Here is a 57,671-nt window from a genome sequence, read left to right on the forward strand (position 1 = left end):
GACGTTGCCGGTGGAGCCGTAGAAGGTGGCGTCACCGAAGTTGAATACGCCGCCGTCGGAGGCGACGAGCCAGTAGCCCTTTCCATCCGACGTCGCGGCCATGCCGACGATGGGCTGGTTGAGGTGGACGTTGCCGGTGGAGCCGTAGAAGGTGGCGTCACCGAAGTTGAATACGCCGCCGTCGGAGGCGACGAGCCAGTAGCCCTTTCCATCCGACGTCGCGGCCATGCCGACGATGGGCTGGTTGAGGTGGACGTTGCCGGTGGAGCCGTAGAAGGTGGCGTCACCGAAGTTGAATACGCCGCCGTCGGAGGCGACGAGCCAGTAGCCCCGCCCGTCTGGGGTGGCGGCCATCCCGACGATCCGGGCCGCCAGGCGGGTCCCGGCCAGAGACCCGTAGGACGTGGCATCACCGAAGGCGTAGACCGCACCGTCGGCTCCGGCCATCCAGTAGCCAGCCCGGTCCGCGGTGCTGGCGGTCGCTACAACCGGAGCCGGTAGCTGCCTGCCGCCAAGGGAGCCGTAGAAGTCTGCGGCGCCGAAAGTGAACACGCCGCCATCGCTCGCCACCAGCCGGTAGCCGGCGCCCGCCGGGGCAGCGCTCTGCGCCCTGGCGATGAGGAAGGCCGGGTCGGCGGTGAAGGTCACCGTCACCGTGCCGTCCGCTGTTGCGGTGCCGACCCTGGTCTTCTTCCCGTCACCATCAAGTACGTAGACCACGTCGCCGGCCTTGATGGAAGGGTCATTGGTGATCGTCAAGGTGATCGGTCGCGACGCGTCTGGAGCCGTGCCGTCGGGCGCCTGCCAGGACACCCCGAACCCACCCACGAGCACCGATCCGGGCGGCGGAGCGAACTTGGTCGTGTCGAGCAGGTACCCGGTTACCACCGTGCCGGCCGGCAGCGCTCCGGACGGCACCGTCACGTCGACCTGCCCCGACGAGGCGGTCCCCTTGAGCGTCGAGGTCCCCCCTGAAGCGGGGATCACCATCGAGTCGATCTCCGTCGTGCTCGCGCTGGACGTGCCCGGCGGCGGTCCGGCTGCTGCTGGTGTGCCGGCGGGCGGCGGCGGTGGTGGTGGGGGAGGGGGAGCAACCGGCGTCGCCGAGAGTTCGCTCGAGGGGCGGCTGGCGCCGACCGCGTTGGTGGCCACGACGGTGAAGTAGTACGTCGTCGCATCCGTGAGCCCACTCACCGTGCAGCTGGTTGCCGTCGCGTCGGCGGAACAGGCGGGGGCGGCGGTGTAGTCCTCGCCGCCTGCCGAGTGCGCCTGGTAGACGTCGAAGCCGGTCACAGCCGAACCGCCGTCGGATACCGGTGCCGTCCAGTGGACGGTCACCGTGCCGTCCCCGACGGTCGGCGCGCTCTGGTCCGGAGCCGTGGGTGCGGTGGCCGTGGGAGTCGCCGCCGGGTAGACGTACGCCGCACCCGGCCTGCCGTTGAGGTTCCCGAATTCCTCCCCTTGGGGCGCTCCCACCACGACGGTGTGCGAGGTCGCCGCCAGCCCGACCGATATGCCGAAGAAGTCGTCAGCCGAACCGTCACCTGCGACGAGAGACTTGTATAGCGACCACCCGCTCCCTGATCTGGTGTACACGTAGGCGGCCCCCTGCAGGTTGTTGGACCCGACCTTGATTCCCATAGCCCCGACGACCGCTGAGGTGCCGTCCGGTGAGATCGCCACGGCCCGGCCGAAGCCGTCCACCTCGTTGCCTCCGGCATCTTTCATCTCGCTCGCCTGCACCCAGGTCTGGCCCGAGTGTGCGAACACGTAGGCCGCGCCCCCGCTGCTCGCGCCGCCCCCGATCAGGGCCTCCGCCGCTCCCGAGGCCAGGGAGACTGCGGCGCCGAACCCGTCGGCGGCGACGCCGTCGCCAGCCGTGAGCTCGGCGCCCTGGGTCCATGTCGAGCCGGACTTCACGAACAGGTAGGCGCGGCCCTGACCGTTGTTGGAACCGACGGTCTCACCCGGCGCTCCGATCAGCACTGCGGAGGCGTCGGGTGCGATGGCGACCGACGCCCCGAAGCTGTCGCCTGGTGACGCAGCGCCGGAGGACAACTCGGCTGCTTGGTGCCAGCTCCCGCTAGTGAGGGTGAACACGTAAGCCTTGTTGGCCCGGCTGGCTCCGATAACCGCCACGGTGCCGTCCGCCGAAACCGCCAGCGAGGCGCCAAACCCGTCATATGCCGTTGCGTCCGCGGCCGTCAACTTGGCGGACTGCTGCCATGCGGACCCGGCCCTGGCGAACACATATGCGGTGCCGGGCTGTTGGAAGTGTGCCTGGTACCCGTCCAAGGCAGCGTCGGTGTAGAGCAACGGTGCGGTCTCGTCGCTCCCGACCAGAATGGTCGAGCCGTCCGAGGAGGTCGCGGTCGCCGAGCCGAATCCGGCGTAGGCGCTCCCGTCGCCGGCGGTGAGCTGCTCCGCTTGGCTCCACGCGGCACCCGTCGACGTGTAGACGTAGGCGGCGCCCTGGTAAGGGTTGGCTCCGACGGAGTGCAGCGGCGCTCCGGCGACCACGACGGTGCCGTCCTGCGACGGCGCTACCGACGGGCCGAGCATGTCGTCACCGAGGGTCGGGCACCCGACGAGCTTCCCCGCCGACGTGGCGCAGCTCGGCGCCTGGACCGGGAAGAGCCCGTACGCCGCGCCCTGCCCGGAGTTCGCGCCGACGGTCTCGGCCGGTGCGCCGACATCGACAGCGGTCCCGTGCGCTGAGGTGGTCACTGCCCGGCCGTAGCCGTCGCCTGACTGCCCTGACGGGCCGATCGCCTCCGCCTCCTGGTGCCAGGCGCCGGAGTAGCGGAACTCGTAGCCGGCGCCGACCGCCGCGACGGTCCCGGCCGCCTTGCCGCTGGCGCCGATGACGGCCGCGGTGGCGTCTTCGGAGACCGCTACCGCGTCACCGAAGTGGTCGCCGGGCGCGCCGTCCTGGCCGGTCAGCTCGTCGGCTTGGTTCACCAAGCCGTTGGAGAGGTCGAGAGTGAACACGTAGGCGGTGCCCTCGCCGGTGTTGGCGCCGACGGTCCTCCCCGGGGCACCGACCATTGCGACGCGATCCGATCCGGATGCGGCCACCGCAGCACCGAACTGGTCGCCTGCTGCGCCGTCGCTGGCGGTCAGCTCGGCCAGCTGCTTGGCCGAGGGGGCCTGCCCACCGGGGACGGATTGGTTGAAGCCGAAGAGGTACACGCCGCCCTGCCCGGCATGAGAGTTGACGGTCTTGCCCGGCGCCCCGGCCAGCAGCTGGTAGCTCCAGCCCCCGCCTGTGTCGCCCTGGGCCTCGGATACCGCCACCGACGCGCCGAGCCGGTCGCCGGCGGCGCCGTCGGAGGGGGCCAGCTCCTCCGCCTGGCTCCACGAGCACGCCACAGAGCACGTCCGTTGGAACGCGTACACCGTCCCGGCGCCGGTCGCCGATCCGGGCGAGCGGTCCGGTGCCCCGATCAGCGCCACCGTGCTGTCCCACGATTCGGCGACCGCAGATCCGAAGTGGTCCCCCGCCGCGCCGTCGGACGCGCTCAGCTCCGCGTCCTGACCCCACTGGTTACCGGAGCCGAGGGTGTAGACGTAGGCGGCGCCCTTGCCGCTGCCGGCGCCAGGAGCGCCGACGACGATCTGGCTGACGCCGTCGCCCTGGGAGGCGGCAACCGATGCTCCGAAGTGGTCCCCGGGCGTGCCGTCAGGAGCGGTGATCTCGGCCTTCTGCGTCCAGACGCCGCCGGTCTCGGCGTAGATGTAGACCGCTCCCTGGCCAACGTTGGAGCCCACCGCGCTCCCGGGGGCCCCGACCGCGACCACCGAGCCGTCCGGGAGCGCCGCGACCGACGAGCCGAGGCCGTCCCCGGCTGCGCCGCCTGACGCCGTCAACTGCGCCTGGGGAATCGTTACCGACACCCGCGCTGATGCTGTTGCCGCCTGGCCGCTGCCGTCGACGGCTGTCACCGTCACGTCGTAGACGCCCGGAGAGGAGAAGGTGTGGGACACCGAGCGGCCGGTCGCTGTCGTTTGGTCGGCTGGCTGGCTCGTGTTGGTGAACGTCCACTTCACCGCGGAATCCGCCACCGCGTTCCACACGTCTCGGACGTCTACGGCGAACGCCGCCGGACGGTCCTGCACGGCCACTGCCGGGGCCGCCAGCCCGGACAGCGCGAGACTGCCGGCCAGGCCCGCAACCCGGACCACGTCGTGGCCGTCGACCTGTTCGACCCACGCGGCGATCCCGTCGCCGTGCGCGTCGGTGGCCACCCGCTGGCTCGCCGACGCGTCGCTGGCCGAGGTGAGATCGGTCGCGTCCGACCAGGTTCCGTCGACGTGGCGGATCGCCGCCACCGACCCGTTGGCGTAGGTCCTCAGGTCGGTCCTGTATCCCACCACCACCGCCTGCCCGGTCGAGTCCATGGCTACGTCCGCCGGCGCGATCTGGCCGGTGTAGGGGTCTTTTGGCACGAACGGCCCGGTACCCACGCTGCTCCAGGTCTGCCCGGTGCCGGCGGGATGGAAGTAGTCCTGCCCGCTTTCCACGGCGATCGCGTCACCGGCCGGGTCAACCGACACCGTCCCGTAGTCGCCCTGCACCGGGGTGTCGAACGCGGCCTGCCCGGCCGGGCGGTAGGCGAGGTAGGAAGGCCCCCCGTAGGGGTAGTACCAAGACAGGGCGTCGGAGCCGTTGGACGCTACGGCGAGATCCAGGTTGGGTCCTCCGTTATGGGTCGGGGGATCGACGGTCTGGCTGTCGGCGAAGCTGCCGGTCCCGAACGCGCCGGTGTCGTGGGGCCGGTCAGCGACGACGAAGCCGTACAAGGAACAGGTGAAGCAATAGTTCACCACGCCGATGGAAAAAACCGCTACCGCGTTCCCGGCGCCGTCGAACGCCACAAGAGGATCCCCGGCACGCTGCGGGGGGTTGCCGGTCGGATCTTTCAGTTCCTCGGGCGCCGACCAGGTCGAGGACACCCCCGCCGCCCGGTAAGCGACGAGCGGCGCCACGCCGATCCCGCGGCTCGGCTCGCCCCATCCGACGATCGCGTTCCCGGCGGGGTCCATCGCCACGGACACCCCTGATTCCGGGCAGTTGTTATAGCCGCACTCGGCGTAGTCCCTGGAGGGCCGCACCTCTTGGGGAGCGGTCCAGCCCTTCCCCGCCCCGGCCGGGCGGTAAGCCGCGTACAGGCCGTCGGACTGCTCCCACGCGATCACGGCATCCCCGTTGCTGCCCACCGCCACCCGCGGCTCGGTGATGGCTGCCGCGGTGGGGGTGAGCGTGGCGGTCTCCCAGGCGGCACCGGCCTGCCCGGCCCGGTAGGCGACCGTTACTGTCCCGGGACCGTTGCCGTTCGCCATGCCCGCCAGCCACCCGACGGCCGTGTCGCCGCCGGCGCCCATCGCGACATCGATGCGGTCGTTGTTGAGGATCGGGTCGCTCTGCCCGGCCGGGGTAAGCGTGGACGCGGTGGTCCATGCCGGCGCAGCCGGGCTCGCGTGCGCCGGGACGGCGCCGCCCAGCAGCGCGCCGACGAGCGCTGCCGCGGCCGTCAACCCCGTGACCGTCCGCCGAGCGAGCACCCGCGGCCGGGACCTTCCGCTCCGCAACGCCTGTTGTTCACTCACCGTCAGCCTCCCCTTCTTGGATCGAGCCGTTCGTCTGCGACACCGAGTTCCGGCAGAACGCCAGCACGTCGCTGGGCCCTTGCACGCCCCCCGTCTGCCCGGACAGCACTTCTTCGATCTCCCCCACCAAGCGCCCGGAGGGCAGTTGGTCGGGGTCGACCCTCAACACGAACGAGACGCGCACGGCCGGAACATAAGAAGCATCCGTGTCCCCGCCGTGTCGTCCGCGTGTCGTGGCCCCATCCGCCGTCGCCGGAGGATCGCGACCGCGGTCAAAGCGGCGTGCCAAACCCGGCCAAACCGGGCATCACCGAGACGCCGGCTGCGAGAGTTCCTAGACTTCCGCCGAGGCTGAACATTGGACCACTCGGTGAGCGAACAGATCGCAGGCGGATCGCTGGTGGACGCCGAGCGGGAGCTGACGGCCGGCTCCGCCCGGCGGGCCTCCGAGATGGCGTTGAGCGCCATGCAGGCGGCCACCACGCCTCGGGCGAGGGCGGATGCCGCGCTGGTGGCCGGAAGGGCCCTTCTGCTGAGCGGGTCGGTGGAGGTCGGGCGCGGCCTGTTGCTCTCGGAAGCCGCCGACGCAGAGCCGGTCAATCCCGCCGCGGCAGCGTTGATGTGGGCCCACGTGGCGGCCGTGACCCTGCAATCTGGGCAGGTACCTCCGGCCCAGGAGATGGCGGAGCGGGCGGTGCGCAACGCGGGCTGTGGTGAGGACCGGGTGCGGGTCCTTTGCGCCGCGACGTTGGGGGCCACGCTGGTGGCAGGCAGCCGCACCGGGTTTGGCGGGCGCGCCCTGCCCGACGTGGACCAGGTCCTGGGAGTGGTCGTGCCTGGCAGCGACTCATGGTTGCTCGCGATGACCATGGGCCTGGCGTTGATCTGGGCGGAGGGCTATGAGCCGGCCCGCAGCCTTTTGGTGGGGCTGGAAGCGCGCAACAGGAGCGAGCGCTCGTGGTCGGCGCTTCCCGCTGTACTGCTGGCCCTCGCGGTCCTCGATCACCGGCTCGGACGGTGGGAAGCGGCGCGGCGGGCCGCCGACGAGGCTCTCGACTTGTGCGGACCAGCGGAGCAGGCGACGACCCAACCGTTCGTCACCGCCGAGCTGGCGACGGTGGAAGCCGTCCTCGGCCGCGCCGACGCTTGCCGGTCCCGGTCCCTTTCCCTGCTCGACTCGCCCGCCGGTACCCACCCCTCGATCCGCTGTGCGGCGCTGTCGGCTCTCGGTCTGCTGGAGCTGGGCCTCGGGCGCTTCGAGGCGGCCGCCCACTGGTACGAGGTGCTGGCCGCGGCCCAGCCGGCCCCGGAACGGCCGAGCCCTGGAGTGATGCTCTGGGAGGCCGACCTCGTCGAGGCTTACATCGCCCTCGAGCGCACCGAGCAGGCCTACCGGACCCTCGAACGGCTCGAGGCGCGAGGCCAGATGGCCAGCCACGGCCGGGCCGCGGCGGCGGTCATCCGATGCCGTGCTGCGCTGACGTCCGATCCGGCCGAGGCGGAAGCGCTCTTCTGCCAGGCGCTCGACCACTACCCGGCGCCGGTTTGGACGTTCGCCCGGGCCCGGACGCAGATGGCAATGGCGGAGCACTGCATCAGGATCGGGGACAGTGACCGGGCCGGGCCTCTGCTGCTCCTGGCGGCGGAGGGATTCGAGGGGATCGGGGCCGCGGCGTGGGCCGCCAGAGCGTCCAACAAGGTGGCCGCTCTAGCCGGCGACTCCGCAGGGCCGACCGTGCGGGAGGCCAAAGGCTCTGTCACGGCCGGGATGGGATCAGGGTCCCTTGCGCCGGCTCGGGTGCCTGTGCACATCAAGATGCTCGGCGAGTTCCGCGTCGAGGTGGACGGCCAAGCCCGTGAATCGGGTGATGGCGTGACAGCGCAGGCGGTGAAATCCGTTGCGCTGGCCGGAAAGGTTCCGGTCGAGGAGCTCGTCGATCAGCTTTGGCCGGACGCAGACATTGACGTCGGACGGGCCCGGTTTCGGAGCTTGATGGCTCGGATCCGCCGCCAGTTCGGTCCGATCGTGGAGCGGCACGGCTCATGGGTGGTCCTCGCTGAGGGCGTCACCGTCGACGTGGGCATCTTCGAGCGCATGGCGCAGGAGGCACAGAAGGCCGGGGCGGCCGGGGATGGCGAAGCGGGGGAGTTGGCCCAACAAGCCGCGGAGCTCTACCGAGGCGAGCTGCTGCCGACCGACCGCCACCTCGACTTCACCACCGGGCCCCGCGAACGGTTGCGGCGCCGCTACCTCGCCGTCGTTGGCCTCGCCGCAGACATCGCGTGCCGCCGGCAGCTGCTCGAGACGGCAGTCCGGCACCTGGAAAACGCCTTGGCGGTCGAGCCCTACGACGAGAATCTCTACCTCAAGGCGGCGCGGATCCTGGCGGAAGGCGGAAGGACCAGCGAGGCTCTTTCCATAACCCGTAGGGCGGAATCGGCCCTGCGAGAGCTCGGAGTGCCGTTGTCGCCGGAGATCCGAGAGTTGCAGGCCAAGCTGCGGCGTCTGTAGCGATCCCCGACTTGTGGCAGGGATACCGGCCCGGTCACTCCGAGGCCGTTGCGCGGTCAGCGGACCGAGGACCCAGACCCAGACCTGGATGGAACCAAAACGCAGCGCCAGGCGTGTACTGGACGTGAGAAGGCCGGCACGCGTCTTGGTGCTGGCCGCCCTGCCTGCGGTGGGAACTCTCGTCGTCGACCCGTCGGGCTGGTCCCCTTTCGGGCCGGCTCGCTGGGCGGCGGTCCTGGCGGTGACCCTGGCCGGCGCCGCTTTGGCGCTGCCCGGCCGGGCGGTCGCGGTGGGGCGGCGGGGGCTGGTGGTGTGGGGGGTGTGGCTGGCGTGGGTGGCGGTCGCTGCGGCCGTCGGGATGGACGGGCGCCTGGCGTGGATCGGCACACCGCAGCGGCACTTCGGGGCTCTTACGTGGGGGTTGTGCGCGTTGGCGTGGCTGGCTGGCCACTCCGTCGACGACGACGGCGATCTGCGGGTGCTGGCCGGGGCCGCCACCGCGGTGTGCGGGGCGATCGGGGTGTGGTCGATCGCCGAGCTGCTCGGGTGGCAGCCGGTGGCGCTCGCCGCGTCCGGTCGCCTGGTCGGTCCGCTCGGCAACGCCGACTACCTCGGCGCCGCGACGGCGCTGCTGGTCCCCGTCGCCGTAGGGGTGGCCGCGGATGGGGGGTGGGCGCCCCGGTGGCGGGCCGGCGCATCGGTGTGCGCCGGAGCCGGTTACGTCGCCCTGATCGGCGCCGGCGCCCGAGCCGCGTGGGTCGGGGTCGTCGCCGGCGCCGCCGTTTTGGCGCTGGCCCGCCGGTCGTCCCTGCGCCGGCTGCTCGCCGGCCGCTTCGGCGACGCCGAGGACTTGCGGATGGCGGGGCCAGAGCAGTCGGCGGGTTCAGAGCAGTCGGCGGGGCAGTGGTGGTCCAAGCGGGCTGCTGCGGCGGCGATCGTGGTGCTCGCCGCGACCGGCGCCACGTTCGGGCTGGCGGTCGCTACCGGCACCGCCGGTCGGCTGCCGGCGGCGGTGCAGGCCGGGCAGGGCGGCGGGGCCAGCCGCCTGGCCGAGTGGTCGGTGGCGTTGCGGGTGGTGGCCGCCCACCCGGTGACGGGGACCGGGCCGGAGGGGTACCGCTTGGCGTTCGGGGCCGCCGTCGGGGCCGGCTACCAGCGCACCTACGGCCGCGACCCGCTGCCGGACCGGGCCCACGACAGCCTCCTAGACGTGGCCGCCACGACCGGCCTGCCGGGTCTCGGCGCCTACCTGGCGCTGCTAGCGGTGACCGGTGCTTTGATGTGGAGGGCGCTTCGGAAGGGGGAGGCGGCTGTGGCCGGCATGGCCGTCGGGTTGGTCGCCTACTCCGTCGGCGCCCTGTTCCTCTTCCCCGTCGCCGAGCTCGAACCGACAGTGTGGCTGCTCGCCGGGGTGGTCGGCGCCCGGGTCGCGTCCGACGGCGAGCTGGTCCGGTTGCGGGTGCCCCGCCTGGCCGCGCCGGTCGTCGTGGCCGCGGTGGTGGTGGTCGCCTTCCTCGGGGTGCGGGCGGTGACCGCCGATCGTCAGATGCGCGTCGCGCTGGCCGACCCGTCGCGAGGAGCAGCCAGGGCCGCCCGGGCCGCCCACGACGCGCCGGGGAACATCGTCATCAGGCTGGCCGCGGCGCACGTGGACGCCGCGGCCGGCACCCTCACCGGCATCGACCGGGCCCTCGGGCAGGTCGCCGCGGCCCGAAGGGTGTCGCCGGCCGATCCGGTGGTCGGCTTGGAGCGGGCCCAGCTGCTGGAGCAGCGGGCACAGCTCACCGCCGCCCCCGGCGATTGGCGGGCAGCGCTCGACGCGCTGGCGGGCCTGGCGCGCCGCGACCCGCGCAACCCCGCTGTGCTGGTGCCCCTCGGCGTGGCGGAGGCGTCGAGCGGCCATACCGGCGAGGCGGTCGCGTCGTGGCTCGCGGCGGCGCGGCTGGCCCCGTCGAGTCCCTCACCCGAGATCGACCTGGCGGTGTTCTACTTCCGCCACGGCCAGCCCGCCCTGGCTCGCGGGGCCGCAGAGCGGGCCTTGGCCCTCGACCCCGCCGCCGCCCCGGCCACCGCGGTCCTCCGCAGCCTCGACACCGCCCGCCCCCCGACCAGCAACCCCCCGACCAGCAGCCCCGAGACGAACGGCGCCGGCGATGGAACCTGACGAACGCCCTGAGCGTGTACCGGCTGTGAACATGCACGCAACGGCGATCTACCCGGGGACCCAGGCCGTCGGCGTAAGCCACGACGACTTCGCCGGCTACTACGGAGCCAACCGGGACCGGGTGGTGCGAGCCCTGTCCGCCACCATCGGCGACACCGACCTGGCCGCCGACGCGGTCGACGAAGCCATGGCACGCGCCTACCAGCGGTGGAGCAAGGTGGCCGGGTTGGACAACCCCAACGGCTGGGTCTACCGGGTGGCCCTCAACTGGAGCACGTCGGTGCTGCGCCGCCGGCGACGGCGATCGTCGCCGCTCGAACCGCCAGCTGGGTCCTTCGAGCACCCGGCGATGGCCGAACCGGCGGTGGCCGCCGCGCTGGCCGAGCTCGACGTCCGCCAGCGGGCCGTCGTCGTGTGCCGCTACCTCCTCGGCTGGTCCGAAGCCGAGACCGCCGAAGCCCTCAACACGCCGGTCGGGACGGTCAAAAGCCGCCTGCATCGCGCCAACCGCATTCTCTCCGCCCGCCTTTCCCACCTTCGCTCCGAGGAGCAGCAATGACCAACGATTTCGACCGCATGATCAGCGAACATCTCGAGGACCGGGCCCGCCGGGCCAGCCCGACCCCCGGCAACGTCGGGCGGGTCATCGCCCGCGGCCACCGCCGCCGGCGCCAGGGCCGGACGGTGGTGGCGGCGGTGGCGTTCGTCGCCGGCGGGTCCGGGACCGGCCTGGTGATCGCCGGCCAGGGCTCCAGCCACGCCAACCGGCAGCTGCGGATGGGCGGGTCCACCTCCCAGGGCGCCCAGAGCGCGACTGCGCCCAGCGCCTCCACCCCGAGACTGGTGTGGACGGCGTCGTCGGCCGGGACCCCGTCGCTCTACATGCCGACCGTGGGATACGTATCCACCCTCGGGTCCGGTCAGGCGGTGTACGCCGTGTCGAGCGGTCCTGGCGAGATCGCCAACCAGTCGGGGCCGCTGACCTCCACCCTGTACCAGTCGGCTGACGGCAAGACCTGGACGGTGGCGGCCGCACCCGCCGGGCTGCACGTCGACAACCTGGCCGTCGACGGCAGCCAGGTCTACGCGGTCGGCACCGGGCCGGCCAACGCCGCGTCCGGCGGCGGGTCGCTCGGCGGCGGCTTCCAGGTCGCGTCGCGCGCCGGGACCTCCGGCGCCTGGTCGACCGCCACGCTGCCGATCAGCCTGGGCGCCCCGGCCGGGGCCCTGAACGTCTCCGACTCCACCTCGTCCGTCGCGGCCGGGCCGAAGGGGACACTAGCGCTCGTCGGCATCAGCGCCAGCCTCAACCTGCCGGCGCTGCTGCCCCACGCCAGCATCAACTACTGGACGGCGAGCCGCTCCGGTGTCGAACTGCTCGGCGCGCCCGACCCCAACGCGTGCGGCACCGGGCAGCCAGCGACGTTCGGGGGTGCGACGACCAGTGCTGGCAACCTCCCGGCCACAACCCCGGCCGGAGCAGCGGCCGACGCAGCGAAGATGGCCGCCAAGCTGGGCGATGTGGCGCCGAGCCTGCCGCCGGCGGGGAGCCGGATCGACACGTTGGATTGCAACGGCGCCCAGGGGGCCACGCTGATCCCCGCCGACAAGGCCTACACGGTGACCGCCAGTTACAGCTGGTCCCAGCTGGGCATCAGCCCGCAGGCCGCGGCGGTCGTGGACGGCCAGCCGCTGGCGTTTTGGTCGGCCAACGGGAAGGCGTTCCAGCAAGTGCAGCTGCCGGCCGCGGTGTCGAGCGGCGACATGCACGTCGCCGCCGGCCCGGACGGTTTCGCGCTGACAGCAGGCGCGACCGCGGCGGCGGGAGGCGGCGACTTGCTGGTCCGTTCCGCTGACGGCACGACGTGGAACACGGTGCCCGGGGCGTCCGCCGGCGGGACCTTCGACGGTGTCGGCTACGTGGGTGGCGTTCTCACCACCATCCGGACGACCTCGGCGAGGGACGTGCAGGCGGTCAGCTATCGAGGCAGCGTCCCCACCGTCACTGACCTGTCGGCGCTGGCTCATGTGACCGTCCCGGATAAGTCGGGTGCGGACCAGGCGTCGTTCGGTCCCCTCGGCGTGGTCACCGACATCTACACCCCCGGCGGCACCACGGTGCTCTACAGCGGCGGCGGGAGCTGGTCGACCTACGACCTGCAGGCTCTGGCAGGGACCTCCGAGCAGCTGCTGCTGTCGGACGCGGTGGTCGGATCCTCTGACGTGGTCCTCACCGCCACCCCTTCGGCGGCCCCCAACGGACCGGCGCAGCAGATCAACATCGTGGGCACGCCGGCCGGCTGACCGGCCGACCCACAGAACCGCCGCTCACCGACCAGGCCCCCCAACCAGGCCCCGGCAACCACCGCCGGCCGCGGCAGTCGACTTCGACTGCCGCGGCCGGCGAGGTTCCGGGGCCGACTCGCGTCCCGCCCCGGCCGGCGCTGGTGGTCAGGTCCCGGGCGTGCCGAGGCGGTCGCGCGAACGCGACGACTCACTGACCGGCACCAGACGGCCGGCCTTGCCCAGGCCGAAGGGCGGCATGTTGTCGTAGACCGCCTCGTACTCACCGGCGCGGACCAGGAACGTCTCGTGCCAGATACCGGTCCGGTCGCTTCGCCCGACCCGCTTCCAGTAGTCGCGCCACACCTTTAGGTGGGGGTCGTCGGTGTCGCGGGCGAACGCCTCGAGGTGGTCGTAGGAACGCCAGTACTGGACGATGGTGGGGTACCCGAGCTGGTAGCCGAGGAGGCCCTTCTCCGGGTGGTCCACCAGGTACTTGAGCATGTGGGCCATTCCCCGCCGGCCGCCGAGGTCCACCAGCGCCTTGGCCGCCTGCAGAGGCCGGTTGACCCGCGGCCCGATGAGGAACACCACGAAGTCGCCGTCGATCTCCGCGGTCATCCTCCGCCCCGCGATCGCCTTCATCTGCGCCCCCTTTTCCGGTTCCCGGCTCGGTGCGCCGGCCGGTGCGAAGTGTAGGCAGGAGGTGAGGAAAGAAGCGCCGGGGCCGCCGGGGCCGGCGCCGCGACCCGGCCGGGCGCCGGGCGGGTCGCGGCTCGGCGCGACCGGCCGCTCAACCAGCCGACCCGCCGAGGTCGAGGACCACCTTGCCTTGCAGCGCTCGCCGTTCGATCAGGTCGAACGCGTCGTTGACCGACCCGAGAGGCACCGCCCGGTCGATGACGATCTCCAGGCGCCCGTCGCTGGCGGCGGTGAGGGCGTCGCGGATGTGGCCGGCGAGGACGTCGTCGGTCTCGAGCAGCCCGGCGTACCCGCGCACGGTGAGCCCCTTGCGGTACAGCGCCTGGAGCGGCACCTCGCCCGTCGCGCCGGCGGAGGTGCCGAACGTGACGATGCGCCCGTGGGCCTCCACCAGCTCCACCGCAGCACCGAAGAAGCCACCGCCGAGCGGGTCGAACACCACGGTGGGACGCAGCTCCCGGGCCTGCTCGGCCAGCGTCGACGCGTCGGCGACCACCACCCGCTGCGCTCCCCGGGCCCGCACCCATTCGGCTTTGGCCGGGCTGCCGGTCTGCCCCCACACCGTGGCGCCGAGCGCCTTGGCCACCGACACCACCACCGAGCCGACCCCGCCGCTGGCGCCGAGGGCCAGCACCCGGTCTCCGGGCTCGACCCGCCCGAGCTCGGTGACCACCCGCCACCCGGTCACGCCGGCCACGCCCATCGCCGCCGCGACGTCGAGGCCGACGCCGTCGGGGACGTCGATCAGCGCCGCTTCGGGCACCACCGCCGCGCTGGACCACAGCCCGTCGCGTGTTCCTCCGAGGCCGTGGCCGCGGACCATCACCCTGCGGCCGGCGACGGTGCCGGCGCCCTCACTGCCGAGGGTGCGGGGCAGGGGGTTACCGGCCCCGACCCGGCCGAGAGCGCCGTAGCGGTCGACGGGGTTCACGCCGGCGAAGGCCATGTCGACGGTGACCTCGCCGGGGCCGGGCTCGGGCAGCTCCACCTCCTCCACCTCGAGGGGCTGGCCGTGGGCGATCAGTCGGGCGGCGCGCACTCGCATGGCTACCCGCTACCCGCTGCCGGCGGCCGGCTATCGGCGGAGGAGGGTAGGGGACCGTTGTGCCCTCCACCCACACCCCAGCATCCGAGTTCTCCTCGAGCGACCCACCGCCTGAGGACCGCTACGGGTTCCGTTTCGACCCCCGCTACGTGCTGCCCGGCGCGCTGTTCGGGGTCACGCCGTTCACCGCGTGGCTGCGGGTCACCCAAGACGAGCTGGTGGTCCGCTTCGGGCTGTGGTCGCTTCGCACCCCGCTCGCCAACGTCGCCGGCGCGCAGCGGACCGGCCCGTACCGGCTCCTGACCACCCTGGGCCCGGCCCGGGGGTCCTTCGTCGACCGGGGCGCGACCTTCGCCACCAACCCCCGCGCCGGCGTCTGCATCCGCTTCGAGCGACTCCAGTCGATCCTGCTGCCCGGAGGCCTCCTGAAAAGCCCGGGGCTCACCGTGACCGTCGCCGAGGTCGACCGCCTGGCGCAGCGCCTCCAGGCCCGCTGAGCGCTCAGGCCGGCAGCGGCCCGACCGGGTTGACCCGCAGGTCGCGCTCCTCGTGGCGGCGGACCTCCCACCCCCCGTCGGCGGCCCGGATCTCGTAGGTCGGTTGCGGCGCCACCGCCGGCCCGTCGACCACCTCGCCGGTAGCCAGGTCGAAACGGCTGGCGTGCCACGGGCAGGTCACGCACCCATCCCCGATCTCCCCGTCGGAGAGCGGCCCGCCCCGATGGCTGCAGCGGTCGGCGAGAGCCCGGATCCGCCCCTCGGAGCGCACCACCAGGATCGGGATCCCGCCGGCGTTGGCCTGCACCGCGGAGCCCTCCGGCGGGCCGGCCTCGGGCAGGTCGCCCTGGAGGCGGGTCCATTCTTGCGGGCCGCCGGAGAACGCGTTGGTGTCGACCCCGACGCCGATGGCGTAGGCCAGATGGCCGCCCAGCCATCCTCCTGCGCTGGCCGCGGCCGCCCCCACCAGCGCCCACAGCACCCCCCGCCCGTCGCGGCCTCGGCGTCGCAGCCGCCACGACCGGGTGTAGGCGAGCGCGGCGACGGTGTTGGCGGTCATGTGCACCAGGCCGGTGCGTCGCTCCGCCCCGGTGGTGTCAGCCCACTCCGACGCCCCGGTCGCCGCCGCGGGGGCCACCGCCAGCAGCCCGACCCCGATGAGGGTGCGCGCCGCTCGGCGCTGGCCGAGCAGGTCGAGCACCGACGCCGAGGTCCACGCCCCGACCGGCACCCCGACGATCAGCGGGTGGAGGGGATGGCCGAGCCAGGTGCCCGACAGGGCGCTGCGGCGGGCGCCGGTGCCCGCCAGGCGCTGGGCCACGCCGCCGAGCGGCTCGGCGACCCGGTCCAGCGCCGAGGCCGACTCGACGGCGGACGCGATCTTGGTGGCGGCACGCGGGCGGCGCGACGGCTGCATCGGCTCGAGGAGGGTCACTCCTTTCCACTACCCGATGCTCTGCCGGCGAAAAAGGCCGCGACGCTCTTCTGGCGAAAACGGCGGCGGTGGTCACTGGCCGCCCCCGAGCGCCCGGCCGAGCGCCACGACGTCCGACGCGGCGGCCAGGGCCCGGTCGGGGATGGCCGGCGCGGCGAGGCTGACCCCCGCGACCCCTTCGATCGCGAGGGCGGCGAGCGCCATGCAGTGCGCCGCGTCGAGCCCCGCGGTGTGGGGGTGGGCGTCCTCCACGGCGGCCACCGCGGCGGCCGGGAGTGACAGGGCCGGGTAGCGCCCGACCAGCCGGAGCGCTTCGGGGCTGGTCAGGACCGGGACGCTGATCACCGGACGTAACCCCGGGGCGAGGCCCCTGACCGCGGCCACGAACTCCGCCAGGCGGTCCCCGTCGCCGGTGAACGCCAGCAGGCACCAGCCGGCGCCGGCCTCGGCCTTGTTGGCCAGGCGAGCCGCTCGCTGCTCCTCCGGCGGGCTCGACGGCGACTCCGCCACCGACACCAGCATCCCCGTCCCGGCTGCCATGGCGGCCAGCCGGGTCGAGTCGAGGTCGAACACCGCCGCCGCGTCGGGGCGGTCCCCGACCGTGGGATGGTCGCCGGTCACGCAGTGCACCGCGGCCGCGCCCACCGCGTTGAGGCCGGCCAGCTCGCCCTCGAGCGCCACCCGGTTCCGGTCCCGGCAGGTCAACCCGACCCACGCCCGCAGCCCCTCGTCGGCCAGCAGCTCGGCGCGCACGGTGGGGGGCAGCTGGACCCGGGCCCACGGCGAGTCGCCGGTGACCCCGGCGTCGCATCCCCGGGCCAGCACCGCGGCCGCCTCCCGCTGGCGGCACGCGTCCAGCGACACGCTCGGCACCTCGGCGAGGACCAACGGCCGGCGGGAGGCGAGCGAAGCCAGCTCGTAGGCCGCCGCGGTCAGGGCGTGAGGCTTGTGGGTCGGGGCCCCGGCCCGCCAGGCCGGACCGGGGGAGGTCACAAACGGGCACGGCCGCCGGTCGACCTCGCAGCCGCCTCCCGGGTCTACGCCGCCGCACGGCCCGAACACCATGTGCTTCGGGCAGCTGCTCGACTCCACGGGCACGGCCCGATGCTCGTCCGGCCAGGTTTCGGATAGAAGCAGAACGTGTTGCAATCCGGTGAACCGGCGGCGATGCCGGAACGGGACGGCCGGTAACGTCGGACGACGTGGCCCCGCCTTTCGCGCTTTGCTCCCCGGAGGTGACCGCGGCGTTGGCCGACGGCGCCCCGGTCGTCGCCCTCGAGTCGACCATCATCACCCACGGCCTGCCGCAACCCCGCAACCTGGAGGTCGCCGCCGAGCTGGAGGCGATCGTCCGCGCCGGCGGGGCGTGCCCGGCCACGGTGGCGGTCCTAGACGGCGTCGCCCGGGTCGGGCTGAGCGAAGCGGAGCTGGAGCGCATCGCCAGCGTCCCGGTGCGCAAAGCCGGTCTCCGGGACCTGGCCGTGCTCGGCGCGCTCGGCGGAGACGGCGGCACGACGGTGTCGGCGACCGCGTTCTTGGCGGCCCGGGCCGGGGTGCGGGTGTTCGGCACCGGGGGGCTGGGAGGCGTCCACCGCGGCTGGGTCGACACCTGGGACGAGTCGGCGGACCTCGCGGCGCTGGCCTCGACGCGCATCACCGTCGTGTCGGCGGGGGTGAAGTCGATCCTCGACATCGCCGCCACCCTCCAGCGCCTGGAGACCCTCAACGTGACCGTCCTCGGATACCGCAGTGCGACCTTCCCCGGCTTCTACCTCTCCAGCTCCGGTCACCCCGTCGACTGGACCGTCGACACCCCCGAGCAGGTCGCCGATGTGATGGCCGCCCAAGACGCCCTCGGTGTGCCCCCCTCGGCGATCCTGGTCGCCAACCCGGTGGCCCCCGAAGCCCAACTGGAGCAGGGCCTGCACGACCGGGTCCTCGAGGAGGCGCTCGCCGCGGCGGCGGCGCAGGGGATCAGCGGGCAGCGCCTCACCCCGTTCCTGTTGCAGCAGATGCTCGAGGGGACCGGCGGCGCTTCGCTCGAGGCCAACCTGGCCGCGGTGCGCGGCAACGTGGCGCTCGCCGCGCAGATCGCGGTCGCCTGGCAGGGGGCCAGCGGCGGGTGACCGCCAGGCAGATCATCCTCGACTGCGACCCCGGCCACGACGACGCCGTCGCCATCTTGTTCGCGGCCGGTCATCCTGGAGTCGATCTGGTCGGCATCACCACCGTGGCGGGCAACCAGACCCTGGATCGCACCACCCACAACGCGTGCGTCGTGTGCAGCGTCGGAGGCATCGAGGTGCCGGTCCACGCCGGCGCGGCCAGGCCGCTGCTGCGCCCGCTGCGGACCGCCGCGGAGATCCACGGCGAGTCCGGTCTGGACGGCCCGGCGCCGATCGAGCCGGCCGTCGCCCCTCGCGCCGGCCACGCGGTGGACTGGATCATCGACACGGTCCTCGCCGCGCCCGGCGACGTGTCGCTGGTCGCGGTCGGGCCGCTCACCAACCTGGCCATGGCCCTGCGTCGGGAGCCGGCCGTCGCCGAGGCCGTCAGGGAGGTGGTGATCATGGGCGGCTCCTACACCCGGGGCAACACCACCCCGGCCGCGGAGTTCAACATCCTGGTCGACCCCGAGGCCGCGTCGATCGTGTTCGAGGCGCCGTGGCCGGTGACCATGGTCGGCCTCGACGTGACCCACCAGGCTCTGTGCACCCCGGAGGTGCAGCGCGGCTTCGCCGAGATGGGCACGCCCGCCGGCGACTTCATCGACGGGCTGATGCGGTTCTTCCGGGGCAATTACGCCGGCGTCACCGGCATGGCCGACCCGCCGGTGCACGACCCTTGCGCGGTGGCGGTCCTGGCCGACCCCGACACCGTCGAGGTGGTGCCCGCTACGGTCCAGGTCGAGACCTCCGGGGCTTTCACCAGCGGCATGACCGTCGTCGACTTCAAGGCGCCGGCCGGGTCCCGTCACCGCGTCGCGACCGGCCTCGACGCCCCCCGCTTCTGGGCCGCGGTCCACGCCGCGGTGGCCGCCCTTCCGGCGCCGCTTTCGTGATCGTCGCCTACGGCGACGCGCTCGTCGACGTGATCGTCGAGCTGCACCAGCCGCTGGCCCACGACGACGACGTGCCGGCCACCACGACCATGACGCCGGGCGGTCAGGGCGCCAACGTCGCGGCGTGGGTGGCGGCGCTCGGCGGCCAGGCCAGCGTCGTCACCCGCCTCGGCGACGACGCCAACGGGGCGTGGCTGCGGCGGGACCTGGAGGGGCGCGGGGTGACGGTCCACTCGCCGCGCCGGCCGGGACGGACCGGCACGGTGGTGTCGCTGGTCGGCGCCGACGGGTCCCGGACGATGGCGTCGGACCGGGGCGACTCGGCGGACCTGAACGTCTCGGACCTGTCGCCGGGATGGTTCGCCGGCGCCGAGTGGCTGCACCTGTCGGGGTACGCGCTGCTGGGCCCGGCGCCGGCCGCGGCGCTGCGGGCGTCGGAGATGGCCCGAGACGCCCGGGCGCGCATCAGCGTCGACTTGTCCTCAGCGACGCTCGTCGCCGCCCTCGGGCGGGCGGAGGTGGCCCGCCGGCTGGCCGCGGCGGGCGCCACCGCGGTGTTCGCGAACGAGCTGGAGGCCGCCGCGGCGGGCGCGGTCGACGCCGAGATCCTGGTGATCAAACGAGGAGCGGGGGGCGCCGAGCTGCGCGTCGGGCGGCTGCGCACCCAGCTGCACGTCGCCGAGGTCGTCGCCGCCCGGGACGTGACCGGCGCCGGGGACGCGTTCGCCGCCGGATGGCTGGTCGGCGGCGTCGAGATGGCCCTCGAGGCGGCCCGCCGAAGCGTGGCTGCGGTCGGCGCCCGCTGACCGACCGCAACCGGCCGCAGCCGGCCGCAGCCGGCCGCAGCCGGCCGCCCGGTGTCAGGCCGTCTCGGCCAGCCCGCCGTCGTCTTCGCCGTCGCCGGTCGCGACCGTGCTCATACGCCAGCGGGCGCCGCGCCCGATGACCTCGTCGCAGGACTCGCTCAGCGCGGCGATGAACTGATCGGCCTGGCGGGTCACCGCGAAGTGGTCACCGCTGACGGGGTGGAGCACCGCGGAAGGGATGTGGTCGGCCAGCTTGATCTGGCGGCGTAGCGGCACCAGCTGATCGTGCTCGGTGGCGATCACCGCCACCGGCACGTCGACGCCGTCGATCCAGCCTCTGGAGCTGAACGACCCCACCGCCAGGGCCGCCTCGCACACCAGGCGGGGATCGTGGCGCGACAGCTCCACCGCCGACCAGCGGCGCAGCTCGCGGGTCGCGAACCCGCCGGCCATCGCCCGCGCCACCGCCTGCCACCCCTTCATCCGCAGCGGCCTGGGCACCCCATGGAGGCCCAGGTTGAGGGTCCCGACCCCGAGGAACAGGAGCCGGTCGTCGAGGCGACCCCGAAAGTCCCGGCTGGTCGCGCACAGCACCATCGCCGACACCCGGCTGCGATGGCGGTGCCACACCAGCTGAGCGATCGGGCCGCCCATCGAGTACCCGACCGGGATGAACTGGTCGATGCCGAGGACGTCGGCGAGGGCCACCACGTCATCCGCGCAGTCGGCCAGGCGGAAGTGGGCGCAGCGGATCCCCTGCCCGTGACCGCGGTGGTCCAGGGCGATCACCCGGTAGCGGTCGCCGAGCGCGCCGAACGCGCCGGCCCAGTTGGTCCCGCCGGTGGCGCTCAGCCCGTGCAGCAGGATCAGCACCGGCGCCCCGGGCGGCCCGGGGATCTCCCGCACGAAGGTCCGGCCCCGGCCGGGGAGCTCGACGAAGCGGCCCTCGGGGACGCCGAGCGCCGCCAGGTCGGGGTAGAGGTCGCCCTCTTTGGCGTTGCCGGCACTGGGTCGTTGACTCACGACCATCCTCATACCCCCCCGGGAGCGTCACTACTTGCCGGGCTACCCTACTGTCGGTCGCCGGAGGGTGGTTTGGACCCGCCTGGCGGCGGGCGAGGGGGCGCAGACCGGTCCGAGGGGCACCGGTGCTATCCTCGGCACCCGGATGTACACCCCTCCGCCGAGGGCAGTAGCTCAATTGGTAGAGCACCGGTCTCCAAAACCGGCGGTTGGGGGTTCGAGTCCCTCCTGCCCTGCCCAGAGGACTCCCGTGGGAAGGCCGCACCTGACGTGAGCATGAACCGACAACAGAGACGCTCAGCGCAACGCAGCGGGCAGGGGAGCGAGGACACCTCCGTCGCGCCCGTTCCCGCCGAGGACGTCTCCGAGGTCCGGCCCAGGGCTGCGCAGGCGGTCACCGGCCGTCGCCGGACCACCCCACGCCAGTTCCTCCACGAAGTCAACGTCGAGATGCGCAAGGTCGCCTGGCCGACCCGCTCCGAGACGATCAACTACTCCTCGGTCGTGCTCGTCACCTTGATCCTGGTCATGGCGCTGATCTTCGGCCTCGACACCGGCTTCTCCCAAGTCTCCCTCTACCTCTTCAAGTAGGACCATGGCGGATATCGACACAGACCACATCGACGACGCGCCCGAGGCGCCTGCTGAGCAGGCACCGCCGGGCGAGACCGCCGAGCCCGACGCCGCCACCGACCTGGCCGCCGAGGCCCTCGCCGGCGGCACCGACACCGACACCGACGCGACCGCCGAGGCTCCGGCCGAGGCCGAGGCCGAGGGCTCCGACGGCGACGCCTCCGAGCCCTACGTGCCCGTCGAGAGCCCCTACGACCGGCCCGGCCGGTGGTACGTGGTGCACAGCTACGCCGGCTACGAGAACAAGGTGAAGTCCAACCTCGAGAGCCGCATCGCCTCCATGAACATGGAGGAGCGGATCTTCGAGGTCGTCATCCCGATGGAAGACGTCGTCGAGTTCAAGAACGGCAAGAAGCAGGTCGTCTCGAAGAAGGTGTTCCCCGGCTACCTGCTGGTCCGCCTCGACCTCGACGACGACTCCTGGTACGTCGTGCGCAACACGCCGGGCGTCACCGGTTTCGTCGGGCTCGGCGCCAACCCCACCCCGCTGTCTCGGCGGGAGGTCGAAAACATCCTGCAGGTCAAGCCCGACGAGGCGGACACCGGCGACGGGAAGGGCAAGAAGAGCCGGCCCCGGCTGGAGTACGAGCTCGGCGAGTCGGTCCGGGTGCGCGAAGGGCCCTTCGCCGACTTCAGCGGCACGATCGCCGAGATCAACGAGGACCAGCTCAAGCTCAAGGTCCTGGTCAACATTTTCGGACGGGAGACTCCCGTCGAGTTGGACTTCGCCCAAGTGGCGAAGCTGTAAGAGGAGCTCCCGAACGTAATGGCCAAGCGCCGCGTCGTAACCATCGTCAAGATCCAGCTGCCCGCGGGCAAGGCCACGCCTGCCCCGCCGGTCGGTACCGCCCTCGGGCCTCACGGCGTGCAGACGATGGATTTCGTCAAGCAGTACAACGCCGCGACGGAGGACAAGGCCGGTCAGGTCATCCCCGTCGAGATCACCATCTACGAGGACCGGACCTTCACCTTCGTCCTGAAGACCCCTCCCACCCCGGTCCTGATCCGTCAGGCCGCCGGCTTGGAGAAGGGCGCGGCGACGACCGGCAAGCAGACCGTCGGCAAGATCACCGACGAGCAGCTCACCGAGATCGCGCAGATCAAGATGCCCGACCTCAACGCCAACGACATCGAGGCCGCCAAGCTTCAGGTGGCCGGCACCGCCCGGTCGATGGGCGTGACCGTCGGGTAGCTCCCGTCTCACAGGCGCAGACGTTTTGAGAGGACCGTGCCCCGGCACGGTCCTCGCCGCGTCGCCCCGGCTGCTTTTGGATAACGGCGGTCACGGGCGGCGCCACAGCACGAACGGCAGCACCGGCCCGCTGCCCGCGGCGCGTAGCGCCTCGGCGACCACGGTCATGGTCCACCCCGAGTTCCAGGTGTCGTCCACCACCAGCACCGGGCCGGGCCCGAAGCCGGTCACGTCGTCGAGCGCGAACGCGTCGAGGACGTTGGCGGCCTGACGCCCCGAGTTGGCCATCGACGACTGAGGCGGTCGCTCGGCCACCCGCCGGAGCACCCCGGCGAGGTTCAGCCGTCCCAGGCCGGCCAGGTGGGAGGCGACCGCCTCCGCCAGCCCGGGGCGGCCGGCGGAGGGCACCCACGTCACCCACGTCGGGCGGGCGGCCCACCGCCAGCGGCGCAGGACCGCGACGCAGCCGGCCAGGACCGCAGGGTCGACCGGCCGGTCCGGGTGGGCGAACACCTCCTGCAGCGCAGGCGCCCACCCCGGGTCGTTGCCGAACGCCAACGCCCGGCCGGTGTCGGGCTGCGCGCCCGGCGCGATCCGCCCCTTGCGGCCCCGCAACCCCGAAGGCCACATCTTGCGGGGCTCGAGGACGACCTCGCCCGAGCGGAGGTGGGCCAACGCCCGCTCTACCAGCGCCGGGTCGAGGACCCGGGGCGGGCGGGGCGCGCAGTTGTCGCAGTGCCCGCAAGGCCCCGAGCCGGTGTCGTCGAGGCTGTCGCGCAGGAACTGCATCCGGCAGCCGCCGCTCGACGCGTAGGCGACCATGGCGTCGGCCTCGGCCCGCCGCGCGGCGCGGACCCGATCGATGCGCGAATGGTCGTAGGCCCACGGCCGGCCGGTGGACATCCAGCCGTCGGAGGACCGCCACAGCGCGCCTTCCACGTCGAGGACCTTGAGCATCGCCTCGATCCGGCTGCGGCGCAGGTTGACGACCTGCTCGAGCGCCGGCACCGAGATCGGCCCGCGGGCCGCGACGGTTTCCAGCACCGCCTCCACCATCGGAGCCGGCGGGAACGCGGTCGACTCGGACCACGTCCAGATGTCCCGGTCCTGCCCGGCGGGCAGCAGCGTCGCCGCGGCCCGCTCGATCGCCCGCCCGGCTCGTCCTACCTGCTGGTAGTAGCCGATCGGGCTGTTGGGCGACCCGAGGTGGACGACGAAGCCGAGGTCCGGTTTGTCGTAGCCCATCCCGAGGGCGGTGGTGGCCACCACCGCCTTCAGCCGGTTGTCGCGCAGGTCCTCCTCGATGCGGGCCCGGTCTTCGGGGTCGGCCTCGCCGCTGTAGGCCGCCACCGCCAGACCCTCCGAAGCCAAGAACTCCGCCACCCGCCCGACCTCGGCGACGGTCAGGCAGTAGACGATCCCCGACCCGCGGCTCTCCGCCACCTCGGCCGCCACCCACGCCAGGCGCTCCGCGCCGGTGGCCAGGTGGACCACCGCCAAATCCAGGGAGTCCCGTCCGAGCTCGCCGCGCAGGGTCAGCGTGTCGGTGCCGAGCTGGGCGGCGATGTCGGCGGTCACCCTGGCGTTGGCGGTGGCGGTGGTGGCCAGGACCGCCACCGAGCGGTCCAGCCCGGCGATCAGCTCCCCGAGACGGCGGTAGTCGGGCCGGAAGTCGTGGCCCCACTCCGAGATGGCGTGGGCCTCGTCGACCACCAGCGTCCCGATCCGCCGGGCCAGGTCGGGCAGCACCGCGGCCCGAAACGACGGGTTGTTGAGCCGCTCCGGTGAGATCAGCAGCACGTCGAGCTCCCCGGCGTCGAGGCGGGCGGTGACCGCGTCCCAGTCCTCGACGTTGGTGGAGTTGATGGTCGCCGCCCGCAGCCCCATCCGCTCCGCGGCGCCGACCTGGTCGCGCATCAGCGCCAGGAGGGGCGACACGACCAGCGTCGGGCCCGCACCGGACCGCCGGCGCAGCGCGGTGGCGATCCAGTACACCGCGCTCTTGCCCCACCCGGTTCGCTGCACGACCAGCACCGGCTTGGCCCCTTCGACCAGCGCGGCGATGGCGGTCAGCTGGTCGTCGCGCAGGCGGGCGTCGGGGCCGGCCAAGACCCGGAGCAGGTCGCCGGCCGCCGTCGCGATCTCCTGCAGGGCCAGGTCCGCCATGCCCCCACCGTGCCATACACCTGCGACCGTCGGCCTCACGGTGGCGGCGTGCGCCCTCCGCTCCTCCCGAGCAGCCGGTCGGTCGCGTCGTCGCCGTGACCGTCGAAGAACCGGTCCAGCACCTCCTTGAAGACGCTCTCGTCGGGCGCGGCCCGCAGGAACAGGGTCATCGACGATCGCAGCTTCTGGGCGTCGACGGGGCCGAGGATCGCCTCCGCGCTGCGCCCCTCGACGCCGGCCACCACCGCCGCGCACTCCCGCAGGCGCGGCCCGAGGACCGGATGGTCGAGGTAGGCGCGGGCCTCGTCCAGGGAAGCGATGGCGTAGGCCCGCGACGTCGCGCTGGTCCCCAGCCCGGCGATCTGGGGGAACACGAACCACATCCAATGCGAACGTTTGGCGCCGCCGCGCAGCTCCGCCAGCGCCGCGTCGTAGGTGCCGTCGCGGTCTTGGGCGTCCACGAAGCGCTGCAGATTGCGCGGATCGTCGCTGCTCTCCCGCTGGTCGGCGGAGCTCATTGGACCGCCCTGCGTCCGCCGGTATGGGCCGTCGGCGCTGCCGCGCCCGCTGCGGTCGGCGGGCAACGGAGCGCAGGGATGTTCGAGGAGCCGAACATGACCGCGAAGTTAGCGACCATCTCGGTATACATGCGCCCGTCTCCGGCACCGGCACGCTGAGCGCAGCTCACCGGTCACGCGGCGGACGGGCGCTTCGTATCCGTGGGGCCTTTCGCCGCCTACCCCTTTGGCGCCGGAACCAAGTCGACGGTAGTGTCAAGTCGATGCCGGCGCACGGCCGGGTCGGGGGGGGGAGACGGTCATGGATCTAGGGGTCGCGGGCAAGTCGGTCTTCTTCACCGGCGGGAGCAAGGGGATGGGCCGGGTGGCCGCTGGCATGCTGGCCGCCGAGGGTGCCAACGTCGCCATCGTCGGGCGCAACGAGTCCGATGTCGACCGGGCGGTGGAGGAGATCCGTTCCGGGGGCGGGACCGCCCTCGGTGTCCCGGCCGATATCACCGACGAGTCCGAGGTGGCGCGCGCGGTCGGGGATGTGACAGCCGCGTTCGGTCCGCCGCTCATAGTGGTTGGACAGACCAAGTTCATCCGGAGCGGAGATTTCGCCGACATCGACAACCTGGAGCACTACGTCGAGTCGTTCAGGACCTACACCATGAGCCAGCTCTACCTTCTCCACGCGGTGCTGCCAGCTATGAAGGAGGCAGGGTGGGGCAGATTCGTGCACATCGGGTCTGCCACGGCCAAGGAGCCGGTCGGGGCCATCGCCCACGCGGTTGCCAATGCCACTAGGCCGTCGACGATTGGCCTGCTCAAGACCGTCGCCGACGAGTACGCCAGGTATGGCATCACCGTCAATACGGTCGCTCCGGGCTGGATTCTGACCGAGAACACCGAGAGGTACACCGCCGGTCACCTCGGACTCACGACCAATGAGGCACGCCACGAGTGGGTTACCGAGCACGTCCACGTGCCGGCGGGCCGCATGGGTCGGCCGGAGGAGATCGCTTCCCTCATTGCCTACCTGTGCTCCGACCTGGCCGGTTACATGACCGGCAACTGGATCGAGGTCGACGGAGGGCTGCACCGCTCGGCGTTCTGAGCAGGGGTGCGGCGTCGGGGTGGGTAGGACCGTCGCCATGAGCGGCGAATGGCCCGAATCGTTGTGGCTGGTGCGCCACGGTGAGAGCGTCGGCAACGCGGCGTCGGCCCGGGCGTGGGCGGAGGGCAAGGAGGTCATCGACGTCTCCGAACGCGACGCCGACGTCGACCTGACCGAGCGGGGCCGGACCCAAGCCGAGACCCTCGGCCGGTGGCTGGCGTCGCTGCCCCGCTCCGAGCAGCCCACCGACGCCCTGGTCTCGCCGTACCTGCGGGCCAGGCACACCGCCCGCATCGCCCTCGAGCCGCTCGGCGGTCCGGGGGCGGTCGGCTGGCACGTCGACGAGCGGCTCCGGGACCGGGAGCTCGGGGTCCTCGACCGGCTCACGGCCAAGGGCATCGAGGCCCGCTACCCGGCGGAGGCCGACGCCCGGCGCCGGCTCGGCAAGTTCTACCACCGGCCTGCCGGCGGCGAGAGCTGGGCGGACGTGGCCCTCCGGCTGCGAGGGGTGCTCACCAGTCTGCGCGCCGACCACGGCGGGCAGCGGGTCGTGGTCTTCGCCCACGACATCGTCGTGCTGCTGTTCCGTTACCTACTGGAAGGCCTCGACGAGCAGGGCGTGCTCGACATCGCCCGGCACACCGCGGTGCTCAACTGCGGTGTCACCCACTACGACCGCGACCCTGGCGCCGGCCTGGTGCTGCGCCGGTACAACGCGGTGATCGGCGCCGACGGGCGCCTGGAGGCGACCAGTGCCTGACCTCCCCGTCCCTGTCGAGGTCACGCCCGGGCTGCTGCGCCGGTGGCCGCTGCCGTCCCACGCCGACGGGTCGAGCAAAACCGACCGGGGGCAGGTGCTCGTCGTCGGCGGCGCGGCGCAGACCCCCGGCGCGGTGCTGCTCGCCGCGCAGGCGTCGCTGCGGGCCGGGGCCGGGAAGCTGGCGGTGGCCACCGTGGCCAGCACCGCCGCCGCGCTGGCGGTCGCGGTCCCCGAGGCGCTGGTGCAGGCCCTGCCCGAGACCGAGGCCGGCGCGCTCAGCCGCCGAGGGGCGTCCAAGGTGGTGGACATGGCGGCGTCCGCGACCGCCGTGCTGCTCGGGCCGGGAATGACCGACGCCGACGAGTGCTGCGCGCTCGCCGCCGAAGTCGTGGAGCGCGCCGGCGACGGCGCGGTGGTCCTCGACGCCCTGGCCCTGGCGGTGCTCGAGCGCGACCCGGAGATCCTCGCCGGGTGGGGCGGGCGGGCGGTGCTGACCCCCAACCGCAAGGAGCTGGCGCTCATGCTCGGCGTCGACGAAGGGCGCGTCGACGCCGGGGCGCAGCGCTGCGTCCTCGACGCGGCCCGCCGCTACCGAGCGGTGGTCAGCCTGGGCGGCGGCGAGTCGCTCATCGCGGACCCGGGCGGGACGCTTTGGCACGAGACGTCGGGCAGTGTCGGGCTCGGCGTCTCCGGCAGCGGGGACTGCGCGGCGGGCGTGGTAGCCGGCCTCCTGGCCCGCGGCGCGGAGCCGGCCCAGGCGGCGGTGTGGGCCGCCCACCTCCACGGCAGCGCCGGCGACCGTCTAGCGACGCGGGTCGGGAGGGTCGGGTACCTGGCCCGGGAGGTCGCCGACGAGGTCCCCCTGGTCCTCAGCATGTACGACTGAGCGTCCGCCCGGCCCGGTCACGTCGCCTGGTCGCGCAGCTCCCGGCGGAGGATCTTCCCCGTCGTCGTCTTCGGCAGCTCGTCGACGAACTCGACGGAGCGGGGGTACTTGTAGGCCGCCATCTGCGACCGGCAGTAGTCGATGAGCTCCTCGGGGGTGATGACGGCGCCCGGCTTGAGCGACACGAACGCCTTGACCGTCTCGCCCCGGTACTCGTCGGGGACGCCGACCACCGCCGCCTCCCGGACCGCGGGGTGCCCGTAGAGCACGTCCTCCACCTCCCGGGGCCAGACCTTGTAGCCGGCCGCGTTGATCATGTCCTTCTTGCGGTCGACCAGGTAAAACCACCCGTCGGGGTCCATGAACCCGACGTCGCCGGTGCGCAGCTCCCCTCCGGGCAGGGACGCCTCGGTCGCCTCGGGTTTCTGCCAGTAGCCGGGGACCACCTGCGGGCCGGTGGTGGCGATCTCGCCGATCTCGCCGACGGGCGCCTCGTTGCCGTCCTCGTCGAGGATGCGCACCACCGTGTTGAACACCGGGACGCCCACCGACAGCGCACCGGAGGTCGGGTCGACCGGGGCGTGCACGCCGAGGGGGACCGCGTGCGACGGGGAGTTGGTCTCGGTCAGCCCGTAGATGTTGTGGATGTAGATCCCGGTCTGGTCGAGGAACTGCTGGTTGACCGCCGGCGCGATCGGCGCCCCGCCCGAGTACACCACCCGCAGCGACGAGAAGTCGTCGCGGGTCGCGCCCTCTACGCCGGCCAGGCTGATGAACACGGTGATGGCCCCGACGGTGAAGCTCGGCCGGTGCTCCCTGATGGCGTCCATCACCACCTCCGGATGGAAGCGGTGGGCCAGGATCAGCGGGCAGGGCAGGAGGAGGGCCAGCGCCACGTGCCCGATCAGCCCGGTGATGTGGAACAGCGGCGCCACCCCGAGGATGGCGTCGTCGGTGCCGAGCTTCATCCACTCCCGGTAGGTCACCGCGTTGAACGTCATCGTCCGGTGGGTGTTCATCGCCCCCTTGGGCACCCCGGTGGTCCCCGACGTGTAGGTCAGCACGGCCACGTCGTCGGGTCCCGGCTCCGGGGCGTCGGCGCGCCGCCCGGCGTGGCTGTCGAGCACCTCGGTCAGGTCGAGGGTGCCCTCGGGGCGGGACCGCCCGAGCGCGGCGAACAGCCGAGGGTCGTTGCGGGTCTGGCCGTCGAGCGGGGAGCAGGTGACCACGGTGCGCACCGAGGTCGAGCCCGACTCGATCGCGGCTTTGGCCACGCCGTCGTAGAGCTCCTCCAAGCAGAGCAGCGCGGTGGCGCCGGAGTCGGCGAGCAGGTACGTCAGCTCCCGGGCCTTGTTCATGGGATTGATGGCCACCCCAGCCCCGCCGGCCTTCCAGACCGCCAGCAGGCCGATCAGAAACGCCGGGTCGTTCTGGACGTAGATGCCCATCCGGTCGCCGGGGGCGAAGCCGCGCTCCGCGAGGGCCGCGGCGAGCGCGTCGGACGCCTCGTCCAGTTCGCTCATGGTCATCACACCGTCGAAGTAGCGGATGATCTCGGTGTCGGGCCGGCGTCGCAGCGCCGAGCGGAACACCTCCAGCAGCGTCGAGTGCTCAGGGGTGATGTCGGCTGGCAGCCCGGGGCTGTAGAGCTTCAGCCACGGCCGCTGCGAGTAGGCGCTCATCTGATGGCCAGCGGGTTGACCGGTGAGCCGCTGGCTCGGTTCACCTTCAACGGGGCGGCGGCGTAGAGGAACGTGTACCGGCCGTCGGCGGCGCAGCTCGCGGCCAGCTTCTCCAGGTCGCAGATCTCGGTGAGGGCGACGCCCAGGTTGCGCATGAGCGCGCAGTGCAGAGGAAGGGCGAACCCGCTGTCAGGGTCGATGGTGACCTCGTTGGCGATCGTGTCGGTCACCAGGTTGGGGATCTCCCGCTCCTGGAACCATCGCACCAGCTCCGGGCTGTAGGTCAGGCCCGGCTCGCAGAACCCCTCGTAGAACGCCGGGCCCTGGTCGAAGAACAGCTTCAAGAAGTTGGTGCGGATCACCAGGATGTCGTGGGCTTCGATGGTGACGCCCTGCGCCGCGGCGCACGCCTCGAGGTCCTCGTGGGTGAACGTCTCCGCCTTGTCCAGGTTCTCCTTGCCGCGGTAGCGGGCCATGTCGAGGAGGATCCCTCGACCCACCACCCCCCGCTCCGCGATCGGTGCCACCGACGCCTTGTCCAACCCTCCGACGGTGGTGCGGGCGTCGTAACCGTTCCAGATCTGCCCGTCGTACCAGACGTGACCGAGCGCGTCGTACTGCGTCGACCCCTGCAGGTAAGCGTCGATCTTGTCGTCGGCGTAGTGCAGGCCGCCGGGGTACGACGGGGCGCCCTCCCCATCCCAGCTCGACTCGTCGAGGACCATGGTCCGCTCCGCGGGGGTCCGGCCCGGCCACACCGGGTCGCCTTTCGGGTCGCCGATCATGCGCTGCAGGGTGAACACCTCCCCCGAGCGGATGGCGGCCACCCCCCGCAGGACCTCCGCGGAGGTCAGGTAGTTGAGGGCGCCGACCTCGTCGTCGGCTCCCCACTTCCCCCAGTTGGTGGGGGCGTCGCGGAGCAGGTCGCGCATGTCGGTCAGGTCGGTCATGGCGGTGGACCTTTCGTCGGCGGCGAGTGACGTCGGTCATAGTCTGCCCTGGCCCCCCGACCACTCAAACGGCCGCCGACACCCAAAACGGCACCCGACACCCAGACGGGCCCGCCGGCGCGGGGCTCATCGCCCTGCGAGCAGCTCCCGTAGGTCGGCGCTCGCCGCGTCCACCGCCGCGGCCGCCGCCGGGGCGACGCCGGCGAGGCCGCTGTAGCCGTGGTTGAGCGTCGGCCAGCACCGGTACTTGAGCCGCACCCCGGCGCGGCGCAGCGCGTCGGCGTACGCCGCGCCCTCGTCGCGCAGCGGGTCGAACCCGGCGGTGTGGATGACCGCGGGAGGCGCGCCGGCGACGGACGGGGCGTGAAGCGGAGACGCCCGCCAGTCCCGCTGCGCGCCGCTGCCCTGGAGGTACTGGCCGACGAAGCTGGCCATGCGGTCCACGGTGAGGCCGTACCCGACGCGGTTGTCGGCCCGGGATGGGTAACGGGCGTTGACCTCCGCATCGAGGTACCCGCCGGCGAGGTCGATGACCGGGACGATCAGTAGCTGCCCGGCGAGCGGCGCCGGCAGTGACGCCGCGGCCAGCCCGACCGAGGCCGCCAGCTGGCCGCCGGCGCTGTCACCGGCGACCACGACGCGCGCCGGGTCCCCGCCGAAGCGGCCCACCGCTTCGAGCACCGCCCGGGTCGCGGCCAGGCAGTCGTCGAACGCAGCGGGGAAGGGATGCTCCGGAGCCAGCCGGTAGTCGACCGACACGACCACCGCCGGCAGCCCGCCGCAGAGCTGCCGGCAGTGGGTCAGGTGGGTGTAGAGGTCCCCGGCGATCCACCCGCCGCCGTGGAAGTAGACCACGCTCGGCAGCGGCCCGGGATGGGCCCGGGGCCGAAACACCCTGGCCGTCACCGCCGGCTCGCCCGGAAGGAGGACGTCCTCCTCGTCGGCGACGGTCTCGAGGTGCGCCAACCCTTCCCGGGCGAGGGCGCTCACCGTGCGGTTGTAGGCCCGCACCGCTGCGACGTCGGGATCGAGCGCGCCGGGATCGGAGGCGCGGGCGGCGAGCCACTCGGCGATCGCCGGGTCGAAGGGCAGGTCCGGGCGGTCTGGGTCCGCTGGGCTTGGCATAACCGTCCTCGTGGTCAGTTGGTCCGGGTGACCTTGTGCAGCCCCCGCGGCCGGTCGGGGTCGATGCCCCGGGCGAGCGCCACCGTCAAGGCCATCTGCTGCAGCGGCAGGATCTCTAGCATCGGCAGGACCGCGTCGTCGAGACCGACGCGATCGAGCGCCAGGTCGGCCGCCTGGTCGTAGCCGACGGTGAGGACCGCGCCGCCGCGCTCGCGCACCGAGTCGCACACCGGGGCCATGGCCCGCCCCGCCGTTCCCGGCGCCACGATCGCGATCACCGGCATGTCCGGGTCGATCATCGCCAGCGGCCCGTGCATCAGATCGGCCGCCGAGTAGGCCAGCGCCGGCAGGTACGACGTTTCGGCCAGCTTCAACGCCACCTCCCTCGCCGAGGGGTAGGAGAACCCCCGGCCGGTGGTTATCACCGACCGGGCCGCACCGACGCGCCCCGCCAGGGCGGCCACCTCGTCGATATGGGTGAGCGCCGCCGAGGCCGCCGCGGGGAGCGGCGCGAGGTCGGAGGGTTCGGGCACGATGAGCAGGTACAGCGCCAGCAGCTCGGCGGTGTAGGTCTTGGTCGCCGCGACGGACCGCTCCTCGCCGGCGTCGATGTAGATGTGACGGTGAGCGGCGAGGGCCAGCGCCGAGTCGGGGGTGTTGGTCACCGCGACGGTGAACGCTCCGCTCTCGCGGGCTTCGGCCAGGGACCGGACCAGGTCGGGCGAGGTGCCGGACTGGCTGACCGCCAGGAACAGCGAGTCGGCCAGCACCGGATGGCGGTCGTAGACCGTGTAGGTCGAAGGCGACGTCAGCCCGACGGGAAGACCGGCCCTGGTCTCGAAGAGGTACTTGGCGTAGAGCGCGGCGTGGTCGCTCGATCCCCGCGCCGCGATGGTCACGAACCTCGGCGAGCGGCGGGCGATCTCCCGGTGGGCGTCTCGGATGGCGCCGGCGTCGCCGGCGAGTATCCGCCCGTACACGCCGGGCTGCTCGGCGATCTCGGCTCGCATCAGCGTGCCGGGATCGGTCTGTGTGCCTGGGGTCATGTCGCCCTCCGACGTTCGTCGCTCATCTGATGGGTTCGGCGGGGTCGCGACTAGCGCGGCCGGCGTCGAGGACCGTGACCGGCCGCCCAGTCGCGATCGATTTCCTCGCCGCGTCTTGCACCCGCACCGCCCGGGAGATGTCCTCCAAGGTCACGCACGGCGGGGCCTCGCCTCGCACGGCCCGCGCGAAATCGGCGAAGCACGCCCGAAGCGCGCTGTCGCCTGAGGGCAGGCCGATCGTGGAGCGCTCCACGCTCCCCCCGACCCGCCGCCCGCTCAGGCTGGGCGCGCCTTCATCGATCACCAGCGAGCCGTGGGAGCCGACCACCCGGATGGTCGACCCGACAGCCTCGTGGCTCACGCCGGCCGGCACCCGAGCCACGGTGATGGTGGCGGTCACCGCGTTCTCGAGCTTCAACGACACCGTCGCGCTGTCCTCGACCCCGAAGTCGGCGTGCTGCCACCCGGCGCCCGCCGCGGAGAACAGCGCCGCGCCGAACCCGAAGACCTCGACGACCTCCAGCCCGCTGAGATGGTGGAGGGCGAGGACCGGGTACCACCCGAAGTTGGTCAGCTCGCCGCCTCCGGCTAGCGCCGGGTCGCACACCAGCCCCGGGCGCTCGACCGCCGTCCCGTCGAGGCCCCCCGACGCGATCCACTCGGCGTCGAACGACAGCGGCAACCCCACCCGGCCGGCGTCGATGTCGCGCCGGGCGCGGGCCACCGCAGGGGAGAGCAGACGGTGGATCGACGACACGATCACCCCGGGCGCGTCGCTCGCCGCGTCGGTCAGCTCGACCAGGTCGGCGCCCGACACGGCCGCCGGTTTGTCGACGAGGACGTGGCGTCCGGCGCGCACGCACCTGGCGGCCAGGCGGGCGTGGCGGGTCGCTTCGCTGCACACGAGGACCGCGTCGCTCGACGCCAGGGCGGTGTCGGGGTCCACGAACGCGACACCGGCCGCGTCGGCGACGGCCCGGCTGTCCGCGACCGCCCAGTCGGGGGCCTGCTCGTCCTCGCTCACCCCGACCAGGTCGAAGTCGGGGGAGCGGCGGAGGACCTCGAGGTAGTCGCGGGCGTGGCGGACCCCGGAGAGGATCGAAAGCCGGATGGTCATGTCAGGCCCCGACCGGTTCGGGGTTACCGGTGCGGCAACTGCGCCGAGCTGCGAGCGCCGCGGCCAACGTGTCGCGGATCTGGTCGGGGGTGGTGGCCGGCGCCGCGGTGCCGGCCAGCACCTCGCGGAAGTGGGCGTACTGGTGTTCCATGGCGCCCTCGATGCCCGCGGGGGCCAGCACCGGGTCGGTGTCGGACTCTGCTTCGTCTTGGGTGTCGACCACCACGCTCCCCTCGGTGCCGGCCAGCAGCACCCGGCGCAGCATCGCTCCTCGCCGCCTCAGGGCGTAGCTGAGCTCGATCGTCGCCAGCGCCCCGGAGTCGTACTCGACCAGCACGTGGAAGCTGTCAGGGGTGGGCATGCCAGCCGACCAGGACCGCAGCTCCCTGGCGAACACCCGGCGGGGATGACCGCCGAGCAGCGAGTTCGCCAGGTCCAGGGCGTGGACCCCGTTGTGCACCACCTGGCCGCCGCTGCGGCGCTCGTCGAGCTGCCAGGCCCGCCACCCGCCGGGCCAGACGTGCCCGGTGTGCCAGGTCAGGTGCAACAGCCGCGGCGCGCCGATCCTCCCGGCGTCGAGCGCTCGCCGCAGCGCCAGGTGCGCGGGCTGGAACCGGGCGGTCTGCCCGACCAGCAGCGGGACCGGCGCCGTCTCGGCGACCAGCAGCAGGCGCTGGAGCGACGCCAGGTCGAGCGCCGCCGGCTTCTCCAACAGCACCGCCTTGCCGGCGGCTAGCGCCTGGGAGGCCAGCGCCACGTGCGAGTCGGGGGCGGTGCAGATCACGACCGCGTCGACGTCGTCGCGGAGCGCGTCGGGAGCGTCGTCGCCGGCGTCGGCGCCGTAGAGCGCAGCGAGGGTCCGGGCCCGCTCCGGGTGGCGGTCCACCACCCGGACCAGACGCAGATCGGGGGTGGCGGCGATCGCGTCGCAGTGGTCCCGGGCGATCGCCCCCGCCCCGATGACTGCCACGCTCCAAGCCGCGCCGCCCCCGTGTCTCATACCCAAACTCTATATGACATAGGACGTAGGATGTCCAGCGTCATTTGTTGTTCACCCCCTTGACTGGGGACGGACACCTCCCTAGAGTTAGAACGTAGGAGGTGGGATGAATCCTACCGTCTCTCCGGGGAGTGGAAAAGTGAAAGAGACCGATCAGCTGTCTGCGCACAGCATGAGCCGACGCAGCTTTCTCAGGTACACCAGCGCCGCCGGCGCGGCCGCTGCCCTCACCGCCACGCTCGCCGCGTGCGGCAGCGGGACCAGCAAGGCGGCGCCGGCCACGGCCGGCTCCACCAGCCCCGGCGGGGGGACGGCCCAGGCCACCCAGACCCCGCAGGGGACCATCACCGGCACCCTCGCCTACCAGCTCTCCAGCGGCTTCGACCCGATGAACGCGTCGGCGGCCCCGGCGCTGTGCGCCAACGCGCACGTCTTCGAAGGGCTCGTCGACCTCGACCCGATCACCCGCGAGCCGTACCTGGCCCTGGCCAAGGAGCAGCCGACGGTCAGCGCGGACGGGCTGACTTGGACCGCGACGCTCCGCGACGGCGCCAAGTTCTCCGACGGGACCCCGGTGACCGCCGACGACGTCGCGTGGTCGTTCAACCGGGTGGTCGACCCGGCCAACGCCGCGATCATCGCCGGGTTCGTTCCCTTCATCGAGTCGGCCACCGCCACCGGTCCCTCCACGGTGGCGATCAAGCTGACGAGCGCCTTCACGCTGTTCCCGACCCGGGTGGCGGTGGTGAAGATCGTGCCCAAGGCCAAGACCGCCACCGCCGCGCTGGCCCGGGCCTTCGACAGCAACCCGATCGGGTCGGGCCCGTTCCAGGTGGACAGCTCCAACGCCACCACCGGTCTCGTGCTGTCGAACAACACCGCCTACAACGGGCCCCGCCCCGCCCTGGTCTCCAAGATCGTCTTGAACACCACGCCCGACGACAACGCCCGGCTGAACGATCTGGAGGGCGGCCAGTCGCAGGCGATCGAGGCCGTCCCCTACGCCAACGTGACCAGCCTGACCAAGCCGTTGACCGCGGACGTCGCCCAGTCATTCAACTGCTTGTTCCTCATGTTCAACTGCTCGGCGCCCCCGTTCAACGACAAGCGGGTCCGCCAAGCGCTGTTCTACGGGATCGACACCGCCAAGGTGATCGCCACCGCGCTCGACGGTTACGGCGTCCCGGCGACCAGCTACCTCGACCCGGCCAACCCCGGGTACCAGCAGGCGGCGACGGTGTACTCCTACGACCCGAAGAAGGCCAAGGCCTTGCTGGCCGCGGCGGGGGTGTCCAACCTGTCGTTCGAGCTGGTCACCACCAACGTCTCGTTCATCGCCAACAGCGCCCCGGTGATCGTCGACAGCTGGAAGTCGATCGGCGTCAAGGCCACGATCAACACGCTGCCGTCGGCGTCGGTGTACTCCAACTCCGTGCCCTCCAACGGCTTTCGGGTCCTCGCCGCGTCCGGGGACCCGTCGATCTACGGCGCCGACGTCGACTTGATGCTCCGCTGGTTCTACTACGGCAAGACCTGGCCGGAGAAGCGGGAGCGCTGGACCGACGCGACGGCCGTCCAGGTATCGAAGCTGATCGACCAGGCCGCCGCCGCCAGCGGCACCCAGCAGCGGACCCTTTGGAAGCAGATCTTCGACATCGTCGCGGACGAGGTCCCCCTGTACCCGCTGTACCACATCAAGATTCCCACCGGCGTCGACCCGACCAAGCTCACCAACTTCAAGCCAGCCAAGACGACCGGCCTGTACTTTCTCGGGGTCGGCAGGAAGGGCTGAAGTACCCGCCTCGTCGTAGCGGAACGGACACTCGGAGGGCGTCATGTTGAGACTTGTTGTCCGGAGAATCTTGACGGTTATACCGCTGATGCTCTCCGTTGTTCTGTTCATATTCCTGATCCTGGCGTTGTCGCCTAACAACGCCGCGATCGCGGCGCTCGGCGACAACGCGTCGGCCACCCAGATCGCCGCGTTCGACCGGGCCCACGGCCTCGCCCACCCGCTGGTGGTCCAGTACTTCACCTATTTGGGCCACCTCCTGCACGGAGACATGGGGACCACCTTCGCCCTCGGTCAGCCGGTGAGCTCGATCGTCAAGTCGGCGCTGCCGATCACCCTGCAGCTCACCGCGCTTGGCGTCACCGCGGCGATCGTCATCGCCTTGGTGCTGGGCTTGGTCGGGGCGCTCTACCGCGGCAGGTGGCCCGACCAGCTGTCGCGGGTGGTGTCGATCGCGGGGATCGCCATGCCGTCGTTCTGGCTGGCGATCCTGCTCATCCAGCGCCTGTCGAAGATCGGCGGCGGCCCGTTCCCGGCCGGTCGCTACGTCAGCTTCTCGACGTCGGTGTCGCAGTGGTTCTTGGCGATGACGCTCCCGGCGCTGTCGCTCGCGGTTCCGGTCGGCTGCGCGTTGGCCCGGATCGTGCGGACCTCCCTCGTGGAGGAGCTCGACAAGGACTACGTCCGCACCGCGATCGGGGCCGGGCTGCCGGCCCACGTGGTGATCGGCCGCAACGTGCTGCGCAACGCGTTGGTGACCCCGCTCACCGCGCTCGGACTCCAGATCGGGTACCTGATCGGAGGCGCGGTGATCATCGAGGCGATCTTCTCCCTGCCGGGGATGGGCACCGAGATGATGGCGGCGGTCCAACAAGACGACGTCGGCCTGGCCCGGGCCTTGTGCATCACCATCGCCCTCGGTTTCATCGTCATCAACCTGGCGGTGGACTTGATCCACCTGGCGCTCAACCCGCGGCTGCGGAGCGCCGCCTGATGCCGGCGGTGAAGACCGTCCCGGACCGGCTGTGGCGGGGGGTGCGCCACGCGGCGGGCAGGATCCGCCGGCTCCCGCTCAGCTCCCGGATCGGCCTCGGGTTCGTGGGCTTCGTCGTCTTGGTCGGGATCTTCGCCCCGCTGCTCACCACCCACAGCCCGACCGCGGTGGGCCTGGCGTCGCCGACCCACGGGCCGAGCGGGCAGTACTGGTTCGGTGTCGACCGGGTCGGCCGCGACATCTTCTCCCGGCTGGTGGCCGGCACGCCGCGCTCGCTGCTGGTCGGGTTCGGCTCCGGCGGCATCGCCCTGGTCGTCGGCACGCTGCTCGGGTCGCTCGCCGCGACCAGCGGGCGGGTCATGGACGAGGTCGTCATGCGCGTCCTCGACGTGATCATGGCGTTCCCGACCATCGTCCTCGCCGCCGTGTTGATCATCGCCTTCGGGAACAACAACCTGCTGGTGGTGGTCCTCGCCATCGGGTTCGTGTCCATCCCGCAGATGGCCCGCATCGTCCGGGCCAACGTCTCCTCGCAATACAGCGAGGACTACGTGGCCGCGGAGCGGGTGATCGGCGCGCCCCGCTGGTACATCCTGGCCCGGCACGTGGCCCGCAACTGCGCCGCCCCGGTGCTGGTGTTCACCACCATCCTCGTCGCCGGGGCCATCGTCTTCGAGGCGTCCCTCTCATTCATCGGTGCAGGTATCCAGGGCCAGGACGGCCCGTCGTCGTGGGGGAGCGTCATCTCCTACGGCGAGCAGCTCCTGGCCAGCCACGGATGGTGGGCGACGTTTTTCCCGGGGATGCTGATCTTGCTCACGGTGCTGTCGCTCAACGTGTTGGCCGAGGGGATCACCGACGCGTTCGCGGCGCCGGCCAAGCGGGCCGCGCTGGCCAAGGCGCTGGTCGCGGAGGACCCCCTGGCAGCCCCCCGCTCCGGCAGCGGCGAGATCGTCGAGCTCCCCGGGCTGGGCGCGGTCGCGGCCCGCCTGGCCGCCACCGCCCGGCAGGTACCTGCCGCGCCGGCGCTGCTGCAGGTCCGGGATCTGCGCATCGGCTTCGACGACAGCCACGACGGGGTCGACATCGTCGACGGCGTCAGCTTCGAGGTCCGCCCCGGCGAGGTCCTCGGCCTGGTCGGCGAGTCGGGGTGCGGCAAGTCGATCACCGCCTTGACCCTCCTCGGGATGCAGCCTCCCGCCGCCCGAGTCCGCGGATCGATCCTCTTCGACGGCAAGGAGCTCTGCGGTATGGCCGGCCGGGACCGCCGGGCCCTCATGGGGACGCAGATCGCCATGGTCTACCAAGACGCCCTCTCCGCGCTGAACCCGTCCATGACCGTCGGGGCCCAGATCGGCCAGCTGACCCGGCGGGGCGGGACCCGGACACCCGAGCAGCTCGTCGAGCTGGTGGGCCTCGACCCGTCCCGCACGCTGCGGGCCTACCCGCACCAGCTCTCCGGCGGCCAGCGCCAGCGGGTCGTCATCGCGATGGCGCTGTCGCGCAGCCCCAAGCTGATCATCGCCGACGAACCGACCACCGCCCTCGACGTCACGGTGCAGGCGCAGGTGATCGAGCTGTTGCGGCGCCTGCAAGGCGAGCTCGACTTCGCGTTGATCTTCGTGTCCCACGACCTGGCGCTGGTGTCGGACGTGTGCGACCGGGTGGCGGTCATGTACGGCGGGCAGATCGCCGAGGCCGGCACCGTGGCTCGGGTCCTGGCCAACCCGGCCCACCACTACACCCGCGGCCTTCTCGCCGCGGTGCTCTCCCTCGAGCACGGCGACGAGCGGCTCAGCCAGATCCGCGGCGTGGTGCCATCCCCGTCGGAGTTCCCGGCCGGATGCCGCTTCGCCGACCGCTGCCCGATGGCGACCGAGGTCTGCTGGCGCTCCGCCCCGGCCCAGACCGTCGGCCCCGACGGGCACGTGTTCGCCTGTCATCACCCCGCCGCCATCGGCGCGTCGCCCGAGATGGCCGGCCGATGACGGCCCCGGCCCCCTCGACCGCCGCCGCCCCGGCGGTCGTCGCGCTCGACGGCGTGAGCGTGCGGTTCTCGGTGCGCACCGGCGCCTTCCGTCCCGCCTCGGTCCACGCCCTCACCGACGCCACCATCGCGGTGCGCGCCGGCGAGACCCTCGGCGTGGTGGGGGAGTCCGGGTGCGGGAAGTCGACGCTGGCCAGGGTGCTCATCGGCCTGGAACGGCCGTCGCAAGGCCGCGTCCGTTACGGGGAGCAGGACCTGTGGGCGATGCGCGCCGGCGAACGCCGCCGCCGCGTCGGCAAGACGCTCGGCATGGTCTTCCAGGACCCGGCCACCTCCCTCAACCGGCGCATGTCGGTCGAGCAGATCCTCCGCGACCCCCTCGACGTCCACCGCTGGCGCAGTCCCGCGGAGCGGGACCGGCGCGTCGCTGAGCTGCTCGACTTGGTCGGGCTGCCCAAGTCGGTGACCGGCGTGCTGCCCCACCAGCTCTCCGGCGGCCAGCGCCAGCGGGTGGCCATCGGCCGGGCCCTCGCCCTCGAACCGGAGGTCCTCGTCGCCGACGAGCCGACCTCGGCGCTGGACGTTTCGGTGCGGGCTCAGGTCCTCAACTTGCTGCTCGACTTGAAAGCCACCCTCGGCCTCGGGATGGTCTACATCTCCCACGACATCCAAACGGTCCGCCTCGTCGCCGACCGGGTCGTGACGATGTACCTCGGCCGGATCGTCGAAGAGACCCCCGCGGCCGCCATCCCCGACGCCACCCGCCACCCCTACAGCCGGGCGCTGCTGTCGGCCACGCCCAGCCTCCTAAACGCCGTGGCGCCGATACCGCTCAGCGGGCCGGTCCCCTCCGCGGTCCACCCGCCGAGCGGATGCCCGTTCGGGACCCGGTGCTGGCGGGCCACCGAGCGCTGCGCCGCCGCCATGCCGCCGGTCACCGACGACGGATCCCATCCCGGTCACCGCTACCGCTGTTACCACCCCGTGCTCGCCGACTCCGACCTGGTCGGCGCTCGATCCCAGGAGCTGAATTGACCCCCCCTCTCGACGGCCTCACCACCCCGCTGCCCGACCGGGCGGGGCAACGACCGGCGTCGGGATCCGCACCCGACCAGCCGGCGCCGGCCGCCGGGTTGCGCGGCGTGGTCCCCCCCGTCTGCACCCCGTTTCGCGACGACCTGCAAGTCGACGAGCCGTCACTGCGGCGGCTGGTGGAGCACCTGATCGCAGGCGGGGTGCACGGCCTGTTCGCCCTCGGGTCCACCAGCGAGGTGGCCTACCTGCCCGACGGGCAGCGCCAGCAGATCATCGAGTGCGTGATCGACCAGGCCCAGGGCCGGGTCCCGGTGATCGCCGGCGTGATCGACATGACGACCAGCCGGATGCTCGAGCACGCCGCGGTGGTGGTCAAAGCCGGCGCCCAGGGCGTCGTCGCCACCGCGCCGTTCTACACCCGCACCCACCCGGCGGAGATCGAGCGGCACTTCCGGCTGATGGCCGACGCCGTCGACGTCCCCGTCTACGCCTACGACCTGCCGGTGTCGGTGCACTGCAAGCTCGACGGCCAGATGCTGATCCGTCTGGCGGCGGAGGGGCTGCTCGCCGGGCTCAAGGACTCGAGCGGCGACGACGCCGCGCTGCGGCGTCTGCTGGTCGCGCGCCGCGACGTCGGCGGCCGGGCCAGCGACTTCTCGGTGCTGACCGGCTCCGAGCTGACCGTCGACTCCGCGCTGGCGATGGGCGCCGACGGCGTGGTGCCCGGCTTCGCCAACGTCGACCCGGCGGGCTACGTCCGGCTGTTCGACCTGTGCCAGGCCGGCGACTGGAGCGAGGCCCGCCACGTGCAAGAGCAGCTCCTCCGCGAGTTCGAGATCGTCACCGTCGGCGACCGGACCCGGATGGGGGACAGCTCAGCGGCGATCGGGGCGTTCAAGGTCGGGTTGCGCCTGCTCGGGATCATCGACAACGCGACCACCGCACCCCCCCAGATACCGCTCGACCCGGCCGAGACCGAGCGCATCGCCGGGCTGCTGGCAGCGACCGGCGTGCTCGCCTCCCAGTGACTGGGGTGTACCTCGGCGACGTGGTGGCGCTCGACATCGGCGGGACCAAGGTCGCGGCGGCGCTGGTCGGCGCCGACGGGGTCATCCGGGCTCGCACCGCCCGGCCGACCCCGCCGAGCGACCAGATGATCGACGTCCTCGTGGACCTGGTCCGCTCGCTGAGCCCGGCCCCGGTCCCTGTCGGCGTCGCCGCGCCGGGCGTGGTCGACCCCTCCGAGGGGGTGATCCGCTCCGCCACCGACGTGGTTCCCGGCTGGGCCGGGGTGCCCGTCGCCGCCGAGCTGCGCCGGCGTCTCCAGGCGCCCGTCGCCATCGACAACGACGCCCGGGCGATGGCCCACGGCGAGGCCGCCGCCGGCGCCGGTCGGGCCCACCCCGACGCGCTGTACGTCGCGGTCGGCACCGGGATCGGCGGCGCGGTGTACAACGCCGGTAAGCCCCGCCGCGGCCCGCACATGAGCGCCGGGGAGATCGCCCACCTCATGGTGCCGGTCGAGCCCGGCCTGGACGAGACCGCGTTGTGCGGCTGCGGCCGCCGCTACCACCTGGAGGCCCACGCCGCGGGCCCGGCGATCGAGCGGGCCTACCGGACCCTCGGCGGGGCCGCGTACCGGCTGCCCGAGATCGCGGCGCGCGCCGACGACGGCGACCCCCTAGCCGCCGAGGTGATCGGCCGGGCCGGGGCCCTGATCGGCCGGGCGCTGGCCGGGCTGCTGGCCGCGGTCGACGGCTCCGCGGTGATCGTCGGCGGGGGAGTGGCCGAGATCGGCGCGGCGTTCCTGGCCCCGATGGCCGAAGCGTTTCGGGCCGAGGCCATCGACCCGGTCAAAGACGTCCCGGTCCTCCCGGCCCAGCTCGGCACCAGCGCCCCGCTGATCGGCGCCGCGCTGCTCGTCAGGGAGCAGCTGGCGACGTGAAGCTCAGCGAGTTCCGACAGCTCGTCGCCCACCGGCTGGTCGTCTCCTGCCAGGCCGCGGACGGCCCGATGCGCGACAGCGCCACGATCGCCCGGCTGGCCGCGGCCGCGGTCGCCGGCGGCGCCGCGGCGATCCGCTGCGGAGGGGTCGGCGGGGTGCCCGACGTCGCTGCGGTCCGGGCCGCGGTGGCGGTCCCGGTCATCGGCTTGACCAAAGACGGCAGCTCGGGGGTCTACATCACCCCGACGGTCGACGCCGCGCTGGCCGTGGCCGCCGCCGGCGCGGAGGTGGTCGCCTTCGACGCCACCCGCCGTCCCCGCCCCGACCGCCGTCCGCTCGCCGACACCGTGGACGCCCTCCACGGTGTCGGGGCGCTGGCCATGGCGGACGTCGCGGACCTCGACGACGCCCGCGCCGCCGCGGCCGCCGGCGCGGACATCATCGCCACCACCCTCGCCGGCTACCTCGCCGACGCGGTGCCCGCCGGGCCCGACCTGCATCTGGTGCGCGCCGTTCGCGACGCCCTGCCAGACGCCGTCGTGATCGCCGAGGGCCGCTACCACCATCCCGCCGACGCGGGCCGGGCGATCGCCGCGGGCGCCGACTCGGTGGTGGTGGGGACCGCCATCACCGACCCGGTCTGGATCACCCGGTCGTTCGCGTCGGCGGTGGCCGCCGGCCGGCCATGACCGTCTACTACGGGGCGACGCTGCTCACGCCGGCCGGGCCGGTCGCCGACGGCTGGGTGGACATCGACGCCGGCGTCGTGGTCGACGTCGGCGGGGGCGACCCCCCCCGAGCGGGCCGCAACCGGAGCGGACCGGCCCGGGCGCTGCGAGGGTGGCTGGCCCCCGGGTTCGTGGAGTTGCACATGCACGGCGGGGGAGGCCACGACGTCACCGTGTCACCGGCCGCGATGGCCGGCGCGGTTCGGTTCCACCGCGGCCACGGGACCGCCGCCACCTTGATCTCGCTGATGGCCGCCCCTCCCGACGCGCTCTGCCAGCAACTGGCGTGGGTCGCCGACCTGGCCGCCGCGCCGGGGTCAGGGGTCCTCGGAGCGCACCTCGAGGGCCCGTTCCTCGCCCACAGCCGCTGCGGCGCGCAGAACCCGTCCCACCTGATCGCCCCGGATCTGGCGGTGGTCGACGCGCTGGTGCGCGCCGGGCGGGGTCACCTGCGGGCCATGACCGTCGCCCCCGAACTGCCCGGCGCCCTGGAGGTCATAGACCTTCTGGTCGCGTCCGGGATCGTCGCCGCGGTCGGCCACACCGACGCCACCTACGACCAGGCCAGGGCCGCGTTCGAGCGGGGGGCGACGCTGGCGACCCACCTCTACAACGCGATGCGCCCCATCCACCACCGGGAACCGGGCCCGGTCGTCGCCGCCCTGGAGGCCGGGGCGGTCTGCGAGATCATCAACGACGGTCACCACGTCCACCCGGCCATCGTCCGGCAGGTCGCGTCGCACCCCCGGGCGAGGATGGCGCTGGTGACCGACGCCATCGACGCGGCCGGGATGCCCGACGGGACCTACCTCCTCGCCGGCCAGGCGGCCGAGGTCAGCGCCGGGGTGGCCCGCCTGGCGCCCGGCGGCGCCCTCGCCGGCTCCACCCTCACCCTCGACGCCGCGGTCGGGCGGGCCGTCGCCGCCGGGGTCTCCCTGCCGGACGCGGTCACGGCCGCGACCGCCACCCCGGCGGCGGCTCTCGGGGTCGGCGACCGGTGCGGGGCGCTGCGCCCCGGCGCGCCCGCCGACTTGGTGCTCCTCGACGACGACGGGACTCGCCGCGCGGTGATGCACGGCGGGCAATGGACAGCAGAAGGCGGAGAACCCGATGCCAGGCAAGCGCAGCACTCGTAGCCCCGACAAGGGGAGCCAGGCGGGCAGAGATTCCAGGCACAATGGTCGAATGTCGGATCTCCCCCGAGACGCGGTCGGCGTCGCCCCCCGATCGGTTTCGGGTGCCCCGTCGCCGGCGCGGCGGTCACGCCAGGCCCAGCAGGCGATCCAGGACCGCATCAAGGACTGGATCCTCGATCACGGCCTCTACAGCGGAGACCCGATGCCCACCGAGTGGGAGCTGATCGAGCATCTAAACGTCAGCCGCAACTCCACCCGCGAGGCGCTCAAGGCGCTCCAAGCGCTCGGGATAGTCGAGATCCGCCACGGGTTCGGGACCTACGTCGGTGACTGCTCACTCGAGCCGTTCGCCGACGCGTTGATCTTCCGGGGGCGGATGTCGATGCGCGGCGACCGCCACGAGCTGCGGGAGATCCTCGACCTGCGCCGCGCCCTCGAAGCCGGGCTGATGAACCTGCTGATCGACACCATCGACGAGGAGGCCCTCACCCGGCTCCGGGCTCGCCTCCACGACTTGGAGGCCTGCGCCGGCAAGGGCGAGGCCGGCGACGCGGCCGACCGGGCGTTCCACGACGAGCTGTACGGCACCATGGGCAACCAGCTGATGAGCCAGCTGCTGCGGGTCTTTTGGGACGTGTACCACGACCTCAGCCACGAGCTGCCGCCCGTCGAGGAGAACCGCGACAACATCGTCGCGGTCCACCGGGCGATCTACGAGGCGGTGGCGGCGCGCGACGCGGCCCAGGCGATGTCGGCGGTCAAGGAGCACTTCGCGGGGATCCAGCTCCGCCTCGACACCGCGGACCGACCGCCCGCCCCGGCGCCCGTCGACTGACCGCGCCCTGATCACCGGTCAGTCGAACCCCGCCGTGTCGGCGCCGTACACCGGCATCCGGTCCGTCAGGTGCCAGCGCCCGGGCCGGCGCAGGACCACCGTCTCCGGCCGATCGCCGGCGCCCGACGAAGCCGTACCGGTCGGCCCTTACCCGGCTCGCGCATCATGATGCGCAGCGATGATGTTAGGGTGTAACAGACGATGCGGACGACGGTGACGATCGACGACAGACTGCTCGAAGAGGCCAAGGCGCTGGCCGCTGCGTCCAAACGAACGATCGGCGACGTCGTCGACGACGGGCTTCGCCTGTTGCTGGCACAACGGGAGCGCACCGCGGACGTCGACGAAGTCGATCTGCCGGTCGACGGTGGAACCGGGCTGCGGGCCGGGGTGGATCTCGAGGACAAGGCCCGCCTCCGCGAGTTGCTCGGCGACGACGCATCGCCTGCCGACGCTGCAACCCCTGCCGACGACTGACGCAGCGCATGCTGCTCACCGACGTCAACGTGCTCATCTACGCATTTCGTCGGGAGAGCCCGAACCACGAGGCCTACCGCCAGTGGTTGCGGGCCCGGCTGCGGGGTCCTGAACCGTTCGCGGTGAGCGAGTTGGTGCTGAGCAGCGTGATGCGGATCGTCACCAACCACCGGATCTACAAGGATCCGACCGCGCCGGCGCTGGCCCTGTCCTTCTGCAATGCAGTGCGAGGCGCCCCGGCATCGATCCCAGTGCGACCAGGTCCGGGCCACTGGCGGGTGTTCGCCGAGCTTTGCGCCGCGACCGGCGCCCGCGGCAACGCCGTCCCCGACGCCTACGTGGCGGCCTTGGCGATCGAGCAGGGCGCCACTTGGGTGACCCTCGACGCTGATTTCCGCCGCTTCCCGGGCTTGACCGTCGCCGCACCCTTCGACGCGGGCTGATCCCGATCGAGTGGCCGGCCGCCACCGATCGCAGCCCGCTGCGGCCCCCGTCGACTGAATCGAGCCGAGTCCGCCGGCTAGTTGAACACCACCGTCTTGTTGCCGTAGACCAGCACCCGGTCGGTCAAGTGCCAGCGCACGGCCCGGGCCAGCACCACCGTCTCGAGGTCCCGGCCGGCGTGCACCAACGCTTCGACGTCGTCGCGGTGGGTGACGCGCACGACGTCTTGCTCGATGATCGGCCCCTCGTCGAGGTCGGCGGTGGCGTAGTGGGCGGTGGCCCCGATCAGCTTCACCCCCCGGTGGTGGGCCTGGTGGTAGGGGCGCCCGCCGACGAACGCCGGAAGGAACGAGTGGTGGATGTTGATCACCGCCGCCGGCCACCGGTCCAAGACGGTGGGGGAGAGGACTCGCATGTACCGGGCCAGGATCACCGCCTCCACCCCGGCCCCGGCGAGGATCTCCACGATCTCCTCCTCCTGGCCGGGCCCCGCCGGCAGGTGGTGGAACGGCACCCCGAAGCGGCCGGTGACCTCGGCGTGGTCGGGGTGGTTGCTGACCACCACGGCCGGCCGCCCCGGCAGCTCACCCGAATACCAACGGGCCAGCAGATCGAGCAGGCAATGCGGCTGGCGGGACACGAGCAGCGCGAACGGCCGGTCCTCGTCGGCGTAGCGCAGCCGGTGGTCCATTCCCAGGCGGGCGGCCAGCGCCGCGACCTCGCCGGCCAGCTCGACGCGCCCGGCGGCCGTCAGCTCCGCGTCGGCGGCCGGGCGCCACTCGATGCGCTGGAAGAACGTCGCCGCTTCCGCGTCGGTGTGCTGGTCGGCGTGCACGATGTTGCCGTCGCGCTCGGCGACGAACGCGGCGGCGGACGCGACCAGCCCCGGGCGGTCCGGACCCCAGAGCAGCATGCGCACGGTCGTCACGGTCACTTCACCGGTACTGACAGCTCGACTCGGTGAGCGCGCTGCACTGTTTTGAGGCGCCGACCCGGACCGTCGAGGGCATCTGACCAACCTAACCAAATGGTTCGGAAGCGGGCCTCCCTGCTCAGCGCCGCTGGCGGCGAGACATTTGCTGGCCCCGCAGTCCGCCCTGCCGCCAAGGGCCGCCGCTATTCCATGCGGGTCCGCTAGCGGCGGGGCGTGGTCCGCTGAGGGCGGCCACCGAGATCTGCCCGCAGGCGGCCAACTGAGGCTGCTTGCAGGCGGCCGCTTCGTCACCCTGTGGCGGTCGCCGCTAAGGCTCGGTGCCCGTACCCGTCGCCGGCATCCTCCTTTGGCTGGTAGGGCTGCGCTCGAGGGATGCGCGAAAAGGAGCGTTCCGCGCAATAGCCGGCGACATCGCGAGCTTCCTCGCGTCGCCAGCGAAGGGCCCCCTCTGCCGGGGAGGACGGTGTGCGCGTTGGCCAGACACCGGGCGGTCCTCGACGCCGGGGGCGCCTAGTAAGCGAAGTCGCAGCACCGGCGTACTGGGTAGTCGAAGACGCCGACGGCAACCGTTCATGCCTCTGCACACCCGCTGGACGCTGATCGGTACCTCTGATCTGAGACTGCCACTCAGAGTCGGCGACATCATGTGCGGAGTCGGCGATTTCGAGCCCTCCACGACCAGGCCGGATCGGTCAGGGAACGCACCGAACGTGGCTCTCGCGATCGGTGTCCGGGATGGCCTCTCGCCGCCTGCCGTCTCGGAGCGCGATAGACGCCGATCGGAGCGGCTTCTGGGCGGCCTCAGTCCGACACTGCGGATGATCAGATGAGGCAATCTGGCGGTGTGGCGAACACAGCAGGGGAACATCAGTGGCATCCCTACGACCCCGTATTCAGACAGCAACGAGCGGGAGTCCGCTTCGAATGGGGGATAGAAGGTGCCGCAGCGGTATCGAGCGAGGGTGCGGCGTTGGTCGTGGTAGACGTCCTGTCCTTCAGCACTGCGACCACCATCGCTGTCGCCAAGGGCACCGCCGTCTATCCGCACCACTGGCCCTCAACCGAGGTCGAACAGTCTGCGAGACGCCACGGCGCCGCCTACGCGGTACGTCGGCGTCAAGTCGACGATGAGCACCCGTGGTCTTTGTCGCCGACTCAGCTGATGGACGCTCCTCATATCGACCGGCTCGTCCTTCCGTCCCCGAATGGCTCAGCCATAGCCGCTGCGGCTGTTGCGGAAGCGGTGCTCATCGGCTCACTACGCAACGCTTCCGCCGTAGGGCGGTGGCTGCAACGGAACGGCTATGGCACCGTCGAACGGCCCGCCGTGGTCGTCGCAGCAGGCGAGCGGTGGCCGTCCGGGACGTTACGACCCGCGCTCGAGGACCTGCTTGGCGCTGGGGCCATCATCGCCACCTTCGACGGACGCCATGGCTTGTCCCCGGAGGCCGACGCTGCTCGCGCGTCATGGAAGTCCGCGGCGAACAACCCGGCTGACACGCTGAAGGCTTGCAGTTCTGGACTTGAGCTCACGGCGGCCGGTTACGAGTCAGACGTCCTCCTTGCTGCCGACAGGGACGTCGACTCCGTGGTACCTCTTCTCGTCGAGGGCGCCTTCCGCTCGGCGGAAGCCGCATAGCGGGACGGGTATGCGAGCAGTGCGAAACGGTGCTGTCGGTTTATAACCCCGACCGTGGTGTTCGCAGCATCATCCGCCGCCCCCCTCCAAGCTGCGTCCCGTCGCCCCCTCGAAGCGGGCGGCGTCGCAGAACCTTCCCGACATATGTCGCCGGCAGGCTGCGACTCCTGTCAAGGGGCCGTGCGGCCGAACCGGATCGGTGGTCCCGTCGCCCCCGCCCCCGACCATGACCAGCGTCAACAGTCCTCGCCGCGTCGCGGCCAAGCAAAAACAACCTCCCCCTGTGGGCGGCCGCCGGGATGTGCCCGCAGGCGGCCAACTGCTACCACCCTGAGGCGGTCGCTTAGCCCTCGCCGCTGGCGACCCGCACGTCGAATGCCACTCTGTGCTCCTTCATCTCCGTGCCAGCGACTTGAACGTTGCACACGATGGCCGCCGCGCCGGAGGATCTCAGATCCAACCACTCCTCGTACACCACCCCCGTGGACGTGACTGCCGGCCGGCTGCGAGCGCGTTCTCTCGGGTGGCGCTATTGGAACCGCTGCTTGAGCGTCGGTGCGCCGGTCGGCGTGCACGATCGGCCGCCGGGCCCGTCGAGTCGCGCCGGGCGCGGCCGGATCTCACTGCTTGGTGAACCGGGCCCTGACGGTGATGTGGTTGTCGACCTTGGCCCCCATCTTCGCCCACGACAACCCCCACTCCCGGCGGTCCATGTCGACCTCGGCGGTGATGGTGGCCGACGTCTGATCGAGCTCGGCGATGCTCACCGGGACCCGGAGCGGCCTCGCGGTGCCGTGCACCTCGAGGGTGCCCTCGACGACAACGGTGCCGTCGGGGCCGGCGGTGGCGTCGGTCGCGCTGTAGGTGATCGTCGGGTAGCGCTCCACCTCCAAGAAGTCAGCGGTCCGGAGGTGGGCGTCGCGCTTTTTGACTCCCGAGTCGACCGACGCCGGGTCGACGACCAGGCTGCCGCGGGTGGTGCCGTCGCTTCCGATGACGGCCTCGCCGCTGTTCGCGGCGAACACCGCCTTCACCTTGACCAGGCCCCACATCGCCTTGGTGCGAAGCTCGATGGAGGTGGCCGAAGGGTCGAGGGTCCAGGTCCCCGCCGCCTGCTGCAGGCGGGGGTCGGGCTGGGCAGCAGAGGTCATTGGTCCTCCCGGTGAGCGAGGCCCGGCGTGCGGACCTGCAGGCCCCGGGGCACGCCCCGGTGCCAATCGATGACGTAAACCTAACCAATCGCCAGGGGAGATGGCTAGGATATCCCGCTGAGCGTCCCCCCGCCGGTTGGATCGCCGATTTCCGGGTAGGCCCGACCCCAGGCACCCAGCCGACAGGCGCAGCGACTCCGGAGGATCAGTGGCAGACACCCAGCACACCCAGGACGGCAGGCACCCAGGCGGCGAGACCCACCAGGTGGCAGGCGACGGCCGGCCGCCGCTCACCACCCAGCAAGGGGTGGTGGTCGCCGACGACCAAAACACCCTGCGGATCGGGGCTCGGGGCCCCGCCGCGCTGGAGGACTTCCACTTCAGGGAGAAGATCTTCCACTTCGACCACGAGCGGATCCCGGAGCGGGTGGTCCACGCCCGGGGCTTCGGGGTCCACGGCTACTTCGAGAACTACGAACCGCTCGGCGACATCACCATCGCCGACCCGTTCCAACAGGCCGGTCAGCGCACCCCGCTGTTCATCCGGTTCTCGACGGTGGCGGGCAACAAGGGGTCGCCCGACCTGGCCAGGGACGTGCGGGGCTTCGCGGTCAAGATGTACACCCGGCAGGGCAACTGGGACCTCGTCGGTAACAACATGCCGGTGTTCTTCATCCAAGACGCCATCAAGTTCCCCGACTTGGTCCACGCCGCGAAGGAAGAGCCCGACACCGGCTTCCCTCAGGCGCAGACCGCCCACGACAACTTCTGGGACTTCGCGTCGCTGATGCCCGAGTCGACCAACATGCTGCTTTGGATCATGTCGGACCGGGCCATCCCCCGTTCGTTCCGGTTCATGGAGGGGTTCGGGGTCCACACCTTCCGGCTGGTCAACGCCGAGGGTCGCTCCACCTACGTGAAGTTCCACTGGAAGCCCAAGCAGGGCATGCAGTCGGTGGTGTGGAACGAGGCGCTGAAGATCAACGGCGCCGACCCCGACTTCCACCGCCGCGACCTGTGGGACGCCATCAACAAAGGCGACTTCCCGGAGTGGGAGCTCGGCATGCAGCTCTTCGACGACGACTTCGCCGACCGCTTCGACTTCGACGTCCTCGACGCCACCAAGTTCATCCCCGAGGAGCTGGTCCCGGTCCGCCGGGTCGGGCGGATGGTCCTCGACCAGACCGTCGACAATTTCTTCGCGGAGACCGAGCAGGTGGCCTTTTGCACCCAAAACGTCATCCCCGGCATCGACTTCACCAACGATCCGCTCCTCCAGGGCCGCAACTTCTCCTACCTCGACACCCAGCTCAAGCGTCTGGGCAGCCCCAACTTCACCCAGCTGCCGGTCAACGCCCCCCGCTGCCCGATGGCCCACTTCCAACAAGACGGTCACATGGCGACGGCCAACCCCCGCGGGCGGGCCAACTACGAGCCGAACTCGTGGCCGCCGGAGCAGGGCGGCCCGCGGGAGGACCCCCAGCACGGCTACACCTCGTACCCGGCGGTCGAGGAAGGCGAGAAGCGCCGGGTCCGCTCGGAGCGCTTCGCCGACCACTACAGCCAGGCCCGCCAGTTCTGGGTCAGCCAGGCGCCGATCGAGCAGCGCCATATCGTCGACGCGTTCGTCTTCGAGCTGAGCAAGTGCGACCGTCCCGACATCCGCGAGCGGATCGTCTCGGTGCTGCGAAACGTCGACGAGTCCCTGGCTGCGCAGGTCGGCGACGGTCTCGGCCTGGCGGCGATGCCCGCCCCGGCGGTCACCGCCCGCCAGCCGATCACCGACCTGCCTCCCTCGCCGGCGCTGTCGATCGTCGGTAACGGCCCGTCGGACTTCGCCGGGCGCAAGCTCGGCGTGATGGTCACCGACGGCTCCGACGCCGGGATCCTCTCCGCCATCCAAGACGCGTGCGACGCGCAGGGGGTGACCGTCGAGCTGGTCGCCCCCCACATCACCGGCGTGACGCTGAGCGACGGCAACCTGGTCGCCGCCGACCAGAAGGTGGACGGGGGGCCGTCGGTCCTCTACGACGCGGTGGTGCTGCTCGGAGCGAGCGACGCGCTAAGCGAGCTGCCCGCGGCCCGGGACTTCCTGACCGACGCTTACGCCCATAACAAGTTCGTCGGCTGGGTGCCCTCCGCGGAGGTCCTGCTCGAGGCCACCAACTTGAAGGCCCGCCTCGACGACGGGTTCGTGCTTATCGCCGGCGCCGGTGACGTCGACACCTTCCTGACCCGCTGCGCCAAGCTGCGGTTCTGGGACCGTCAGCTGCCCGCCGCCTGACACCCGCCGCCCGCGGGGGTCCCGCGGGCGGCAGGCCGACCCCGACCAGCCAGACCGGTTCAGCGCTCGGGCGCCCGTACCCGGTTGCGTCCGGCGTGCTTGGCCTCCAACAACAGCACGTTGGCGTCCTCCAACACGTCCGCCGGCGACGCGTGCCCGGCGGTGACGTCGAGGACGCCGATGCTCACCGTGACCACCCCGGCGTCGTTGCCGGTGTGCTCGATCTGCAGCGCCTCGACCGCGGCGCGGATCCGCTCCGCCAAGAGCGCGGCCTCGTCGCCTGACGCCCCGCTCAGCAGCACGGTGAACTCCTCGCCGCCGTACCGGTAGGCCCGGTCGCTGCGCCGGATCGACCCGGCGATGGCCGCCGCGACCCGGGCCAGGGCCGAGTGCCCGGCCAGGTAGTGGTACCGGGCGTTGTAGGCGTGGAAGTGGTCGATGTCGATGAGGGCCAGGGCGTAGGGCTCCCCGTCGCGGGCGTGGCGGGCGTGGTAGCGGGCGTGGTCGGCGTCGAAGGTGGCCCCGTTGGGCAGGCCGGTGCGGTCGTCGATGCGCGCCGCATGGGCCAGAGCGGCCTTCTCCGCCTCCAGGGTCTCGACCTGCGCGGCGAGGCGCTCCAGGTCGTGCTTGCGGGCCAGGGCCCAGTCGTCGAGCTCGACGGAGTGCAGCACCGCCTGACCCCGCCCGAGCTGCTTGGCCCGGTACATGGCGACGTCGGCGTGGTGGAGCGCCTCCCACGCGGCGGCCGCCCCGGCGATCATGGCCACCCCGATCGACGCGGTGACCGTCACCGTGCCGCTGTTGGTCGCCAACGGCTCCGCGATCACCGCCAGCGCGGTCTCGGCCAGGCCCAGCGCCTCGGCTGGGGTGGTGCGGTCCAGGAGGATGTTGAACTCGTCGCCGCCGATCCGGGCAACGGTCCCAGCGGCGCCGACGGCGCGGGCCAGGCGGCTTCCCACCATGCGCAGCACGTGGTCGCCGGTGCGGTGCCCGTACGCGTCGTTGACCGCCTTGAACGAGTCGAGGTCGAGGTAGAGCAGCGCCGGGCCCGGACCGGTCCGGGCCGCGGAGCGCGCCGCCTGCTCGAGGCTGCCGACGATGGCGGTGCGGTTGGCCAAGCCGGTCAGGTCGTCGAGGCGCATCTGGTCCTGGAGGCCGGCCTCCCGCTCGGCCCACCCGGTCACGTCGGAGGCGACCACCGCGATGCCCCTCACGCCGTCGGTGTCGCGCAGGTCCCGGGCGACCAGCTCGACGCGTCGGGGGGCGCCGTCGGGGACGGGGATGGCGCAGGCCATGCGGGCCGGGCCGCCGGGCCCGGACATGACCCCTCCAAGGAACCCGGCTACCGCCGCCGCGTCGCCCGGGTCGACCAGGTCCGGGAACGCCCCGACGTCCGCGCCGAAGAGCCGTTGCGCGGCGGGCGTCGCCCAGCGCACCTGGAGGTCGCTGTCCACGACGATCACCGCGGCGTCGGCCTTCGCCAGCACGACGTCGGCGCTCACCCCGCCGGGCGTCTCGGGCTCCTGCGGTGATGGGTCTGGTTCGTTCTGTCGTCCCCCTAGTGCGTCTGGCACCCACCCTCCTGCCTTGGACTCTGATTGCCGGTATCGGCACGCGTGCGTCGGGACTTAGCCCGAAGAAGTTCGAATGCTGCTGCCCTGCGGAAGCCGCGCCTCCCGGGTTCGGGGGCTACCCGAAGGTACAGTCCCGCGTCATGTTGACGTTCTCTCGCCAAGGGCTCACCTTCGACGTGACCGACGCGGGTCCCGAGGACGGGCGGGTCGTGATCCTGCTGCACGGCTGGCCCGAGGACCGCCACTGCTGGGACGAGGTGATCCCGGCGCTCGCCGAAGCCGGGTACCGGGTGCTGGCCCCCGACCAGCGCGGGTACTCGCCCGGCGCCCGCCCCAAAGGCCGCAAGGCGTACAAGGTCGACGAGCTGGAAGCCGACATCCTGGCCCTGGCCGACGCGGCGGGCGCGGCGCGTTTCGAGGTGGTCGGCCACGACTGGGGTGCCGCGGTGGCGTGGGCCCTCGCGGGGCGCCACCCGGAGCGGGTCAGGAGCGTGGCGGCCCTGTCGGTTCCCCACACCCAGGCGTTCCTCGGCTCGATGGTGCGCTCCACCCAGGCGCTTCGGTCCTGGTACATGCTGTTCTTTCAGCTGCCGGTGATCCCCGAGACGCTGCTGTCCCTCGGCGGCGGCAAGGCGCTGGGTGCGGTCCTGGCCCGCACCGGGCTGGACCGCTCGTCCGCGGCCCGCTACGCGAGGCGGGCGGCGGTGGCGTCGGACATGACCACGACCCTCAACTGGTACAGAGCCATCCCGTTTGCGGTAGCGGAGAAATTGGGGCGGATCAGCGTGCCCGCCCTGTTTATCTACGGGTCGGGCGACAGTTTCATCAGCGCCGCCGCGGTCGAGGCATGCGGAGCATGGGTGAGCGCGGCGTACCGCTACGAGGAGCTGCCGGGCGCCGGGCACTGGCTTCCCGAGGACCGGCCAGAAGACGTGAGTCGATTGCTTCTGGAGCATCTGGTTGCCACATAGCAGAATCGCTCATCGGGATTGGCCGGTGTGGGCGGATTGGCCCGTTAGCGGAGGATTCCGGCGGTTCCGGAGTGGGCATTTTCCGGTATGGCAGACTGCGTTGATGCAGGAGGCGGAATGAGCCCTCGGGCCAGGCGGGGCAGGGCTGCCCGGGTCCCTGCTGGCAGCGGACCAGGCTGGCGCGACGACCCCCAGAGCGGAAAAGGATGGCAACGGTACTGGGACGGGGACCGCTGGACCGGCCAGGTCCGGGCGCCCGGAGCGTTCGAGAGCCTTGAATCCGCCCGCCCCGCGTCGCCCCAGGAAAGCGCACCCGCCGGGGTCGTCCCGCCGGCCCAGGCCGCTCCTCCAGCCACGCCGGCCTCCCAGCGCAGCGGTGGAGCTGCGACGGTACGCAGCGGCGAGAACGCGCCGGCGTCCCTTGCGGTCGGCGCCCCGGTGGCGTTAGGCGGCGCGGTCGGCGTCATCGACATGACACGGGAGGCCCGTGCCCAGGCGCGTCCGGCGGCCGCTGCCCCTGCGGCCGCGGCTCCTTTGGCCCCGGTCCCTCCGCCTCCCACGCCAGCGCCTCCGGCTCCGCCCACGGCCCCCAACGCAGTAGCGACGCCGCCGCCGACGCCGACGCCTCCGGGTCCGACGCAGCCTCCGGCTCGTCCGGCGCCTCCGGTTCCGGCGCCTCCGGCTCGTCCGGCGCCTCCGGCCCGTCCGGCGCCTCCGGCGCCTCCGGCTCGTCCGGCGCCTCCGGCCCGTCCGGCGCCTCCGGCTCGTCCGGCGCCTCCGGCGCCTCCGGCCCGTCCGGCGCCTCCGGCCCGTCCGGCGCCTCCGGCCGCTGGGCGCAAACCGTCGGCGTCGGGGACTCCGCGCCCGACCCCCGGGCCGCGGAGCGAAATACCCCGCCGCTCGGCGTCGCCGCGCTCCGCCGCGCCAGCACCCCGCCGGCCAGCCGCCGCTGCCCCGTCGCCGGCCGTCTCGCGGCGGGTCCGCAGACGGCGCTACCTGGTCGCAGGCGTGGTTGTGGCCGCCGCCGTGGCCGGCATCGCCATCGGCGTCGACTCCTCCGGGCGCAGTCCAATCAAGGTCGTGGCAACGCCGTCTGGGGCGTCTGGCCCGACATCGAGCGTGGCGGCCACGGCCACCACCGCGCTGGCCGCTCCGGGCGCGTCCTCCCAGCCCCAAGTGACCACCGGCCCGAGCGCACCGGTCACCACCGCCCCGCCCGCGACCCGCGTCGCCCCGCCGGTCAGCAAGCCGGTTGGCGCGCCACTGAGCGCGCCGAGCACCGCCCAAGCCACCCCAACGACGACGTCGACGTGCCCGACCGGCGGCCTGCAGGTATCCATCACCAGCACCGCCCAGCTATCAGGCGCCGGGAAGTGGAACGTAACCCTCGGCGGCACGGCCAACAGCACCGCCACCGCCGAGATGCGGATCGACTCGATCGTGGCCGACATCCAAGTCCATGGCTCGACGGTCTCATCGCTGCGGGTGACCCCGGCCTCCTCGACGCTGCCGGCGGGGCACTCCGTCTCTCTCAGCGCGACGACAACGGTCAACTCGAGCACCGCCCCGACGGTGGCCTTCGGCGGGGCGACGGTTCTGTGGAGCTCCGCCGCCTACAGCAGGTGCCCGGTTCCGCACTAGGATTGGCGATCCGAGCACGGGGTCTACCTCACCCCGGCCGTTCATCACACGAGGGAGGCTTCAATGCCGAGAGGGAAAAAGTACACCGACGCGCTCAAGCGCTTCGACCGCAGCCAGGTCTACAGCCCGTCCGAAGCGCTGGATCTGGTGAAGAGCTTGGCCCCGGCCAAGTTCGACGAGACCGTCGAGATGGCGGTGCGGTTGGGGATCGACCCTCGAAAGGCCGATCAGGTCATTCGAGGCACTGTCGCTCTTCCCGCCGGCACCGGCAAAGACGTCAGGGTCGCGGTGTTCGCGGCCGGTCCCGCCGCCGAGGCCGCCCGCGCCGCGGGAGCGGACATCGTTGGCGCCGACGACCTCGTCGCGCAGGTGGACGGCGGGATGATGGACTTCGACGTTGCCATCGCCACCCCGGACATGATGGGCCAGGTCGGACGGCTGGGACGCAAGCTCGGTCCCCGCGGGCTCATGCCCAACCCGAAGACCGGCACAGTGACCACCGATGTCGGCAAGGCCGTCAGCGACTTCAAGGGTGGCCGGGTCGAGTACCGGGCTGACACCCGCAGCCGCGGCGTGGTGCAGGTGCCGATCGGCAAGGTCAGCTTCAGCCGCGACAACCTGCTCATCAACTTCCGGGCGGTGGTCGACGAGGTCAACCGGGCCAAACCGGCGGCGGCAAAAGGCCGCTACATCAAGTCGGTGTCGGTGAGCTCCACTATGGGACCGGGAATTGACCTCGACATCAATGCTCTGCGCGTCCCTGACGAGGAGATCCGGGCAAGCGCCTGATCTTGCGTAACAATTAGCGACCCGGCCGCCTCGGTGGCCGGGTCGTTTCGCGTCCGCGCTCGGAGCGCGCATTACGCAGATTGGCGGCGATCTGGTAATGGATCGGCCACAGTCCGAGCAGATCGAAGAAATTTGCGTGTGGTGTCGCCATCCCAACGGTTGCAGCGACTATAACGCTACTGTTATTCAGTAGGGCACAGTGCCCACGGAAAGGCAATTGCTATGGCCCAGAAAGTTCAAGTCCTGCTCACGTGTGATCTCGATGACGATGACACCCCCGCGGTAGAGACCGTCACCTTCGGGTTCGACGGCTACACCTACGCCTTCGAGCTGTGCGAAGCCCACCTCGAGGAGTTCAACAACGTGATGCAGGGCTACATCGCGTCCGCCCGGCGCGCCGACGGCGGCAGCCGCAGGCCCCGCCCCGCTGCCGGCGCCGCTGCCCGCCCCGCCCGCGAGGACCTGAGCGCGGTGCGCGAGTGGGCCCGCGAGAACGGCTACGAG

49 protein-coding genes, 1 tRNA gene and 1 pseudogene (1 of these 51 running past the window's edge) are annotated in these 57,671 nt (G+C 72.3%); 32 read left to right on the forward strand and 19 right to left on the reverse strand.

The genetic code is table 11. From position 1 onward, the window contains the following. Both K6U06_RS02905 and K6U06_RS02910 read right to left on the reverse strand, forming a co-directional pair. Positions 1–5,538, reverse strand: a 5,538-nt coding sequence (locus K6U06_RS02905; protein ID WP_262320383.1) for a fibronectin type III domain-containing protein, incomplete at its 3' end; no start/stop codon positions are given. Between the two features lie 64 nt (positions 5,539–5,602). Further along, positions 5,603–5,794, reverse strand: coding sequence for a hypothetical protein (locus tag K6U06_RS02910; RefSeq protein WP_262320384.1), 192 nt, complete (start codon positions 5,792–5,794; stop codon positions 5,603–5,605). Between the two features lie 186 nt (positions 5,795–5,980). Between K6U06_RS02910 and K6U06_RS02915 the strand changes: the two genes are divergently transcribed. From K6U06_RS02915 to K6U06_RS02930, 4 genes are all read left to right on the forward strand, one after another. Further along, complete coding sequence (locus K6U06_RS02915; protein WP_262320385.1) at positions 5,981–8,122, forward strand: bacterial transcriptional activator domain-containing protein; 2,142 nt, start codon at positions 5,981–5,983, stop codon at positions 8,120–8,122. Positions 8,123–8,246: 124 nt separating this feature from the next. Further along, complete coding sequence (locus K6U06_RS02920; protein ID WP_262320386.1) at positions 8,247–10,286, forward strand: O-antigen ligase family protein; 2,040 nt, start codon at positions 8,247–8,249, stop codon at positions 10,284–10,286. 31 nt (positions 10,287–10,317) lie between these two features. Further along, a complete protein-coding gene (locus tag K6U06_RS02925; RefSeq protein WP_262320387.1) occupies positions 10,318–10,845 on the forward strand; it encodes a sigma-70 family RNA polymerase sigma factor in 528 nt (175 codons plus the stop codon). Then, positions 10,842–12,590, forward strand: coding sequence for a hypothetical protein (locus K6U06_RS02930; RefSeq protein WP_262320388.1), 1,749 nt, complete (start codon positions 10,842–10,844; stop codon positions 12,588–12,590). Before K6U06_RS02925 ends, K6U06_RS02930 begins: the two co-directional genes overlap by 4 nt. Positions 12,591–12,737: 147 nt before the next feature. On the opposite strand, the gene K6U06_RS02935 is transcribed toward K6U06_RS02930, so the two are convergent. Together K6U06_RS02935 and K6U06_RS02940 are read right to left on the reverse strand one after the other, a co-directional pair. Next, positions 12,738–13,214: a DUF4188 domain-containing protein gene (locus tag K6U06_RS02935; RefSeq protein WP_262320389.1), complete on the reverse strand. Its 477-nt coding sequence runs from the start codon at positions 13,212–13,214 to the stop codon at positions 12,738–12,740. Between the two features lie 148 nt (positions 13,215–13,362). Further along, on the reverse strand, positions 13,363–14,316 hold the full coding sequence (locus K6U06_RS02940; protein WP_262320390.1) for a zinc-binding alcohol dehydrogenase family protein: 954 nt from the start codon (positions 14,314–14,316) through the stop codon (positions 13,363–13,365). 59 nt (positions 14,317–14,375) lie between these two features. Here K6U06_RS02940 and K6U06_RS02945 point away from each other — a divergent pair, with 59 nt between their 5' ends. Beyond that, a complete protein-coding gene (locus tag K6U06_RS02945) occupies positions 14,376–14,813 on the forward strand; it encodes a hypothetical protein (RefSeq protein WP_262320391.1) in 438 nt (145 codons plus the stop codon). 4 nt (positions 14,814–14,817) lie between these two features. On the opposite strand, the gene K6U06_RS02950 is transcribed toward K6U06_RS02945, so the two are convergent. Then, positions 14,818–15,747: a Rieske 2Fe-2S domain-containing protein gene (locus tag K6U06_RS02950; protein WP_262320392.1), complete on the reverse strand. Its 930-nt coding sequence runs from the start codon at positions 15,745–15,747 to the stop codon at positions 14,818–14,820. 72 nt (positions 15,748–15,819) lie between these two features. After that, entirely contained in the window at positions 15,820–16,845 is a 1,026-nt protein-coding gene (locus K6U06_RS02955) for a methylenetetrahydrofolate reductase C-terminal domain-containing protein (RefSeq protein WP_262320393.1), read from the reverse strand. Between the two features lie 104 nt (positions 16,846–16,949). On the opposite strand from K6U06_RS02955, the gene K6U06_RS02960 reads away from it, so the two are divergent. The 3 genes from K6U06_RS02960 to K6U06_RS02970 are packed head-to-tail and all read left to right on the forward strand — an operon-like array spanning position 16,950 to position 19,614. Further along, entirely contained in the window at positions 16,950–17,873 is a 924-nt protein-coding gene (locus K6U06_RS02960; RefSeq protein ID WP_262320394.1) for a pseudouridine-5'-phosphate glycosidase, read from the forward strand. Continuing rightward, positions 17,870–18,808 (forward strand): nucleoside hydrolase, encoded by a 939-nt coding sequence (locus tag K6U06_RS02965; RefSeq protein WP_262320395.1) that lies wholly within the window; start codon positions 17,870–17,872, stop codon positions 18,806–18,808. The genes K6U06_RS02960 and K6U06_RS02965 overlap by 4 nt, the downstream gene beginning before the upstream one ends. Further along, a complete protein-coding gene (locus K6U06_RS02970) occupies positions 18,805–19,614 on the forward strand; it encodes a carbohydrate kinase family protein (RefSeq protein ID WP_262320396.1) in 810 nt (269 codons plus the stop codon). The genes K6U06_RS02965 and K6U06_RS02970 overlap by 4 nt, the downstream gene beginning before the upstream one ends. 54 nt (positions 19,615–19,668) lie before the next feature. Here the strand turns inward: K6U06_RS02970 and K6U06_RS02975 are convergent, their stop codons facing one another. Next, positions 19,669–20,637 carry an alpha/beta fold hydrolase gene (locus tag K6U06_RS02975; protein WP_262320397.1) on the reverse strand — a complete coding sequence of 323 codons (969 nt, stop codon included), beginning with the start codon at positions 20,635–20,637 and terminating at the stop codon, positions 19,669–19,671. 163 nt (positions 20,638–20,800) lie between these two features. On the opposite strand from K6U06_RS02975, the gene K6U06_RS02980 reads away from it, so the two are divergent. The 4 genes from K6U06_RS02980 (at position 20,801) to rplK (ending at position 22,462) form a co-directional block, all read left to right on the forward strand. Further along, positions 20,801–20,873, forward strand: a tRNA-Trp gene (locus tag K6U06_RS02980). A gap of 40 nt (positions 20,874–20,913) precedes the next feature. Continuing rightward, positions 20,914–21,228 carry a preprotein translocase subunit SecE gene (secE, locus tag K6U06_RS02985; RefSeq protein WP_262320398.1) on the forward strand — a complete coding sequence of 105 codons (315 nt, stop codon included), beginning with the start codon at positions 20,914–20,916 and terminating at the stop codon, positions 21,226–21,228. 4 nt (positions 21,229–21,232) lie between these two features. Beyond that, positions 21,233–22,018, forward strand: a complete 786-nt coding sequence (gene nusG, locus K6U06_RS02990) for a transcription termination/antitermination protein NusG (RefSeq protein ID WP_410050953.1) — start codon at positions 21,233–21,235, stop codon at positions 22,016–22,018. An 18-nt stretch (positions 22,019–22,036) separates the two neighbouring features. Continuing rightward, positions 22,037–22,462, forward strand: a complete 426-nt coding sequence (rplK, locus tag K6U06_RS02995) for a 50S ribosomal protein L11 (protein WP_262320399.1) — start codon at positions 22,037–22,039, stop codon at positions 22,460–22,462. Between the two features lie 90 nt (positions 22,463–22,552). Here the strand turns inward: rplK and K6U06_RS03000 are convergent, their stop codons facing one another. Next, complete coding sequence (locus tag K6U06_RS03000; RefSeq protein ID WP_262320400.1) at positions 22,553–24,628, reverse strand: RecQ family ATP-dependent DNA helicase; 2,076 nt, start codon at positions 24,626–24,628, stop codon at positions 22,553–22,555. A 35-nt stretch (positions 24,629–24,663) separates the two neighbouring features. Next, positions 24,664–25,146, reverse strand: coding sequence for a DUF1810 domain-containing protein (locus K6U06_RS03005; protein ID WP_262320401.1), 483 nt, complete (start codon positions 25,144–25,146; stop codon positions 24,664–24,666). Positions 25,147–25,447: 301 nt separating this feature from the next. Between K6U06_RS03005 and K6U06_RS03010 the strand changes: the two genes are divergently transcribed. Genes K6U06_RS03010 through K6U06_RS03020 form a run of 3 tightly spaced genes read left to right on the forward strand, consistent with a single transcriptional unit; the run spans position 25,448 to position 27,891 of the window. Continuing rightward, positions 25,448–26,245 (forward strand): SDR family oxidoreductase, encoded by a 798-nt coding sequence (locus K6U06_RS03010; protein WP_262320402.1) that lies wholly within the window; start codon positions 25,448–25,450, stop codon positions 26,243–26,245. 37 nt (positions 26,246–26,282) lie between these two features. Then, entirely contained in the window at positions 26,283–27,005 is a 723-nt protein-coding gene (locus K6U06_RS03015) for a histidine phosphatase family protein (protein WP_262320403.1), read from the forward strand. Beyond that, positions 26,998–27,891: an NAD(P)H-hydrate dehydratase gene (locus K6U06_RS03020; RefSeq protein WP_262320404.1), complete on the forward strand. Its 894-nt coding sequence runs from the start codon at positions 26,998–27,000 to the stop codon at positions 27,889–27,891. Before K6U06_RS03015 ends, K6U06_RS03020 begins: the two co-directional genes overlap by 8 nt. Positions 27,892–27,908: 17 nt before the next feature. Here the strand turns inward: K6U06_RS03020 and K6U06_RS03025 are convergent, their stop codons facing one another. From K6U06_RS03025 to K6U06_RS03050, 6 genes are all read right to left on the reverse strand, one after another. Continuing rightward, complete coding sequence (locus K6U06_RS03025; RefSeq protein ID WP_262320405.1) at positions 27,909–29,573, reverse strand: AMP-binding protein; 1,665 nt, start codon at positions 29,571–29,573, stop codon at positions 27,909–27,911. After that, positions 29,570–30,523, reverse strand: coding sequence for a cyclase family protein (locus tag K6U06_RS03030; protein ID WP_262320406.1), 954 nt, complete (start codon positions 30,521–30,523; stop codon positions 29,570–29,572). Before K6U06_RS03030 ends, K6U06_RS03025 begins: the two co-directional genes overlap by 4 nt. 126 nt (positions 30,524–30,649) lie before the next feature. Continuing rightward, positions 30,650–31,648 carry an alpha/beta hydrolase gene (locus K6U06_RS03035; RefSeq protein WP_262320407.1) on the reverse strand — a complete coding sequence of 333 codons (999 nt, stop codon included), beginning with the start codon at positions 31,646–31,648 and terminating at the stop codon, positions 30,650–30,652. A gap of 14 nt (positions 31,649–31,662) precedes the next feature. Beyond that, positions 31,663–32,694 (reverse strand): SIS domain-containing protein, encoded by a 1,032-nt coding sequence (locus K6U06_RS03040; RefSeq protein WP_262320408.1) that lies wholly within the window; start codon positions 32,692–32,694, stop codon positions 31,663–31,665. A 22-nt stretch (positions 32,695–32,716) separates the two neighbouring features. After that, a complete protein-coding gene (locus tag K6U06_RS03045) occupies positions 32,717–33,811 on the reverse strand; it encodes a Gfo/Idh/MocA family protein (protein ID WP_262320409.1) in 1,095 nt (364 codons plus the stop codon). A gap of 1 nt (position 33,812) precedes the next feature. Then, positions 33,813–34,811, reverse strand: coding sequence for a Gfo/Idh/MocA family protein (locus K6U06_RS03050; protein WP_262320410.1), 999 nt, complete (start codon positions 34,809–34,811; stop codon positions 33,813–33,815). 139 nt (positions 34,812–34,950) lie between these two features. Here K6U06_RS03050 and K6U06_RS03055 point away from each other — a divergent pair, with 139 nt between their 5' ends. The 11 genes from K6U06_RS03055 (at position 34,951) to K6U06_RS03105 (ending at position 46,183) form a co-directional block, all read left to right on the forward strand. Further along, positions 34,951–36,603, forward strand: a complete 1,653-nt coding sequence (locus K6U06_RS03055) for an ABC transporter substrate-binding protein (RefSeq protein WP_262320411.1) — start codon at positions 34,951–34,953, stop codon at positions 36,601–36,603. A 43-nt stretch (positions 36,604–36,646) separates the two neighbouring features. Continuing rightward, on the forward strand, positions 36,647–37,597 hold the full coding sequence (locus tag K6U06_RS03060) for an ABC transporter permease (RefSeq protein ID WP_262320412.1): 951 nt from the start codon (positions 36,647–36,649) through the stop codon (positions 37,595–37,597). Then, the gene (locus tag K6U06_RS03065; RefSeq protein ID WP_410050954.1) at positions 37,597–39,585 is read left to right on the forward strand and encodes a dipeptide/oligopeptide/nickel ABC transporter permease/ATP-binding protein; all 1,989 of its coding nucleotides are present in this window, start codon (positions 37,597–37,599) and stop codon (positions 39,583–39,585) included. The genes K6U06_RS03060 and K6U06_RS03065 overlap by 1 nt, the downstream gene beginning before the upstream one ends. After that, positions 39,582–40,619, forward strand: coding sequence for an oligopeptide/dipeptide ABC transporter ATP-binding protein (locus K6U06_RS03070; protein WP_262320414.1), 1,038 nt, complete (start codon positions 39,582–39,584; stop codon positions 40,617–40,619). The genes K6U06_RS03065 and K6U06_RS03070 overlap by 4 nt, the downstream gene beginning before the upstream one ends. Before the next feature lie 98 nt (positions 40,620–40,717). Beyond that, positions 40,718–41,647, forward strand: a complete 930-nt coding sequence (locus K6U06_RS03075; RefSeq protein WP_410050974.1) for a dihydrodipicolinate synthase family protein — start codon at positions 40,718–40,720, stop codon at positions 41,645–41,647. Next, positions 41,644–42,564, forward strand: a complete 921-nt coding sequence (locus tag K6U06_RS03080) for an ROK family protein (protein WP_262320416.1) — start codon at positions 41,644–41,646, stop codon at positions 42,562–42,564. The genes K6U06_RS03075 and K6U06_RS03080 overlap by 4 nt, the downstream gene beginning before the upstream one ends. Continuing rightward, positions 42,561–43,253, forward strand: coding sequence for a putative N-acetylmannosamine-6-phosphate 2-epimerase (locus tag K6U06_RS03085; RefSeq protein ID WP_262320417.1), 693 nt, complete (start codon positions 42,561–42,563; stop codon positions 43,251–43,253). Before K6U06_RS03080 ends, K6U06_RS03085 begins: the two co-directional genes overlap by 4 nt. Continuing rightward, positions 43,250–44,428, forward strand: a complete 1,179-nt coding sequence (gene nagA, locus K6U06_RS03090; RefSeq protein ID WP_262320418.1) for an N-acetylglucosamine-6-phosphate deacetylase — start codon at positions 43,250–43,252, stop codon at positions 44,426–44,428. The genes K6U06_RS03085 and nagA overlap by 4 nt, the downstream gene beginning before the upstream one ends. Positions 44,429–44,477: 49 nt before the next feature. Further along, entirely contained in the window at positions 44,478–45,263 is a 786-nt protein-coding gene (locus K6U06_RS03095; RefSeq protein ID WP_262320419.1) for a FadR/GntR family transcriptional regulator, read from the forward strand. A gap of 201 nt (positions 45,264–45,464) precedes the next feature. Next, positions 45,465–45,740, forward strand: a complete 276-nt coding sequence (locus tag K6U06_RS03100) for a hypothetical protein (RefSeq protein WP_262320420.1) — start codon at positions 45,465–45,467, stop codon at positions 45,738–45,740. Between the two features lie 8 nt (positions 45,741–45,748). Beyond that, complete coding sequence (locus K6U06_RS03105) at positions 45,749–46,183, forward strand: type II toxin-antitoxin system VapC family toxin (RefSeq protein WP_262320421.1); 435 nt, start codon at positions 45,749–45,751, stop codon at positions 46,181–46,183. 77 nt (positions 46,184–46,260) lie between these two features. Here the strand turns inward: K6U06_RS03105 and purU are convergent, their stop codons facing one another. Beyond that, entirely contained in the window at positions 46,261–47,112 is an 852-nt protein-coding gene (gene purU / locus K6U06_RS03110) for a formyltetrahydrofolate deformylase (protein WP_410050975.1), read from the reverse strand. Positions 47,113–48,094: 982 nt separating this feature from the next. Between purU and K6U06_RS03115 the strand changes: the two genes are divergently transcribed. Continuing rightward, entirely contained in the window at positions 48,095–48,757 is a 663-nt protein-coding gene (locus tag K6U06_RS03115) for a 2-phosphosulfolactate phosphatase (RefSeq protein WP_262320495.1), read from the forward strand. Positions 48,758–49,377: 620 nt separating this feature from the next. Here the strand turns inward: K6U06_RS03115 and K6U06_RS03120 are convergent. Further along, positions 49,378–49,908 (reverse strand): YceI family protein, encoded by a 531-nt coding sequence (locus K6U06_RS03120; RefSeq protein ID WP_262320423.1) that lies wholly within the window; start codon positions 49,906–49,908, stop codon positions 49,378–49,380. A 208-nt stretch (positions 49,909–50,116) separates the two neighbouring features. Here K6U06_RS03120 and K6U06_RS03125 point away from each other — a divergent pair, with 208 nt between their 5' ends. Beyond that, a complete protein-coding gene (locus K6U06_RS03125) occupies positions 50,117–52,192 on the forward strand; it encodes a catalase (protein WP_316044681.1) in 2,076 nt (691 codons plus the stop codon). Between the two features lie 59 nt (positions 52,193–52,251). On the opposite strand, the gene K6U06_RS03130 is transcribed toward K6U06_RS03125, so the two are convergent. Further along, entirely contained in the window at positions 52,252–53,694 is a 1,443-nt protein-coding gene (locus K6U06_RS03130) for a sensor domain-containing diguanylate cyclase (RefSeq protein WP_262320424.1), read from the reverse strand. A 212-nt stretch (positions 53,695–53,906) separates the two neighbouring features. Here K6U06_RS03130 and K6U06_RS03135 point away from each other — a divergent pair, with 212 nt between their 5' ends. Both K6U06_RS03135 and K6U06_RS24605 read left to right on the forward strand, forming a co-directional pair. Then, a complete protein-coding gene (locus K6U06_RS03135; protein ID WP_262320425.1) occupies positions 53,907–54,737 on the forward strand; it encodes an alpha/beta fold hydrolase in 831 nt (276 codons plus the stop codon). A 117-nt stretch (positions 54,738–54,854) separates the two neighbouring features. Continuing rightward, positions 54,855–54,989, forward strand: a pseudogene (locus tag K6U06_RS24605) (DUF2510 domain-containing protein); the annotation flags it as partial. Between the two features lie 740 nt (positions 54,990–55,729). Here the strand turns inward: K6U06_RS24605 and K6U06_RS03140 are convergent. After that, positions 55,730–56,299, reverse strand: coding sequence for a hypothetical protein (locus K6U06_RS03140; RefSeq protein ID WP_262320426.1), 570 nt, complete (start codon positions 56,297–56,299; stop codon positions 55,730–55,732). Positions 56,300–56,441: 142 nt separating this feature from the next. On the opposite strand from K6U06_RS03140, the gene rplA reads away from it, so the two are divergent. Both rplA and K6U06_RS03150 read left to right on the forward strand, forming a co-directional pair. Further along, positions 56,442–57,167, forward strand: a complete 726-nt coding sequence (gene rplA, locus K6U06_RS03145; RefSeq protein ID WP_262320427.1) for a 50S ribosomal protein L1 — start codon at positions 56,442–56,444, stop codon at positions 57,165–57,167. A 222-nt stretch (positions 57,168–57,389) separates the two neighbouring features. After that, a protein-coding gene (locus K6U06_RS03150) for a histone-like nucleoid-structuring protein Lsr2 (RefSeq protein ID WP_262320428.1) crosses the window boundary here: on the forward strand, positions 57,390–57,671 show its 5' portion. The gene runs 72 nt beyond the window's last position; 282 of the gene's 354 nt are visible here — the first part of the coding sequence; the start codon lies at positions 57,390–57,392; the stop codon falls past the right edge of the window.

Source organism: Acidiferrimicrobium sp. IK, assembly GCF_025499425.1.
Classification (GTDB): domain Bacteria; phylum Actinomycetota; class Acidimicrobiia; order Acidimicrobiales; family Palsa-688; genus Acidiferrimicrobium.

Excerpts from the sequence above, each read along its gene's own strand:
- K6U06_RS02925 (WP_262320387.1), top strand. The coding sequence starts at position 10,318 with ATGCACGCAACGGCGATCTACCCGGGGACCCAGGCCGTCGGCGTAAGC.
- K6U06_RS02930 (WP_262320388.1), top strand. The coding sequence starts at position 10,842 with ATGACCAACGATTTCGACCGCATGATCAGCGAACATCTCGAGGACCGG.
- K6U06_RS02935 (WP_262320389.1), bottom strand. The coding sequence starts at position 13,214 with ATGAAGGCGATCGCGGGGCGGAGGATGACCGCGGAGATCGACGGCGAC.
- K6U06_RS02940 (WP_262320390.1), bottom strand. The coding sequence starts at position 14,316 with ATGCGAGTGCGCGCCGCCCGACTGATCGCCCACGGCCAGCCCCTCGAG.
- secE (WP_262320398.1), top strand. The coding sequence starts at position 20,914 with ATGAACCGACAACAGAGACGCTCAGCGCAACGCAGCGGGCAGGGGAGC.
- nusG (WP_410050953.1), top strand. The coding sequence starts at position 21,233 with ATGGCGGATATCGACACAGACCACATCGACGACGCGCCCGAGGCGCCT.
- rplK (WP_262320399.1), top strand. The coding sequence starts at position 22,037 with ATGGCCAAGCGCCGCGTCGTAACCATCGTCAAGATCCAGCTGCCCGCG.
- K6U06_RS03000 (WP_262320400.1), bottom strand. The coding sequence starts at position 24,628 with ATGGCGGACCTGGCCCTGCAGGAGATCGCGACGGCGGCCGGCGACCTG.
- K6U06_RS03005 (WP_262320401.1), bottom strand. The coding sequence starts at position 25,146 with ATGAGCTCCGCCGACCAGCGGGAGAGCAGCGACGATCCGCGCAATCTG.
- K6U06_RS03010 (WP_262320402.1), top strand. The coding sequence starts at position 25,448 with ATGGATCTAGGGGTCGCGGGCAAGTCGGTCTTCTTCACCGGCGGGAGC.
- K6U06_RS03015 (WP_262320403.1), top strand. The coding sequence starts at position 26,283 with ATGAGCGGCGAATGGCCCGAATCGTTGTGGCTGGTGCGCCACGGTGAG.
- K6U06_RS03025 (WP_262320405.1), bottom strand. The coding sequence starts at position 29,573 with ATGAGCGCCTACTCGCAGCGGCCGTGGCTGAAGCTCTACAGCCCCGGG.
- K6U06_RS03030 (WP_262320406.1), bottom strand. The coding sequence starts at position 30,523 with ATGACCGACCTGACCGACATGCGCGACCTGCTCCGCGACGCCCCCACC.
- K6U06_RS03035 (WP_262320407.1), bottom strand. The coding sequence starts at position 31,648 with ATGCCAAGCCCAGCGGACCCAGACCGCCCGGACCTGCCCTTCGACCCG.
- K6U06_RS03040 (WP_262320408.1), bottom strand. The coding sequence starts at position 32,694 with ATGACCCCAGGCACACAGACCGATCCCGGCACGCTGATGCGAGCCGAG.
- K6U06_RS03045 (WP_262320409.1), bottom strand. The coding sequence starts at position 33,811 with ATGACCATCCGGCTTTCGATCCTCTCCGGGGTCCGCCACGCCCGCGAC.
- K6U06_RS03050 (WP_262320410.1), bottom strand. The coding sequence starts at position 34,811 with ATGAGACACGGGGGCGGCGCGGCTTGGAGCGTGGCAGTCATCGGGGCG.
- K6U06_RS03060 (WP_262320412.1), top strand. The coding sequence starts at position 36,647 with ATGTTGAGACTTGTTGTCCGGAGAATCTTGACGGTTATACCGCTGATG.
- K6U06_RS03065 (WP_410050954.1), top strand. The coding sequence starts at position 37,597 with ATGCCGGCGGTGAAGACCGTCCCGGACCGGCTGTGGCGGGGGGTGCGC.
- K6U06_RS03070 (WP_262320414.1), top strand. The coding sequence starts at position 39,582 with ATGACGGCCCCGGCCCCCTCGACCGCCGCCGCCCCGGCGGTCGTCGCG.
- nagA (WP_262320418.1), top strand. The coding sequence starts at position 43,250 with ATGACCGTCTACTACGGGGCGACGCTGCTCACGCCGGCCGGGCCGGTC.
- K6U06_RS03095 (WP_262320419.1), top strand. The coding sequence starts at position 44,478 with ATGTCGGATCTCCCCCGAGACGCGGTCGGCGTCGCCCCCCGATCGGTT.
- K6U06_RS03100 (WP_262320420.1), top strand. The coding sequence starts at position 45,465 with ATGCGGACGACGGTGACGATCGACGACAGACTGCTCGAAGAGGCCAAG.
- K6U06_RS03105 (WP_262320421.1), top strand. The coding sequence starts at position 45,749 with ATGCTGCTCACCGACGTCAACGTGCTCATCTACGCATTTCGTCGGGAG.
- K6U06_RS03120 (WP_262320423.1), bottom strand. The coding sequence starts at position 49,908 with ATGACCTCTGCTGCCCAGCCCGACCCCCGCCTGCAGCAGGCGGCGGGG.
- K6U06_RS03135 (WP_262320425.1), top strand. The coding sequence starts at position 53,907 with ATGTTGACGTTCTCTCGCCAAGGGCTCACCTTCGACGTGACCGACGCG.
- rplA (WP_262320427.1), top strand. The coding sequence starts at position 56,442 with ATGCCGAGAGGGAAAAAGTACACCGACGCGCTCAAGCGCTTCGACCGC.